Source organism: Nocardioides jensenii JCM 1364 = NBRC 14755 (assembly GCF_001552535.1).
In the GTDB taxonomy this organism is placed as follows: Bacteria; Actinomycetota; Actinomycetes; order Propionibacteriales; family Nocardioidaceae; genus Nocardioides; species Nocardioides jensenii.
The window spans coordinates 1-42,738 of the sequence record NZ_BCRJ01000015.1 but is presented as its reverse complement, the minus strand read 5'-3'; the positions used below and the strand labels follow the sequence as shown (position 1 = coordinate 42,738).

The following is a 42,738-nucleotide window of genomic DNA, read 5'->3' as shown; positions in this document are numbered from 1 at the left end:
AGCTCGGCGCCCCGCCGGCCGGCTACGGCCAGGGCGGCGGCCAGGGCGGCGGCCAGGGCGGCGGCCAGGGCGGCGGGATCAACAAGAAGGTCCTGATCGGCGTTCTGGTCGTCCTGGTGCTGGTGATCGGCGGCATCATCGCCGCGGTCCTCCTCTCCGGTGGCGACGACGATGACGACAGCGGCGGTGGCAGCGACCGCTCCCCGGTCGAGACGGTCGAGGCCCTGGTCGCGGCGGCGGAGAAGGGTGACTGCGAGGCCGCCCAGGGCCTCATCGTCGACGGCGAGGACTTCCCGTGCGACGCGATCAACTCCGCGGGTGACATCGAGACCACCAAGGTGACCGAGAAGTCCGTCGACGGGGACAAGGCCGTCGTCGAGACCGAGTACGTCGAGGACGGGGAGCCGGGCACCGAGGAGTTCCCGCTGACCAAGGTCGACGGCGAGTGGCTGGTCGACTTCAGCGACGAGAGCGGCGACAGCGGTGGTAGTGAGACCCAGCCCGGAACGACCGAGGTGGAGCCCGAGACCACCACGCCCGGCATGAGTGTGGACGCCAGCACGGTGACGGCCGTGGCGACGACCTTCGTCTCGGCCATCGAGGGCAACCAGTGCGACATCGCAAAGGCCTGGTTGATCGACCCGGACTCCGCCGACTGCTCGGAGATCACCACCGACGACGCCGAGGGCATCACGTTCGGGGAGCCTGACGTGACCTCCATCAGCAGCGACAGTGCCACCGTCGGGGTCGACATGACCGCCGATGGCTCCAGCGTCGGCACTTTCACCATCGAGATGGTTCACACCGACGCCGGCGAGTGGAAGATCGAGAGCTGGCACTACTGAGTTCGGAGCACCTGCCCGACGCTGGGAGCACGACCGTAGAGTTGCGCCCGTGACTGACACGACTTCCGGCCCCGCATGGGCCCACGGCCTGGCCACTCTCACCACCGACGGCACCGTCCTCGACGTCTGGTTCCCCCAGCCCACCCTCGGTGCGGCGCCTGCCGACGCCTCGGCGCCCGCCGAGCTGACCGCGCTCGAGGGCGACGACGAGATCCGCGGCGTGCGACGTGAGGTGCGTCTGGTCACGATCGCCGACCTGGCCGCGGCCCCGGTCGACACCGCCGACGTCTGGCTCCGGCTCCATCTGCTCTCGGCGCGTGTCGTGCCTCCTCACGGGCTGTCGCTCGACGGCATGTTCGGGTTGCTGACCAACGTCGTGTGGACCAGCGCCGGCCCCTGCTCCGTGGAGGGCTTCGAGCTCACCCGCGCCCGCCTGCGGGCCGCGGGCCAGCACGTCACCGTCTTCGGTGTCGACAAGTTCCCCCGGATGGTCGACTACGTCGTTCCCAGTGGCGTCCGCATCGGTGACGCCGACCGGGTGCGGCTCGGTGCCCACCTGGCCTCGGGTACGACCGTCATGCACGAGGGCTTCGTGAACTTCAACGCCGGCACCCTGGGCGCCTCGATGGTCGAGGGACGCATCTCCGGCGGCGTCGTGGTCGGCGACGGATCCGACGTCGGCGGCGGTGCCTCGATCATGGGCACCCTCTCCGGCGGCGGCAAGCAGGTCATCTCGATCGGCGAGCGCTGTCTGCTCGGCGCCAACTCCGGTCTCGGCATCTCGCTGGGCGATGACTGCGTGGTCGAGGCCGGTTGCTATGTCACCGCAGGCACCAAGGTGACCCTCGAGGACGGCTCCGTGGTCAAGGCCTCGACCCTCTCTGGTGCCAACAACGTGCTGTTCCGCCGCAACTCGGTCAGTGGCGCCATCGAGGCCGTCGCGTGGAAGGGACAGGGCATCGAGCTCAACGCCGCCCTCCACGCCAACGACTAGTCGCGCCGAAACGAGACCACATGGGCACACGTGGCCGGATCGCGGGCGGTCTGGCCGTCATCGCCGTCGTCGCCGGCGTGGCGATCGCGGTCGAGCGCGGGTTCGGCCCCCTCCCCGACCCTGAGTCGTGCACCGCGAAGGTCGACGGGCACGAGGTCGAGCTGAGTCTCGAGCAGGCGGAGAACGCGTCGCTGATCGCGGCCATCGGCGTACGCCGCGGTCTGCCCGCACGCGCGGTCAGCATCGCCCTGGCCACCGCGTTCCAGGAGTCCAAGATCGTCAACCTGGAGTACGGCGACCGCGACTCACTCGGGATCTTCCAGCAGCGGCCCTCCCAGGGCTGGGGCACGAGAGAGCAGGTCCTCGACGCCTACTACGCGACGAACGCGTTCTACGACGCCCTCGTGCGGATCGACGGCTACGAGTCGATGCGCATCACCGAGGCGGCCCAGCGCGTGCAGAGATCGGGGCATCCCGAGGCCTACGAGGCCCATGCCGACGACGCCCGCGCCCTTGCCTCGGCACTGACCGGCAACTCGCCGGACGGTCAGTTCACGTGCGTCGTCCAGGGCCGGCCCGCAGGCGAGGACGACGACCTCGACCGGTCAGGCCTGACCCACCGTGCGAGCGTCGTACGCGCCGATCTGCAGGCTGCCTTCGGCGACCAGGCCCTGGGCGGGTTCGCGCCGGGTGGCGTGGACTCGGGTCACATGGACGGCTCGGCGCACTACGAGGGCCGGGCCATCGACGTCTTCGTGCGACCGATCAACGAGGCGAACCGCAAGCAGGGATGGGCGATGGCCTACTACCTGGTCGCGCAGGCCGATCGGCTCGACATCGACCACGTCATCTTCGACGACCGGATCTGGACCTTCGGCACCAGGTCCGAGCAGGGCTGGCGCGACTACGACCCCGGCGACGTCGAGGGGAAGCCGGCCGGCACCGTCGCCGTCCTCGAGCACCGCGACCACGTGCACGTCGACGTGCACGACTGACCCCGGTCCGGAGGCAGTGCGGTCTCGACTCGGGCGCGGGGCGTCCTACTCGACCACCGAAGAGCGGTCAGGCCAGTCGGCGTACGGCGGCATCGACCCGCTCGTCGGTCGCGGTGAACGCCACGCGCACGTGCTGGTGACCGGCGGCGCCGTAGAACGCCCCGGGGGCCACCAGAATCCCCTGCTCGGCCAGGGCTGCGACGGTCGCCCAGCAGTCTTCGTCACGGGTCGCCCAGAGATAGAGGGAGGCCTCGGAGTGGTCGATGCGGAAGCCCGCTCGCTCCAGCGCCTCTCTGAGCTTGGCGCGTCGGGCGGCGTAGCGCGCGTGCTGCTCGGCAACGTGGGCGTCGTCGTCGAGGGCGGCGATCATCGCGATCTGTTGCGGCCCGGGCATCTGCAGGCCGAGGTTCTTGCGCACCGCCAGCAGCTCACCGATCAACGCCGTGTCGCCCGCGACGAACGCGCAGCGGTAGCCGGCCAGGTTGGAGCGCTTGGACAGGGAGTGGACCGCGAGGATGCCGTCGTGGCTGTCACCGCAGACGTCGGGGTGCAGCACCGAGACCGGTGGGTGCTCGGTGTCCCAGGCCATCTCGATGTAGCACTCGTCGGAGACCAGGATGGTGCCTCGCTGGCGGCACCAGTCGACGACCTTCTTGAGGTGGTCGACCGGCAGGACCTTGCCCGACGGGTTCGAGGGCGAGTTGATCCACAGGATCTTCGGCACCTCGGGTCCGATCGCGGTCAACGAGTCCGCGGCCAGGGTCCGCGCGCCGACCAGTGCCGCGCCCACCTCGTAGGTGGGGTAGGCCAGTTGCGGGAAGACCACCAGGTCGCCGGCACCGACGCCCAGGTGCAGGGCAAGGCCGGCGATCAGCTCCTTGGAGCCGATGACCGGGAGGACGCCGTCGAGCCCCGGACCGGTCACCCCCAGGGTGCGAGCCATCCAGTCGATGATCGCCTGGCGGGTCTCGACCTTGCCGATCGTGACCGGGTAGCCCGGGTTGTCCGCGGCCGCGATCAACGCGTCCTGCGCCACCTTCGGCGTCGGGTCGACCGGAGTGCCGACGGAGAGGTCGACGATGCCGTCAGGGTGAGCTCGCGCCGTGGCGGCGTACGCCGTCAGCTTGTCCCACGGGAAGTCGGGGAGCCGACGGGAGACGTGCGTTTCGAGACGGCGCTGGCGCGCCTTCTCAACCACCGAGATCAGGAGTCCTGGTTCTGCGGCTCGAGGGCGGCGATGAACGGGTGGTCCTTGTCGATCACGCCCATCTTTGCGGCCCCACCGGGTGAGCCCAGGTCGTCGAAGAACTTGACGTTGGCGTCGTAGTAGTCCTTCCACTGCTCCGGGGTGTCGTCCTCGTAGAAGATCGCCTCGACGGGGCAGACCGGCTCACAGGCACCGCAGTCGACGCACTCGTCCGGGTGGATGTAGAGCATCCGCTTGCCTTCGTAGATGCAGTCGACAGGGCACTCGTCGACACATGCACGGTCCTTGAGGTCGACACACGGCTGGGCGATGACGTAGGTCACCAGTTCCTCCTGAAGACTGACGAATGCGGGTTGCTACCGACAGCCTAGTATCCCAGTCATGGATTCCGTCGCTGACTCCCAGGACGTGGGCAGGCACCGGCTCGGTCCGCACGTCGTGGGCCAGCGCGTCGTGGTCCGCCGCATCGTCCGCGGAGAGTCCGGGCCAACCGGCGGCCCGGCCCTGACCGACGTCCTCGGCGTGTGCATCTCGTGGGCCGACGGGGTCTGTGTCGTCGCGCCGGCGTCGGGCCCGGCGGTGTCGATCGAGATCGCCGACATCGTCTCCGGAAAGCCGGTCCCACCCCGGCCATCGGTGCGGCACCGGGTCTCCGCCCGAGACGCCGAGCTCCACTGCCTGACCATGTGGCCCGACGTCCCGACCCGCCCTCTCGGCGAGTGGGTGATGCGCAGCGACGTCACCCCCCAGGAGATCGCGCGGGCCGGTTCCGTCCTGGCGATGGGAGACCCCGGGATGCCGTACCCCGCGGCCGCGGAGCAGGTCGTGGCCTTCTACTCGTCGTTGCGACGGTCGGCGTGGGCCCAGGTGGTCGTCGGCTCCGAACAGGATGTCGCCCTCGGGTCGCTCGGCTGGGTCGAGGCCCGGCCCGGTGAGGCCGACTCGCTGTTCCAGGTCGCATCCCTGGCCCGGCTGCACCGAGCCCTGCCTGCGCCGAGGAACGACATCGAGCTGGCGAGCGACGGCGTCCGGGCCGTGGCCTCCCTCGACGAACGGGCTCGCGCGCGAGCCGCCCTCGACGCCGACTGGCTGGGGCTCTACGACATCTGGACCGCGGACGACGTACGCCGCCAGGGGCTGTCCACCGCCCTGGTCGCCGAGCTCGTCGACTGGGGCGCATCCTCGGGTGCGACCACGGCCTACCTGCAGGTCCGCAGCGACAACACCGCCGCGATGACGCTCTACGAGCGGCTGGGGTTCGTCACGCACCACGTCTACCGCTACCTCGCGGCTCCCGGCTGACGCTCCCGCCTGCCGCCACGGATCTTGCTTACGGTTCCCTTACGGCGGCCGCTGCGGGGCCGGAAAGGGGTGCGCCTGGACGCGGCCCCTTGCTAGCGTCCGGGCCCTCGAACGACATCGGGTCGTTCACCCAGATCGGGGGATCACATGGTGACTCTGCGCGCGATTCGCTCACTGCTGGTCGGATTCTTGGTGGTGGGGGCGTTGGCCATGGTGCCGTCGTCGGCGCAGGCGGCGACGACGGGGCTGAAGTTCTGTCTCAACGACAACTACTCGGGGTTCTGCGACACCCGTCAGGGCTACGACACCAACTTCGGCAACGATCACTGGTGCTACTACAACGGCTACTACTCCTGCACGGACTACTGGCGGTGGGGCAACGTCGATGACGCGATCTCCAGCGTGCGGAACTACTCGAACCGCTGGTGGAAGCTGTACGAGCACAGGAGCTACGGCGGATACACCCTGTGCCTGCGGCCCTACGGTCGGGACAACAACCTGGGCAACAACACGCCGGTCGAGGACGACATCTCCAGCGTGAAGAAGCTCGGCACCTCGCGGCCGAGCGGCTGCGACAAGGTGATCGGCTGACCGTTCCGTGACCGGAGCAGTGCCCTGCGTGCGCATGGTCGCATGCAGGGCACTGCGCACTCAGAAGACGGTGCGCTCCTCGATCGAGGTCCGGCCACGGACTCCTCCCAGTCGTCAGGGCAGTTGGTCAGGAGACCGGTCGAGCACTAGCATCTTCGCAACCGACGTGAGGCGTGACGACCCTCGACAAGCGCCGGTCCGCGCGTTCGGCGTACCGACGAGAGGCCGGGGCCAACCCGGCAAAGGTGTGGTGGCACCGCGACTTCGCCCCCGCCCACACCTCCAGGGCTTCCGTAGCCGACATGGAGGTGAACCTCATGCAACGCACTCTCAGTGCACAACTCCCCCACGCCACCCCGGGAACAGCCGTCCGGATCCAGGGCTGGGTCCACCGCCGCCGCGAACTCGCGGCACTGACGTTCCTGGTCGTCCGCGACCGCACCGGTCTCACGCAGGTGGTGGTCAAGGACCCCGGCATCGTGGTGCCGCCGGAGGAGACCACCGTCGAGGTGACAGGCGTGCTCACGGCCAACGCGGCCGCGCCCGGCGGTGTCGAGATCACCGAGCCGGTGATCCGCGCGCTGACCGAGCCGGCGCTCACCCCACCCGTCGAGCTGTGGCGGCCCGCGCTGAACAGCACCCTGCCGACCATGCTCGACAACGCGCCCGTGGCCTGGCGCCACCCGGCACAGCGGGCGCGGTGGGAGCTGGCGGCCGCCTCACTCCGTGGCTTCCGCTCGACGCTCGACGCGGCCGGGTTCACCGAGATCCAGACGCCCAAGTTCGTGGCGTCGGCGACCGAGTCGGGTGCCAACGTGTTCGAGGTCGACTACTTCGGCCGACCCGCGTACCTCGCCCAGAGCCCGCAGTTCTACAAGCAGCAGCTGGTCGGCGTCTTCGAGCGGGTCTACGAGGTCGGGCCGGTCTTCCGTGCCGAACCGCACGACACCGTGCGGCACCTGGCCGAGTACGTCTCGCTCGACGTCGAGTTCGGCTTCATCGACGACCACCGCGACGTGCTGGCGATGTTGCGCGAGGTGGTTGCCGGCATGGTCGCAGCCGTCCACGAGCACGCCGGCGACGCGGCCGAGCTGGCCGGGGCCCGGGTGCCCGTGGTCCCCGACGAGATCCCGGTGATCCACTTCAGGGACGCGTTGGCCCTGGTCGGCGCCCCCGACGACGAGTCCGACCTGGCACCCGAGCACGAGCGTGTCCTCGCCGCCTGGGCCCTCGAGACCCACGGAAGCGACTTCCTCGCCGTCGAGGGCTACCCGATGGCGAAGCGGCCGTTCTACACGCACCCCCACCCCGACGACGCCCGCTGGTCGAACAGCTTCGACCTGCTCTTCCGCGGCCTCGAGCTGGTCACCGGCGGGCAGCGCCTGCACGAGCCCTCGGCGTACGACGAGGCGATCCGGGCGCGCGGTGAGGACCCGGCTGACTACGCGACGTACCTGCAGTCGTTCCGGCACGGCATGCCGCCCCACGGCGGCTTCGCGATCGGCCTGGAGCGGTGGGTGGCCCGGTTGGTGGAGGCGACCAACATCCGTGAGGTCACGCTGTTCCCCCGGGACCTGCACCGACTGACGCCCTGAGCTCCCCGACGCCTCACGTGACGGGGCACCGCCGCGACCCTGGGTCGCGGCGGTGCCACCGTGTGCTCCCGTCAGCAGGCCGGCTTGTACGACGACCGCGCCGGACCCTCGTGGGTCAGGGCGTCGAGGGTCCAGCTGACCGCGGGCCGACTCAACGGGATCAACACGTGCTCGGCGAGCTCGCGTGGGCAGGCATTCTGGAGCGTCAGGTTCGTGGTCCGCGGACCGGCCGCCAGGTAGCCCGACGTGTGCGGCACGACGACCTCGTCGTGCCGGGTGGTGATCTGGGTGTAGCTCACGGTGCCGGGTGTCTCGTCACCGGCGTTGAGCCGCTGCAGGAACGGCGAGTCGGTGGCCTGCTGGCTGCACGCCCGGCAGACCAGGTCGAGGATCGGGCCGACCACACCCATCAGGGGTGCCAGCTGGCCGATCTGGTCGGTGCCGTGGTTGGAGGGCGCGATCCCGACCAGGTCGTCGACGACCGTGGCACCGCCCAGGAACTTGATGTAGTAGCGCGGCATCATGCCGCCCTGACTGTGCCCGACCAGGGAGACCTTCGCTGCGCCGGTCGCCGTGCGCACACGGGCGACGTACGCCTTCAACGTCTTCGCCGAGGCCACGATGTCGCCGGTGCCGCGGTTGCCGTAGTCGAGGGAGAAGACACAGAAGCCGGCAGCCTTGATGCCCTTCGACAGGTTCTCGAGGAGGTTCTTGCGGTCCCCGAACGTGCCGTGCACCAGGATCACCGGACTGGGCCGTTGGGCAGTCGGCTGGCAGTTCCAGTCGTTGGCGCCCGGAGGGTCACCCGCCGGAGAGGTGGGCAGTGGCAGCGGGAATCCGTCCGCGGCGGCCACCGCGGGCAGGGCGGCACCCGATCCGATGAGAGCGATGGCGAGCAGGGCCCCGAGTGCCAGGCGAAGTGAGCGCATGGTCACTCAAACGAAGGGGCCGGCGAGGTGTTACGACACCGCTGGCGGGGAAGGGTGTGCACCATGCGACGTCTGACGGTCATCCTCCTGTTCCTGTGCGGGCTCGTCGGCTGCGCGAGTGGGCAGTCGAAGGACGCGGCGGACGACCTGGAGCAGGCAGTCGAGCGCCTCCCCGCGGTCAGCGAGGCCGAGATGGACGTGCGCGGTGACCTCGTCAACGGCGACATCACCTATGCCACGGTCGAGGTGTCGCACCGGGCGAGCACGGAAGAGGTGACCGACATGATCCTCCAGATCATGCCGTTGGCCGAGGAGCACGGGGTAGGTCGACTGGAGTCGATCGAGTTCACCCTCGCCTGGTTCGGCATCGCGACCGACACCCAGGTCGAGATCGACACCTCGTTCGGCGGCCCGGACCGGGCCGAGGCCCGCAGACTGGCGCGTACCCTGCTCGCGGGCTCCGCGCCCTAGGCCCGGTCGAAGGAGAGTCGACTGCGCTCAGTTGTCGGTGTCCCCGCCCGACGGCTTCTTCTTCGGAGCCGGCGGGTCCTGGCAGACCACCGTGTCCGACGGCGTGTAGGTGGTGTGGAACTTCTCCGTGCGCTCGACCGTCGAGGAACCGGGCTCGTGGAAGTAGCGCCACACGTCGATGTCGAACCCGCCGTACCCGGAGTTCGAGGTGCAGTCGGGGGTGGTCAGGGTGCGGGTCTGCGGCGAGGTGAAGTTGTAGCGCTCACCGGTCTTGGTGGTGATGTCCCACGTCTTGGTGGAGTACATGGACACGGTCAGGGCGCCTTGGCTGGAGTACGAGCTCGGTGAGAGTCGGGCGTCGATCAGGATGCCGTGGTCGGTGTCGTTCTTGAACTTCAGGTCGAGGGCGCCCCAGACCACGGTCGCCTCGCGACCCACCGGGTAGCGGTCGATGTAGAACGAGTGCGGCTTGTGCTCGACGTCTTCGAGACCGGCGAAGAACATCGTGTTGAACAGGGTGGTCGCCATCTGCGAGACCCCGCCGCCGAAGTCCTCCTTGAAGATGCCGTTGCTGATGATGAAGCCCTTGGTGAAGCCGTTCTCGGCGGTCCGCTCCCCCACCGTGTCGTTGAGCGAGAAGGTCTCGCCGGGCTTCAGCACGGTGCCCGAGATCAGCTCGGCGGCCCGTCCGAGGTTGACGTTGCGGTAGTCGGCGTGCGGGAAGTTCGTGGTGAAGGTCGACACCTGCTCCTTGATCCCCAGCTTGCGGGCGTCGGCGGTGGTGAAGTCGGGTTGCTTGACGGTCGCCTTCACCTTGACCTCGCGCTTGCCCGAACGGTCGCCGACCAGGTCGAGGAAGGCGGAGGAGATGTCGGAGGGCCTGTAGTCCACACCCGGCTTGGCCGGCACCACGCGCGGCTTGCCGTTGACCACCTTGAAGGAGGCATCGACCGGGGCGCCCTTGGGGTCGGCCACCCGGGACTTCACCAGGGCGGCCAGCATCTTCTCGTCGAGCGACGGGACCAGCTCCCCGTCCTCGGCCTTCATCGACAGGGCCGAGGAGTAGTCCTTGGGCGCCAGTCGCACTCGCGTCTTGTCGAAGATCAGGGTGACCGGCGCCGAGACGGCCGCGTTGGCGAAGTCGTTGAGCGCCTCCTGGACGTCGTCGTCGTCGATCTCGGGGTCGGCCTCGACCAGGTCGAGTGACGCCTCGCCGCCGGTCAGGTAGGCCTTGACCAGGGCGTCGCGGACGTCGTCGACAGCGACCTCGGTGCCCTTCGCCGCGGCGCTACGACGCACGTTGCCGCCCTTGAACGCGACCGAGCCGTCCTTGGCGGGGGTGCCGAACTCCTTGCTGAGCTTGGCCGCGGTCGCCTCGAGCGCGGTGTCGTCGACGTCGACCACGGCATCGACGTCCTCGCCGCCCGTGTAGTAGTGCCACAGCCGTCGCGGCGCCCAGCTGCGGCCGCCGCCGGCCTCGGTGACCGAGGCCTCGGCGTCGACGGAGATGCCGGCGTCCGCCATGGAGACCGTGGCGGGCTTGCCGTCCACGCTCACCTGCACCTCGGTGCGCTCGGCCAGCTCCTTCTCGACCGCGGCAACGGCGTCGGCGTGGGTCTTGCCGCCGATCTCGACCCCGGCGACGGAGGTGCCACGCGGCACCTTGGCCCCGGCTCCGGCGTACGCCGCGACGTAACCGCCACCGAACAGGACGAGGAGGCCGACGATCGTCAGGATGACGACTCGGCCGCCGTTGCTCTCGCGCGAGGGCTTCGTGTTCACCCGCGTCATCCTAAGCGTCAGGGTTGACGGATCAGGATTCGACGGCCCGGCGCCGCACCGGCAAGGTGACGATGATCAGCACCAGCAGGACCAGCCCACCGACCAGGAGCCCGTAGCCCCTGGCGGAGGAGAGGATCACGAAGTCGCCCTCGGGGCGGGTCTGCAGACCGATGAAGAGCAACGCCAGCCAGCCCACGCCGAACCCGGCGCGCAGCCAGCCTGCGGGCAGCGCCCACGCGGTGGCCAGCGGGGCGGCCAGTGCCAACGCCAGCCAGGCCCACGACTTCTCGTGCACCGCGATCGAGGCCACCGCGGTGCCGAGGCCGACCAGCACGGCCAGCACCACCAGCGCCACGAGGACGACGCCCCGCGGTCGCCAGGACGGCGATGCCGGCGCTGTCGGCACTGTGGGCGCTGGCGACGCTGGGACCACCGTCACAGACCGGCGAACAGATCGGTCTCGAGGCCGTCGTCGGCGACCGGCCCGGGCGTGCCCTTGGCCAGCCGGAAGAACTCGTCGCCCCAGAACGCATGGCCGCTCTCGGCGCCGGAGAAGAAGAACCCGTCCTTCTCGATCTGCGTCTCGTGCGCGGCCAGGGCCGCCATCTTGCGGTCGATGAAGCCGGTGCCGTCCACGCGCGCGGCGAGCTGGTCGTCTGGCGTCACGAACGGTCCGAGGTCACCGTCGGGCTCCATGCCCTCGAAGGAGGTGGTGTCCCCGGACGCGCGGATCTGGCGCAGGCTCTCGCGCATCCTGTTCTCGCTCATCGCGCCCCAGTAGATCTTCGCGATCTCCCACGGCTCACCCAGATCGAGCTTGTACGACGCCACGCCGGCCAGCTGGGCGGCGTACATCGCGACCCGGTGGGCCTGGATGTGGTCGGGGTGGCCGTATCCGCCGAACTGGTCATAGGTCACCAGCACCTGGGGCCGGACCTCACGGATCACCTTCACCAGATGGTCAGCCGCCTCATTGAGGTCGGCTGCTGCGAAGGCGTTCTCGTGACCACTCCCATTTTCTGGCAGGTCGGCCGCGACGGCGTGGCCGTCCTCGTGCCACTTCATGCCTGAGTCACGGTAGGTGCCGAAGCCGCCGAGGAAGCGGTGGTCGGTGACGCCGAGCGCCTTCATCGCGTTCTCGAGCTCACCTCGCCGATGCTCGCCGAGACCGTCGTCCTTGTCAGCGGCGAGATGCGTCAGCTCGGGGACGAGGATCTCGCCCATCTCACCCGCCGTACAGGTCACGAGCGTGACGCCACGGCCCTCGGCGACGTACCTGGCCATGGTGGCCCCCTGGCCGATCGACTCGTCGTCGGGGTGGGCGTGCACGAGGAGCAGTCGCTGGTCGGTCATGGCACCAGACTAGTGAGGCCGCTCCAGTCTTTTTCAGGCGCCGGGTTCGGTGGGCCGCTTGATCCGCTTCGGTGCGGTCGGCAGGTCCAGGGGCGGTACGACGACCGCCGGGTCCGGAGCCGACTCCTCGGCGTCCAGCCAGCCGTCGTACTGGTCGATGAGCATCTCGAACTGGAACGGCGGCGCGTCGGTGACCACCGCCCAGGGGTGGTCCTCGTCGTCGTCCTCGCCGGCCAGACGCTCGCGCACCACGGAGGCTTCCCAGCCCTCGCGCAGCAGCTGGGCGACAACGGCGCGTGCGTCGTCCTCCTCGAAGAAGATCCCTCTCACTGCTTCAGTATCCCAGCAAGCTGGGCGAGGAACGGGCGGTCGGGCTCGAGCCAGTCGACCGCGCCCAGCTCGTCGGGTGCGAGCCACCGCAGCGCGTCGTGCTCATTGGGCTGAGGCCGGCCGGCGCTGATGGTCGCCGTCGCCACGGTGAGCACGTGAGTGTCTCCGATCGGCGCGGCGCCGTCGAGCCAACCGGTGACGCTGATGCTGCAGCCGAGCTCTTCGGCGATCTCACGCGCGATCGCCTCGTCCGGTGTCTCCCCCGGCTCGACCTTGCCGCCGGGGAACTCCCACCGGCCCGCGGCCTCCGGTGGCGCGGTACGTCGGGCAGCGAGCACGCACCCGTGCCGCACGATCGCGGCACCGACGACTTGCTTCATGGTGCGCCAGCCTGCCACGCGGCCGACCCTCGGTGGTTGAGGAGGCCGAGGAACGAGGCCGTCTCGAAACCACGGGCGGCCTCCTTGAGTGCACGATCCGTGTTCATCTCGGCGCAGAATCGAGCACGGATCGTGCACTCAAGGCGCGGGTGCGTGCTGGTACGCCGTACGCCGGGCCGCCAGCACGCACCCGTGCCACGCGATCGCGGCACCGACGACTTGCTTCATGGTGCGCCGGCCGATGATCGTTACGGTGAGGCCATGGCTTTCGAGTTCGTCCAGGGCGTCCACCTGCACCGCACCGACGAGAACATCGACGAGATCGACGCGCTGGCCGAACGACTCGGCGGCCGAGTCGGACTCGAAGGTGTGCTGCACGACCTCAACCGTCAGGCGCACCGCAGCTTCTTCGCGTTCGGTCGAGCGGTGCACCGGGCCTACCGGTGGGACCGGTCCGACTGCCGCAGCGAACGCTGGTGGCCGCAGGGCATCACCACGTCGGCCGATGCCTCCGACACGGAGGACTTCGACGGACGACGGCTCCTGGTCACCACCTGGTATGCCAAGGAGACCGAGGGCGTGAACAAGGGGTCGCGGATCAGCATCGTCGACCTCGAGACCATGAGGTACCGCCACGTGCTGCTGGTGGTGCCGACGCTCGGCGACGACGGCGAGATGAAGCTGGCACCGCTGAAGGTGCACGCCGGCGGCATCGTGTGGGCGGGCCCCTACCTGCACATCGCGGCCACCTCGAAGGGCTTCATGACCTGCCGCGTCGACGACATCCTGCGGGTGCCGGACGAGCGCGGCGTACCGGACCGCCTCGCGCTGGGTGCCGCTGAGGACAAGGTCGCCTCGTTCGGCTACCGCTACGTGCTGCCGGTCCGGTTCTCCTACCGGGCCCACTCCGACGAGGGTCTGGAGCGACTGCGCTACTCGTTCATGTCACTCGACCGTTCGACCCGGCCACCCGAGCTGGTCGTCGGCGAATACGGCCGCGGCAAGCAGACCACGCGGCTGGCCCGCTACCCGATCGACGCCGAGAGCATGCACCTGGTGCTCGGTGACGACGGCTACTCGCGGCCGCTGACGCTCGAGGACGGCGGCGTGGTCCAGATGCAGGGCGTGGCGGTCACCGGTGGCACCTACTACGCGACGGCCTCCAACGGGCCGGTCTTCCCCGGCAACGTGTACGTCGGTGGCCCGGGCCGGTTCCACAAGCACCGGTGGGCCACGCCGATCGGCTGCGAGGACCTGTCCTACTGGCCCTCGCGCCAGGAGCTGTGGTCGGTGACCGAGCACCCGCGTCGCCGCTGGATCTTCTCGATGAAGAAGAAGTGGTTCGACAAGCGGCCTTGATCAGCCACGGGTCTCGGGCCGCGGGGCCTTGGCCAACTGCCGCGACTGGGCCACCAGCCGACCGGCGGAGTCCCAGACCACACAGTCCTCCTCGAACATCCCGCCGGCCAGGTTGCGGGTCTCGTGGCGCACCTTCAGCCACCCCTTCGCCGGGACGGCGCGGATGTGGGCACTCAGCTCGAGGGTCGGGGCCCACCCGGGCATCCCGAGGTCGAAGGTCACCGGCGGCAGCGCGTCGACGGCCAGCAGCAGCGAGAGCGGGTCGGGCTCGCGGTCGTCGTTGAGGCGGAGCCAGCCCTGGATCACTCCGTTGCCGCTCGGCTTGCCCATCGCCCAACCGGCGTACGCCGGATCGAGCCGCAGGTCGAAGCGCGACATCAAGGGGGCGATCCGGCGGATCTCCTCGGGAGCCATCGAGACCGACAGACACTCCTCCAGCGCCGGCAGCTCGGGTTCGACGGCGGTGGTGCGGACGTCGTCGGACAGCGTCGACAGGTCGCCGTACGTCGCCAGCACGGTGATGCAGTCCGTGCCGTCCTGGCTCAGGTCGGCGGCCAGCGTGCTCGTGCCGCGTCCTTCACGCAGCACACGGGTGCGGATCGTGGCCGGTCCGGGCTTCGAGGCGGCCAGGTAGTAGGCGGTGACCGCGATCGGGTCCGGCTTGCCGGGCGCCGAGGCGCGCAGTGCGTTGCCGATCACCGCAAGCAGATAGCCACCGTTGACACCGCCGCCCACCACCCAGCCGGGGGCCAGCTCGGCGGCGTACTCACCCTCGGCGGCAGTGGTGATCTCGATGTCGCGGTCGAATTCGGTTCCCATGCGTTGATCCTAGGTAGCCCGAGCCCCGAGCGACGATGCGGGAGCACGTGCTCTCCCTGGCCCGGGGCAAGGCAGAATGCGTGCAGTGATCCTCCACCGCGACCTGACTCGCTCCGCACTGCGAGTCGGTCCCCACAACGGCGCGCACCGTGTCGCGCTGCGGGCCGGCCTCTCGGTGCTGGTTCCGCTGCTGGTGCTCTGGTCGATGGGTCACCTCGACTGGTCGATCTATGCCGCCTTCGGTGCGTTCACGTCCCTCTACGGACGCCAGCGGGGTGGCCGGGGCAGGGCTCAGCTGCAGGTCACCCTCGCCGTCGCACTGACCGCTTCGGTGGCGCTGGGTGTGGTCGTCGGGATCTCACCGCACCGCGCCTGGCTGGCCGTGCCGGTGGCCGGCCTGGTCGCCGGCATCGGCTCGTGGTTCTCGGACCTGGAGGACTGGCACCCACCCGGGCCTCTCTTCATGATCTTCGCCTTCGCCGCGGTCGCCTCGATCCCCGCCCAGGTCGAGGACCTGGGCGCCGCCGTGCTGGTCGCGGGCGGCTCGGCCCTCTTCGCCGTCGGTGTGGGCTCGGCAGGTTCCGCCTGGCGCGCCGTACGCCGTCCGTCCGGTCGGGCCTCCGCCTGGCACCCGCGACACCCCTCCGCGGCCCGGAGACACGTGGCCCGCAGTGTGATCGGCGTCCTGGTCGCCGGCGCGGTTGCCACCGGGATCGGAATCGGGCATCCCTACTGGGCGATGGTCTCCGCCGTGGTTCCGCTGGCCGCCAAGGACCTGTTCCCGCAACTGGTGAGGGGCCTGCAGCGGGTCGTCGGGACCGGGCTCGGACTGCTCACGGCCGGGCTGCTCCTCGCCCTGGAACCACGCGGCCTGGTGCTGATCCTGGTGGTCGTGGTGCTCCAGGTCGGGGCCGAGCTCCTCGTCGGCCGGAACTATGCACTGGCCCTCGTGGTGATCACGCCGTTGGCGTTGCTGATGGTGCACCTGGCCGCGCCCACACCCACCAGAACCCTGCTCTTCGACCGGGGTGTCGAGACCGTGATCGGTGTCGTCATCGGCATCCTGACCGGATACCTCACTCGCGATCGGAGTCGTGCCTGATGCCTCGTCCCGTGCTGTCGGTGACCCTGCTGGGCACGTTGTCGGCGGTCACCGGCGTGCACCTCTGGGCGCAATGGATGGAGCAGGACCGTGTCGCTGACGGCACCCAGTGGCTGCTGATGCCGCTGCTGGCCGGCGCCCTGTGGCTCGACTCCCGTCCGGATCGACCCCGTCTGGCTCGGCTCACCCTGGTGGCGCTCCTCTTCTCCTGGCTGGGTGATGCGCTGCCGAGGTTCTTCTCCGGAGACGCCGAGTTCCTGGTGATGGTCGGCTGCTTCCTGCTCGCCCAGGTCACCTACATCGTCGCGTTCCGGCCCTACGCCGACCGCTCCGTGTTCCACGTCGGCCGGGTCGCCCTCGCGCCGTACGTCGTGGCCGTGGCGCTGCTGGTCGCGCTGTGCGCCGATGGTGCCGGCTCATTGCTCGTCCCGGTGCTCGTCTATGGCGCCTGCCTGGGCGTGATGGCGGTGCTGGCCACCGGGGTGAACCCGATGGTGTGGGCGGGCGGCGCGGTCTTCCTGGTCTCCGACGGGCTGATCGCGCTGGGTGCCTTCAGCGAGATCGAGATCGCGCACGACGGCTTCTGGATCATGCTCACCTACGTGGTCGCCCAGGTGCTGATCGTGCTCGGCGTCGAGGAGCGTGACCCGGCTGAGGTGAGCTGAGGGTGGTGCTGGCACCACCACCGAACGGGACTGAGCGCCATCGCGCACGGCCCGGCGTCGGCGAAGACTCGACGTATGACCATCGACCTGCACACCGCGCCCGCCAGCCGCCGCGATCACGGCGGATCCGACTTCGCCGAGCTGCGGCGCCGCATCGACGATGCCGGGCTCCTCGACCGGCGCCCGGGCTACTACCTGGCCCGCTTCGCCCTGCTGGGCGTCGCGGTGGTGGTCGGCTGGGCGTCGTTCGTGGCCATCGGCAACACGGCCTGGCAGCTGGTGACGGCCGTCGTACTCGCCGTCGTGTTCGCGCAGCTGGCCCTGCTGGCGCACGACATCGCACACCGGCAGGTCTTCCGCACCCGCCGGCCCAGCGAGATCGCGGGGCGCATCGTCGGCAACCTCGGTGTCGGCATGAGCTACGGCTGGTGGATGGACAAGCACACCCGCCACCACGCCAACCCCAACCACGAGGAGCTCGACCCGGACGTCTCCCCAGACCTGTTGCTGTGGTCGCAGGAGCAGGCCCGTCACGCCAGTGGCGCAGCCCGGTTCATCGGCAGGTACGAGGCGTTCCTGTTCTTCCCGCTGCTCACCCTCGAGGCGTTCAACCTGCATGTCTCGGGGGTGCGGGCCGTGCTGAAGCCCGGGCTGAGGGCCAGGCGGCTCGAGGGCGGCCTGCTGCTGGCCCACTTCGTGATCTACCTCAGCCTGGTCTTCACGGTGCTCTCCCCCGGTCTCGCGGTGGCGTTCATCCTGCTCAACCAGGCGGTGTTCGGGCTCTACCTCGGTTGCTCGTTCGCCCCGAACCACAAGGGGATGCCGACCCTGACCGGTGACCGCGAGCCGGACTTCCTGCGCAAGCAGGTGCTCACCTCACGCAACGTGCGCGGTGGCCCCGTGGTCGACGTCGCGCTGGGTGGGTTGAACTACCAGATCGAGCACCATCTCTTCCCGAGCATGCCGTGCGCCAACCTGGCCAAGGCGCAGCCGATGGTGCGCGACTTCTGCGCCGAGCGTGGCGTGGAGTACGCCGAAGCCGGGCTGGTCGAGTCCTACGGGATCGCCCTGCGGCACATGCACTCGGTGGGGGCTCCCCTGCGAGCAGCCGACTGAGCCGGGCCGGCGAGCCCTCGGTCGACCGGTGAGGGCGAGCAACGGCGAGACGCGCTGCCATGGTCCAGTGCCAGCCGGTAGGCCGAGGCCGGTGGCGTGCGGGGCCTGCCCAACGGCACCCGGACCTCGCTCAGCGCGAGCGGATCTGCTTGAGCACCGCACGGAACTGGGCAGCGGCACCTGCCGAGTTCGGGTGGGCCGGCACACCCACACCCGGACCGTTCACGGAGACGCCCACCACCTCGACGTACCTCTTGTTCGGCGGGGCGCAGACGTCATGCCCGATCGACGGCGTGTAGGTGTCGACGAACTCCGCGCCGCCCTTCGTGGCGGCCCGCCTGATCATCGCGTTGAGCTTGCGAAAGGTCGTGTAGAGGTAGGCGCGGTCGGACTCGGTCATCGGCAGCAGCGGGTAGCAGCCCGTGGTCGGCACCGCGGCGAGATAGTCGACCATCAGGATCCGGGCCCGGGGCGAGCGCTTGTGGATGTGGCGCAGGGCGCGCACCAGCTTGGGCTCCGAGGCCTTGATCGCCTGGTCGAGGACGTCGACTCCCCCGGCGGTGAAGCGCTCCTTGCAGCCGCCGAGCGGCAGCTGTGAGGGCAGCAGCGGGACGCCCAAGCTGGGCAGCGACGGGATGCTGCCCGGTGGCAGTGGCAGTGCCTGGGGCAGCACGCTGAGACAGTCGAGCGCCGCGGCCGCAATGCCGGCATCGTTGCCTCCGATGCCGACGGTGACCAGGTCGGTCGTCTTCGTGAGCCGGTCGAACTGCGGGGCGTTGGTGCCGCCCAGTGGCAGCTTCTGCGGCGTCGTGAAGTCATCGGTCGTGGCCGATCCGCAGGTCGCGTCACGGTGCGCCCTCACCTTCAGCGCCCTGGCCAGCAGCTTCGGGTAGTTGCTCTGCGACTGGGCGCAGTCCATCGGCACGTGCCGGGTGTCGGGCAGTCCGTTGAGGTCGGCGAGCTTCACGTCGGCCGACCAGGAGTCACCCAGGGAGACGTACTCCTGGTAGACCCGCTTCGTCGCGACCGCGGTCGGGGCCTCCGCGTCGGCCGTCGCCGGGGCGCTCGGGAGGGCCAGACCCAGACTGATCAGGGCGACCACGGGCACGAGCGCAAGAGGCGTCATGCCTGGTCAAACGCGTGGACGTGGCTCAGGTCACGCACGACTCTCGTGTTCGAGATGGTGGCGCAACTGCTCGAGCCCGGCGGTCAGGTGCCGCCCCATGATGCCGCGGCCGAGCACCTCCGAGAGCCTCGCCATCAGCAGCCCACTGAGTCGCAGCGTCATCCTTGCGGTCACCAACGAGCCGTCGGGGTGCTCCTCCACGACCAGTCGGAACGTGCTGGTCGTGCCTCGCACCGACCGCCAGGCGAGCGTGTTCGGTGCCGGGTTCTCGAGCATCACGCGGCCACCGATGTGGATGGTGCCGACGTCGAGGAACACGTCGTACTCGCCGTCGGCGACGCGTTCGAAGCGGTCGATGCCGCCCATGATCGGCAGCAGCCGGTCCGGGTCGGTCGCGAAGGCAGCGACCTCCACCACGGGCCGGCGTACGACGACCGTGCGGGTGACGTCGGTGGCCATCAGCCGAGCACCGGGATCACGGTGCGAGTGGCCAGGTTCGACAGGCCGACCTGCATGAGACTGGTGACGTAGTCGTAGGCCTCGTCCCAGTCGGGGTCGTCGCCGAAGAGCTCGCGCAGGTCGATCGGCGGCAGCACCTGGATGCGGATCTTGGCGGGCAGCGGGACGTGGGGCAGGTCGCCGGGCAACAGCCCCCACGGGAAGCTGATCGAGAGCGGGAGCGTCTTGAGCCGCAGGAGCTTGTCCAGCTTGAGGAATCTCGCCGTGGCACGTCCGTCGTTGATCACGAAGAAGGTGTCCTGACCACCGGTGGCCACCACGGGAACGATCTTCACGTTGTTGCGGTGGGCCAGCCGCAGGAAGCCCTTGCGCCCGTCGAAGACGATCTTGTTGCGGTCGCGCCATGGGCGCAGCGCCTCGACGTCACCGCCGGGGTAGACCATCACCGAGGCACCATTGGCGAAGAGCTCGTCGGCCTTCTCGTTGCCGGCGGTGACCATGCCGAACTTGCGGGCGAAGTCACCGACCACCGGGGTCATCGCGATGATCTTGTGGCCGAGCCCGGCGAGAGGGCGGCCTTCGACGGTGAAATAGGTGTGGTAGGCCAGCGTGAACACCCAGGTGTCGGGGATGTTGGCCCCGCCGCTGTGGTTGCCGACGAACAGCACCGGCTCGTCGGGCACGTTCTCGAAGCCGTTGACCTCGGGACGGAAGTAGAGGCTGGTGCCCAGCCACAGTCGCGGCAGCATGCGCCGGATGAAGTCGGGGTCGCGCCCCTCGAGCCCCTCGGGCCGGGGCGCCAGCAGTCGGGCGAACGGCAGTCCCACGCGTCGTACTCCTCATCCGTGGCCGCGGTGTGCGGCCATCAGGTGCAACGCGCGAACCCATGGTTTGGTGACGCTCACGTGGGCGAGGTCTCACGGGTGGTGGAAATCGGGTGGCGGCGCGCCGGCGCACCGCGGTTGACTGGCCGGGTGAGCAACGCACCCGAGGGCTTCGACTACACGGTCCGCAAGGACGGCACCGTGGCGATCACCCACGACGGACGACCGGCCGGAGTGCTTCGCGGCCGCCGGGCCGCCGACTTCCTCGACGACGTCGAGGACGGTGACGACCAGGAGCTGATGGCCCGGCTGACCGGCAACTACAAGCACGGCAACGAGCGCACCGCCCGATCCCATCCGCGCAACCGCGGCTCACGCTGACCGTGCTCGGGGCAGTTTCACAGGGCGGGTCCGCCTGTGAAACTGCCCGATCGACGCGAAACTTCATGTCGATCGGGCAGAAACGCACGGTCAGGAGCCAGTGACGAGCCTCAGTCACCCGTCGCTGCGACGCCATTCGTAGGGTGTGGTGGTCGAGACCTTGACGAATCCGGAGCGTTCCAGGATGGGCCGCGAGAACTCGGTGGAGTCACTGTTCATCAGCGTCTTTCCACGAGCCAGGGCGGAGCGGGCGCGGGCCGAGGTGAGTGCCCGGTAGATGCCCCGGCCGCGCCATTCCGGTCGGGTGGAGCCACCCCAGATGCCGGCGAAGTCCGTGTCCGGCACGGGTTCGAGCCGACCCGCGCTGACGATCATGCCGTCTGCCTCAGCGACCCAGAGCTCCATCCCGTCGTCCTTGGCCAGGCGTGACAACATGGCCTCGGCCATCCGGTGGGACGACCCGTCGGCGGGGTCGTCACCGAACACCTCGCCCTGCATCGCGCACATCGCCTCGACGTCGGCCGGCTCGGTGACCTGACGCAGCGTCACACCTTCGGGCAGCTCGACGTCGACGGCCAGCATCTGCGCCTCGCCGATCATGATCGACTCCGACTCCTCCTGCACGAAACCGTGCTCGAGCAGCGCCTCGTGGAGTCCGGGTGCCCGGTCGTGGCCGCGGGTCTTCCACTCGACCTTGGTGATCTCGGGGTCGGCCTCGTAGTGCTCGAGCGCCTCTCCCACCAAGCGACCGATCTCGTCGGCATCGGCGCCGCCGAGGTCCTGATAGGTGACGAAGCCGCGCCCGCCTGTGAAGGTCACCAGGCGCAACGGCCCCAGGCGGGTCACGTCGATCGCACTGGGGGTCTCGGCATCGGTGCGCAGCTGGGCGTCGTACGCGACCAGGAGCTCGTCAGGATTCATGACCGCCACTCTCGCAGCCGCCCGCTGCGGGGTGCCACCGCATTTCCGGCACAATGGCGACCGATGAGCGATGCACAGGTCTGGTACGTCAGCTACGGATCCAACATGAGCCGCGCGAGACTGGCGACGTACATCGCCGGTGGCCGGCCGCCCGGCGGCGCGACGACGTACGTCGGGGCGCGCGACGCGACGCTGCCGGTCGAGGATCTCGCCGTCGATCTGCCCGGCCGGCTCTACTTCGCGGGCGAGTCACCGGTGTGGGGCGGCGGGGTCGCGTTCTACGACCACGATGCTCACGGGCCGACCGCGGCGCGCGCCTACCTGATCTCCGCCGAGCAGTTCGCCGACGTGGCTGCCCAGGAGATGCACCGCATTCCCGAGCCCGGCGACCCCCTCGAGGAGGTCATCATCAGCGGCCTCGAGACTGGGCGCCATGAAGCAGGCCCCGGACACTACGAGACGCTCATCGACGTCGGTGTCCGCGACGGCCTACCGATGCTGACCTTCACCGCACCCCACGGTTTCGACGCCGTGCCGCACACGCAGCCCAGCCCGGCGTACCTCGCGATGCTGGCCGATGGCCTGCGGGAGTCACGTGGTTGGGACGACGAGCACGTGGCGGCGTACCTCGAACGGGTCATCGCAGCGACCTGACACCGCGCCGCACGGACTACGACTCGCTGACCTGGCCTGCCTCGACCCGCCACCGGCGGTCGGTCCGCACGGTGGCGAGCATCCGCCGGTCGTGGGTCACCAGCAGAAGCGCTCCGTCGTACGCCGTGAGCGCCTGCTCGAGCTGCTCGATGGCCGCCAGGTCGAGGTGGTTGGTCGGCTCGTCGAGCACCAGCACGTTGACTCCCCGCGCCTGAAGCAGGGCGAGGCCCGCCCGGGTGCGCTCCCCCGGCGACAGCTCCTCGACGGGGCGATTCACATGGTCTGCCTTGAGCCCGAACTTGGCCAGCAGCGTGCGCACCTCGCCCGAGGCCATGTCGGGGACGAGTGCCTCGAAGGCTGCCGCGAGGGGCCGCGACCCGGACAGCAGGGACCGCGCCTGGTCGATCTCGCCGATCTGCACGCTGGCGCCGAGGCTCGCGGATCCCTGATCAGGGCGCTGGTGTCCGAGCAGAGCGCGGAGCAGCGTCGACTTGCCGGCGCCGTTCGGTCCGGTGATGCCGATCCGCTCCCCCGCGTTCACCTGCAGCGACACCGGTCCGAGTGTGAACGTGCCCTGCCGGAAGACCGCGTCGTTGAGCGTCGAGACCACCGAGCTGGAACGAGGAGCTGCACCGATGCTGAACTCGAGCTGCCATTCCTTGCGTGGTTCCTCGACCTCATCGAGCTGGGCGATCCGGCTCTCCATCTGGCGCACCTTCTGTGCCTGCTTCTCACTGGACTCGGTGGCGGCCTTGCGTCTGATCTTGTCGTTGTCCGGTGCCTTCTTCATGGCGTTGCGCACGCCCTGACTCGACCATTCGCGCTGGGTCCTGGCCCGCGAGACGAGATCTGCCTTCTTGTTCGCGAACTCGTCGTACTTCTCCCGCTGATGGCGACGAACCGTCGCTCGCTCGTCGAGGTAGGAGTCGTAGCCGCCACCGAACACCCGGTTGGAGCCCTGCGCCAGGTCGAGTTCCAGCACCCGTGTCACACAGCGCGCGAGGAACTCGCGATCGTGGCTGACCAGCACCACTCCGCCGCGAAGCCCCTGCACGAACGCCTCCAGTCGCTCGAGACCATCGAGATCGAGGTCGTTGGTGGGCTCGTCCAGCAGCACGATGTCGAATCGTGAGAGCAACAGCGCGGCCAGCCCGACGCGGGCAGCCTGCCCGCCCGAAAGAGAGGTCATCAGGGCCCTCTCGATGAACGTCCCGCCGAGACCGAGCTCGGCCAAGACGACCGGGAGGCGGTCTTCGAGGTCGGCAGCGCCGCTGGCCAGCCAGTGATCGAGCGCCGACGAATAGGCGTCGTTCGGGTCGACCCCGTTCGCCTCCGAGGCCGACGGGTCACCGAGTGCCGCTGCCGCCGCATCCATGGCCCTGGTCGCCGCGGCGCAGCCGGTACGGCGGGCAACGTAGTCGGAGACCGTCTCGCCGACCACGCGTTCGTGTTCCTGGGGCAGCCAGCCGACGAAGGCCTCCGCCGGCGACAGCGTCACGGTTCCGCCCTGGGGTTCGTCGAGGCCGGCGAGCAACCTGAGCAGGGTGGACTTTCCGGCACCGTTCGCACCCACGACGCCGACGACGTCGCCGGGGGCGACGGTCAGGTCAAGGGACTCGAAGAGTGTGCGATGGCCGTACCCTCCAGCCAGGCCATGGGCCACCAGGGTTGCGGTCATCGTTCAATCCTGTCATTGGCGGGCGACGCCACTCGGCGCCGCCCCGCTGCCCGGTCACGGGCCCGGTGTCGGGCAGCTCGCGGAGTCGCTGGAACCGGCCCGTCTTACCTAGGCTGGACCGGTTGCCCGGAAGGCACACGAGACCAGGAGGACGATGACTTCCCAACCGGTTCAGGACCACGCTGACGACACCGCCCACCTCGGGCATGGCCTGCGAACCCGACACCTGACGATGATGGGACTCGGTTCCGCGATCGGGGCCGGCCTGTTCCTCGGCTCCGGGGTCGGCATCGCCACTGCCGGTCCGGCGATCCTGGTCTCCTACGCCCTGGCCGGCGCCGTGGTGATCCTGGTCATGCGCATGCTCGCGGAGATGGCGAGCGCGCGACCCGCGAGCGGGTCCTTCTCCGTGTACGCCGAGGAGGCGCTGGGGCCGTGGGCGGGCTTCCTGCTCGGCTGGCTCTACTGGTTCATGCTGGTCATGGTCCTCGGGGCAGAGATCACCGGGGCAGCGCAGATCGTCAGCGGCTGGACCCCCGGGGTTCCCCAGTGGCTGGTGGCACTGGCCTTCGTGAGCCTCTTCGCGGTCATCAACCTCTGGGGCGTCCGCCAGTTCGGTGAGTTCGAGTTCTGGTTCGCCTTCATCAAGGTGGCTGCGATCATCGCCTTCCTCGTGATCGGCGTGCTGCTGGCGCTCGGCCTGCTGCCGGGCACCGACCCGGTCGGTACGACGCACCTCCTCGGCGACGGCGGCTTCGCGCCCAACGGGCTTGCCGGTGTCGCGGCGGGCCTCCTCGTCGTCGCGTTCGCCTTCGGGGGCATCGAGATCGTGACCATCGCCTCCGCCGAGGCCGAGGATCCCCCATTGGCGGTGGCCCGTTCCACCCGCAGCATCGTGTGGCGGATCCTGTTCTTCTACCTCGGCTCGATCGCGCTGATGGTGCTGGTCATGCCGTGGAACTCCCCCGCTCTGGAGGCCGGCCCCTTCGCAGCTGTCCTGGAGCTGTCCGGGATCCCTGTCGCAGCGTCGCTGATGGAGGTCGTGGTCGTGCTGGCCCTGCTCTCCGCGTTCAACGCGCAGGTCTACGGAACGTCCCGGATGGCCTACTCCCTGGCTCGCCGCGGCGACGGCCCCGCGGCCCTCACGAGGATCTCTCGGACGGAGGTGCCGTGGGTCTCCGTTCTCGTGTCCATCTTCTTCGGCTTCGTGGCGGTGTTGCTCAACTGGCTGTTGCCCGATTCGTTGTTGGGCATCCTCCTCAATGCCGTCGGAGCAGCCCTGCTCGTGGTCTGGACACTGATCGTGGTGGCCCAACTGCGTCTCGGTCCGCGACTGGCCGCCGAGGCGCGCGCCGCCGGCACCCCGCTGGCGATCCGGTCCTGGGCACACCCGTGGTCGAACTGGGGAGTGCTGGCCGCACTTGCCGCGCTCGTGCTGCTGATGCTGACCGACACAGATGCCCGCAACCAGCTGCTCTCCACCTGCGGCCTGGTCGTGGTGATCCTGCTGTTCCACGTCGTCACCAGCAGGGCACGGACGTCCTCGTCCGCCGCCCCGTCAGGCGATGCCGGGAGGTCGTGAGTGTGGATGTCCGGCCCGGCGTAGCACTGGACAAGCCGGAGGTTGTCGCCGTCGGCGATCCCCCGGCGATTCGAGCGTCACTCTGTCAGGCGAACTCCGGGCGCAGCTGTTCGCGCATCTCCCGGAAGTTCCGCGGTGTGACTGCCCATCGTTCCTCATCAGAGTCCTCGAAGGTCACCTCGTACTTGCCGGTCACGCGGTCGAACTGCACAAGGATCTTCAAGGGCAACGGCTCGCCGGGCTCGTAATGAATTTCCAGGTGGGCGCGCACCGCCGACTCGATGCCGGGCCACTCGCATGCCACGGCGGTGATGGCGTCGGAGGAGTACGCGTAGCCATGCGCGCTGCGAACGCCATCACCGAACTCCAGCACCATCGCGAACGAGTCCCAAGCCTCGACCGGTCCTCGCATGTCCGTCACCGACGACGGACCGTCGATGCCGTCGACCAGGGCGCGGATGAGATCGATGGTGGCGTCGTTCGACATGGCTCCCCTGATGTTCGCAGTGCCTCGGTCCGAGGCCATGATCTGGTCGACATTACCGTCTGCCGTCTCGACGAGGTCATCACGCACCCGCGGCGGTGAGGATCAGTACAGTGTGCTCTTCGACGGGGTCGCCGGTGTGCAGGCGAAGGGGGCGCAAACATGACCAGGCCAGAACGCAGAGAGCCTCTCCTCGAACGCATCGCGGAGAAACTCCTCGTCGGCACCGGTCCCAGAGGACCTTTCCTCATCCGGCACGACTGGGCCATCCCCGTCGTCGTGTTCGGCGGCTGCGGGGTGTTCGGTGCCATGGTGCTGTGGCTGTCCTGGACCGGGTGGGGACGACCCGTTCTCATGTGGGGCGGGGTCGGAGCCGCCGTGCTCACCGCGGCGTTGCTGATCCACATGCTCGTCGTGCTGCACAAGGCGACGCGCGGCCCGCTGCCTGCGCTCGACCGGACACCGCGCACCGCGCGAGTGGTTCTCAACGCCGATGACGACGAGGGGCACACGCTCCTCCTCCGGTACCGGGGCGTCGACGGGCACAAGCACCACGCGCAGCTCGCCGACTGCCCCGACGAGACCTGGATCGACAGGTTCGCACCCGGCACCACGTGGGAGGTCTACGCCTTCCTGGACCCCAACCTCGCGGACTCGGTCGTGTTCCTCACCGAGGCCCACGAGGAGGTCCGGCGGGCCGGCTACGTCCTCGACGGCGTCCGAATCGGCGGCGAGGGTGGACCGCTCGAACCTGCACCGGGATCGCCGTTCCTGGGCGAGGATTCGAAGTGGGGGTTCTCGGAGTGAACCGGAAGACCGAGGAGTGGATGGGCCGGGGTCCGGACCCTGAAGACGCGGGCGCGGATCGGTGGGGATCCGGGGACTCGTCGGGGTCAGGCGATCACTGGCTCGGGCGGGCGATCCGCTTCCGATACTCCGGCAAGCGCCGCCCCGGGTCGACAGAGGCACGGTTCGCCGAGGGGCACGTCGCAGTCGGCCTGATCGACAGAGCGATCGAGGACAGCCCCGGCGAGGTGCAGGGGCCCGACACGCTCATCATCAGGGCCGAGGCACCGGGACACGGAGTCATCCACCGGAGGGTCACGTGCCCGCTGTCGATGTCCGGAAGCGGTCGCAGCCTGGTCGGACACACCATCGGCTTCCGCCATGCCAGGCTCGATCCAGACGATCTGGACGACGTGCTCGTCATCCGGTGGCCTGACGAGGTCAGGAGGGCCTTGGAACCGTTTCGTCCCGAGGGACCCGGAGCGCTGCGCGCACGAGCGTGGAGAGTCCTGGCCGGTTGCAGTGCGGTGGTCACGGTGGGCGGGATCCTGCTGACGGTGGTGATGCTCATCGGCGTGATCTTCACTGCCGGTGAGATGTTCGCCGACCTTCCCGCTTGGTTCCGGCCCGGTGTCGTGCTGTCAGGAAGTGCGGGTGCAGTGGTGCTGGGGGCGTTCGCGTTCGCCGTCTGCGAGTCTCGTACGCAGGCTGCGCTGTCCCACCCGGAGACCGGGAGACTGAGCCCAGGCGAACGGGCGCGCCGGCGATGAAGCGCAGCGCCGGCTCAAGCTAGGGCGACGCCTTCAGCCCGACCCGGTGTCCGTCGGGGTCGAGAACGATCGCGAACCGCTGCCCCCACGGCATGTCGGTGGGCGGCTTGACCATGGTCGCGCCAAGGGCCTCGAGTCCGGCGGCCACGTCCTCCAGCCGCTCCACGGAATCGATCTCGAGATCCACCTGCGGTCCGCCCGCGGACGGCTGGGGTTCGGACCGGTCCCACCACGAGGCGAACGAGGTCGAGTGCAGCACCAGCGGGATGCCGGCGTTGGTCGAGACCCAGGCCTCGGCCGGAGACTCGCCGTGTCGACTCCGGCCGCGAAAGGAGAGCCCCAGGCGTTCGTAGAAGGCGCGGCTCCGTTCGAGGTCCGCGACGACGAGGTTGATCTGCGCGACGGTCACCATGACCCCAGTCTCTCCTGCGAGCGCCCCGCCCTTGGTCATGCCCACGAACCACGAGATTCCCAAAGGGCTGCGAAACCGGCGTCGGACGCACAAACTCACCCCATGGCCTTCGCGCGGCTCGTAGCCGCAGCATCTCTGTCTGCTCTCGTCCTCGGTTCCATGGGTCCGGGCACGCTCGCGGGGACGGCCGCGGCAGACACGGACCGCTCGACGGGACCCGGCCTGTCCGGGGAGGCCGCGATCGACCGGCTCGGTGACGAGCTCGATGACGCTGCCCGTCGTTCCGGACTGAGCCCGAGCGAGCTCCGCCGGATCTTGACCACCGACGACTCCGCCAACGTGGTGCCGGGTGGTCAGTTGGTCTACGCCGACACGTTCCCCACGCAACCCAGCGCCGCGCCGACAGGAGTGGCCCGAGCCCAGTTGCCCGAGGCTCAGACCTTCACCCTGCACAGCCGGCCGACCTCGAAGCACACGATCTTCCTGGACTTCGACGGTGCCGACGTCAGCAACACGTACTGGAACTTTGCGTTCGGGATCCCCAACGGCCAGTACGACGGGTTCTCGATCGACGGCGACCTGGGCACCTTCAACGCCGACGAGCACAGCCACGTCCAAGAGGTCTGGCGGATCGTCGCCGAGATGTACGCGGCGTACGACGTCGACATCACCACCGAGGACACCGGCCCCGCCGCCTACCACCGCGACGGCATCGCCGACGACACCTACGGCGACCACGTCCTGTTCAGCAACGACCCGGACTCCAGCCCGATCTGCTCCGGTTGCGCCGGAATCGCCGTCTTCGGGCAGTTCGCGGATCCGACCGATTCGGGGACCGACTCCAAGGAGCCCATCTGGGTGCGCAAGCAGCCGAACGCGTTCCTCACGGCCACCGTCACCGCCCACGAGATCGGGCACACTCTCGGCCTGAACCACGACGGACGAACCAGCCCCGGTGAGGAGTACTACGGAGGCCAGGGCGCCTGGACGCCGATCATGGGTTCCGGCTTCAACGGAATCCTCCAGTTCAGCAACGGCGACTACGCCAACGCCACCAACAAGCAGGACGACTTCGCGACCATGGTCGCCACCGGCCTGCCGCTGCTGCCCGACGACGCCGGCAACACCGCAGCTTCCGCGACGAGCCTGGGAGCACGGACCGACTACACGGTCGACGGCATCATCACCAGTCGCGACGTCGACTACTTCAAGGTCGGCCCGTGCGTTGCAGCGCCTTCGGTGGGAGCCGTCGGCAGCGGTGCGGGCAGCGGTCTCGATCTGCGCGTCGACCTGCGGACGACGAACGACGCACTGGTCGCATACTCGGACCAGCCGTCGGGCCAGGTCATCGTCGGTGGGTTTGCCCACCGGATCGCGAGCGGCATGGACGCGGACACGATCTCACCGAGCGGTGGGCCGGGGACCTACTACGTCAAGGTCGACGGCGTCGGCAACGGCAGTCCGCTCGCCACCGGCTACTCCGACTACGGCAGCGTCGGCACCTACAAGCTTTCGATCACCGGCTGCGCGGGATCGAACGGCGCCGCACCGAACGCTCCTGCATCGATCAACCTGACCACCAGCAAGAGCGCTGGCACGCTGACCTGGACGGCCCCGTCATCTGGACCGGCACCGACCGGCTACCGGATCAGCGGGATCGAGGGAGGACCGGTCGAGGTCCCCGCAAGCACCACGTCGAGGGCGATCACCGTGCAGGGCGGCCACGACGTCAACCTCGCAGTCACGGCTCTCAACGCCGCCGGGGGCGGAGTCCCGACGACGTTGAACCGACATGTCGCGAGCTGGATCCCGACCACGGCGCCTGCCATCACCGTGACCACCAGCGGCCTGAAGGCCACCATCAGCTGGAGGCCTGCCACGAACCCCGGGAACGCCTACCTGCGCTACTGGTTGCTGACCATCGACGACCAGATCCTCCCGCAGACCGCGGCAGTGCGGAGCTTCACGAAGACATTCTCGACGTACGGCCACCACACGGTGAAGCTGGTTCCCCAGATGGACGCCGAGCTCCCAGGAACAGCCCCGGGTCGGACCGTCAGGGTCTTGGTGGCTCTCAAACCATCGGCTCCCAGGATCGGTAGTCCGTCATCGGGCAAGGCTGGGACGCCGGTCAACGCCACCGCCCGCTGGGCGGCTCCGTTGACCAACGGTGGCGCTGTGATCACGTCGTACAAGGTGATCGCCTCGAAGATCGTGGAGGGCAGGGTGGTCAGCTCGAGGGTCTCGGGACCGGTCTCGGCCACGGCCCGCGCGTACAGGTTCAGGCTCCCGACGGGCTCCTACAGGTTCCGGGTCGTCGCCCACAACGCCAAGGGCGGGTCGCCAGCGTCGGCCTACTCGAAGAAGGTCACCGCGAGGTGACGCACTGCGACTCGGTGGATTCGAGGATCGATCGACCGCACGCATTCACGCCACCGCAGTCGCTCCGCGTCCTTGTTGCTCACGACGTGATCACTCGACCAGGCCATGACGCGTCGCGTCAATGACGCTAGACGTTGAACCTGAACTCAACGACGTCGCCGTCGGCCATCACGTAGTCCTTGCCCTCCATGCGCACCTTGCCGGCTTCCTTGGCCTTCTGCATGGTGCCCAGGCCGATGAGGTCGTCGAACGAGACGATCTCGGCCTTGATGAATCCGCGCTGGAAGTCGGTGTGGATGACCCCGGCCGCCTCGGGCGCCGTGGCGCCCTTCGGGATCGTCCAGGCCCGCGTCTCCTTGGGTCCGGCGGTCAGGTAGGTCTGCAGGCCGAGGGTGTCGAAGCCGACCCGGGCCAGCTTGTCGAGGCCGGGCTCGGTGATGCCCATCTCTGCCAGCATCTCGCGGGCCTCGGCGTCATCGTCCAGCTCGACCAGCTCGGCCTCGAACTTCGCGTCGAGGAAGATGGCCTCGGCGGGCGCGACGAGAGCGCGCATCTTGTCCTTCAGCTCTTCGTCGCCGAGCTCGTCGGAGTCGCAGTTGAAGACGTAGATGAACGGCTTCGCGGTCAGCAGCGAGAGCTCGCGGATCAGGTCGCGGTCGATCTTGGTGGCGATGATCGGCGTACCGGCCTCGAGGGCGGCCTTGGCCTCCTTCACCGCCTCCGCCTTCGGCGCGACGTCCTTCTTGATCCGTGCTTCCTTCTCCAACCGCGGCAGGGCGTTGTCGACCGTCTGCAGGTCAGCCAGGATCAGCTCGGTCTGGATGGTGCCGATGTCGGAACCGGGGTCGACCTTGCCGTCGACATGGGTGACGTCCTCGTCGCGGAAGACCCGGGTCACCTGGCAGATCGCCGAGGACTCGCGGATGTGCGCGAGGAACTTGTTGCCCAGTCCCTCACCCTGCGACGCGCCGGCCACGATGCCGGCGATGTCGACGAACTCGACCGTCGCGGGCAGCAGCTTGGCGGAGCCGAACACCTCGGCGAGCTTCGGCAGGCGCTCGTCGGGGACGCCGACCACCCCGACGTTCGGCTCGATCGTCGCGAACGGGTAGTTCGCCGCGAGGACGTCGTTCTTGGTCAGTGCGTTGAAGAGCGTCGACTTGCCAGCATTGGGGAGCCCGACGATTCCGATGGTGAGTGCCACGGGCGGTGAGTCTACGGCCCGCGTGCCCCTCCCCCGGAATCGAGCCGGACGACCGTGGCGCGCGGGTCAGCCGGGCAGCATCGCTCGCACGGCCTTGACCTGCCGCGCATGCCACACCAGGGCACCGATCACCACGGCGAGATACAGGGCGTACGCCGACAGCACCACCACGTGGTGGTCGCGCAAGATGCCGGTCGCGATGATCGAGACCACCAGCACACCGGCGGAGGCTGCGGTCCACGCCAGCCGTCCCGAGTCGAGGCGTCCGGAGACCACGGTCAGCAGGGCGAGGACGGCGAAGACGAGGTGCGGCAGTGGCACACCGAACGACTCGTCGCGGGCGACGGCCAGCACCGTGAACACGAGCTCGGCAACCACGGCCAGCCCCAGGAGACCCATCACGACCGCGCCCGCGCGTTGTACGACGGCCATGGCATCGAGCATTCCGCGGTCCACCTCGATCGTCTGATCGGTGCCCGGCTCGAGGTCGACCGCTGCTTCGGGACCGTTGTCGGCCAGGCTCCCGCAGTCGAGCTCGTGGAAGGTCCCCTCCAACCACCGCTCGTCAAGAAGCTCCACACCGGTCAGCCGTGCGAACGTCACGGCGAGCGCGTCCGCCTCGAACTCCTCGTCGGCGAACGCCGCCTCCTCCTCCGGCCACGGCGCGCCGACGGTGTCGACCACCTCACCGTTCTCCATCACCAGCATCCGCTCCCGCTCGCCCTCGCCGATCCAGAGCACGTGGACGTCGGCCGTGCTTGCGAAGACGACAGTCACCCCACGAACGCCACGCGCCTTGGCGACCTCCTGGACCAGGTCCAGCAGTTCCGGGCCGAGGCAGGCGAAGACCAGCTGACCGTCGCGGACCGCGACATGGGGAGCGCCCTCGTCGAGGGCCAGGTCACCGGACGTGGTGGCACCGGTGGGGGTGATGCCGAGGACGGCGAGATCGTCGAGGGAGGTGTCGGCCAGTGACCCGATGGCGAAGTTGAATCCCATGGCGGGTGTCTACCACGTCTCCACCCTGCGGAAACGGCTCGCAGAAGGCGACCTGCCCCGAGAACAACCGCATTTTGACGATGTTTGGGGACGGTCCGCTCGGTAGCCTTGAGTCAGGGAAGGGAGGCCCGATGCCCACGCACGCCGCTGCGTTCACGGCCGCGATCGCGACCCGCGACCGGGAGAAGCTGGCTGACCTGTTCGTCGCCGACGTCGACTTCCGTGCCCTCACTCCGGGGCGCCAGTGGGAGGCGCACACCCCCGAGGAGGTGACCGCGATCATCCTCGACCACTGGTTCGAGGAGCAGGACCGCGTGATCGCGGTCCACCTGCTCGAGGCCGCCACCATCGTGGACACCGAGCGGATGGGCTACCGGTTCGAGCTCGAGACTCCCGACGGCTCGCACCTGGTCGAACAGCAGGCGTACTACCGCACCGACGGCGACCGCTTCACCTGGGTGCGCGTGCTCTGCTCGGGTTTCCGCCCGGTCGCCACGGCCTGACCGTGGCGCGTCAGCCGGTCCAGCTGTAGCGCACCTGCGGGCGCCCGGCGCGGCCGTACTCGGTGTCCCGCGTGACAAGACCGTCGTCGGCGAGCCGCTCGAGGTAGCGCCACGCGGTCACTCGTGAGACCCCCACACTGCTCGCCACCTCCGCCGCTGTCTGCCCGTCGCCGGCGTCACGGAGGTGTCGGGCGATCGCGGCACTGGTCTCCACGGCCGCCCCCTTCGCCGAGGTTCCCCTCGAGGCGGGCGCCCGGAGCGATTCGACCGCGCGGTCCACGTCCGCCTGCGAGATCACCGTGCGGGCCCCCGGCCCGATCAGCGACTCACGGAAGGTGCGATAGCTCTCCAGTCGCTCGCGGAACGACGCGAACGTGAACGGTTTGAGCAGGTACAGGGCGGCGCCACGTGAGACCGCGTCTCGCACGACGGCGAGATCTCGCGCGGCCGAGATCACGATGATGTCCGGCGCGGGTCGGAGGTGGTGGCTGGCGACGGCAACCTCGATGCCGCTGGCGTCGGGGAGACCGAGGTCGAGCAGCACGAGGTCGACCGGCTGCCCCGCGGCCTGATGTGCCTGCAACGCCTGCACCGCCGCGCGGACCGTGCCCGCCACACCGACGCAGGTGAAGCCCTCCACGCGCTCGGTGAACGTGCGATGCGCCTCCGCGATCAGCTCCTCGTCCTCGACGACCAGCACCCGGATCATGCCCGCTCCTCGCCCGGGATGCGGACCTCGATGACCGACGGATCGCGGTCAACGACGATGGTGCCGTCGTGGCGTCGTACGGTCTGCACCACCAAGGCCATCCCCAGCCCACGCCCGGCGCCCTTGGTCGAGAAGCCACGATCGAAGACGTGCCCCAACGCCTCCTCCGTGATTCCGGTGCCACTGTCGGCGACCCGGATCAGCAGGCCCGCCTCGTCGCGTCGTGCCGTCACCGTCACCACGGCGTCGGGCCCGGTCCCGGCCGCGTCGAGCGCATTGTCGACCAGGTTGCCGACGAGGGTGACCACCTCCCCCGAGCTGAGTGGTTCGACGGAGTCGAGCTCGGAGTCCTCGGTGATCACCAACCGCACCCCGCGCTCGTCGGCGGTGCTGGCCTTGCCGAGCAGCAGTGCGGAGAGTGCCGGCTCGTCGATGTCGCGCACCAGCCGGTCGATCAGGGTCTGTGACAGGTCCAGCTCCTGGGTGGCGAACGAGACCGCGTCGGCGGGCCTTCCCATCTCGATCATGGTGATGATGGTGTGCAGCCGGTTGGAGCTCTCGTGGGCCTGGCTGCGCAAGGATTCGGCGAAGCTGCGAACGGAGTCCAGCTCGCCCAGCATGGCCTCGAGCTCGGTGCGGTCGCGGATGGTGACCACCTGTCCACGCGGACCCCCACCGCCCTCCACGGCCTGTTGGTTGACCACCAGGACCCGCGAGCTGGTCAGGTGCACCTCGTCGGCGATCGGTTCCTGTCTCGGTTGCCGCAACGACGGCGGCAGGTCCTCGACCCGGACCTTCCCCTCGGGAAGATCCAGCAGTCGTCGTGCCTCGTCGTTGACCAGGGCGACCGACCCGTCGGTGTCATAGACCAGCAGGCCCTCCCGGATCGAGTGCAGCACCGCGTCATGGTGGTCGTACATGGCTCGCAGGTCGCGCTCGCCCAACCCGGCGGTCTGGCGGCGGAGCCGACGGCTGACCAGCCACGCACCGGCAACACCGACGACCAGCCCACCGAGCATGACCCCGGCGATCCACGGGAGCTGGTCACGGACCTGGTCACCGATGCGCTCGCGGGTGCGGCCGACCGACACCAGGGCGACCACGTTCCCGTGCTCGTCCTCGACCGGAGCAATGGTCCGGATCGAGGGCCCGAGCGTTCCTCGGAACTCCTCGGTGTGCACCTTCCCGGCCAGGGCCTCGTCGATCGAGCCGATGTAGTCGCGACCTCGTTCCCGCTCGGTCGGATGGGTGAATCGGGTCCGGTCCGGCGCCATGATCACGACGAAGTCCACGCCGGTCAGCCGCTCGACGGCCGATGCGTACGGCTGCAGCTCGGCCGTCGGGTCCGACGACTCGACGCGCTCGCGCACGCTCGGGTCCTCCGCGATCGACACCGCAATCCCGGAGACCACGGCGCGGGTCCGATCATCGGCCTGGTCCTGGGCCTGCAGCACCGCGAGCGTCGCCAGGGGTGCGATCAGAAGCACGACCAGGAGCAGCTGCAGCCAGAGGACCTGCCGAGCCAGCGACATCGTCTCGACCTCCTCCGGGGCAGTGCGCGCGACTGTCTGACGTGAACTTAATGCACGCAATGGTGACGCGCGCCACACGACCTCCGAGACTCGACCAGAGCCCGGTGCCGAGAACCGCGCCAGGGATGGACCAGAGAAGGAGCACACCATGGATTGGGTCGTCATCCACACCGTCATCGCGATCGCAGGGGTCGTGGCGCTGATCGTCGCGGCCAAGGTGGACCCGGTCATCTCACTGATCGCCGGCGCTGCCTACATGGGCCTGGCCAACGGCCTCGGCATGGCCACGACCGTGAAGACCATCACCGCCGGGTTCGCCGGGATCATGCTCGAGGTCGGGTTGCTGATCGGCTTCGGCGTCGTCATCGGCTCCCTGCTCCACGAGGCAGGCGCCTTCCGTCGGCTGGTCCAGGCGTTGGTTCGGCGGGTGGGCGCTGGCCGCATGCCGCTGGCGATGACCAGCATCCTGGCCGCGATCATGCCTTCGATCTACGTCGACGTGCAGGTGGTGCTGGCCTCGCCCGTGGCCCGCTCCACTGCCCCCAGCATCGGCTCCCGAGGCCTGCCCAAGATGGCCTCGGCCGTCGCCATCGGCATCTTCTCCGGCTACGTGTTCATGGTCCCCGGTCTCGCCGTCCTGCTGATCACCGGCAAGCTCGGCATCGGCCTCGGCACCTGGTTGCCCTACGGCGTCGTCCTGGCCCTGGCCACCGCGGCGATCACCACGGTCGTCGTCAGCCTGCTGTTCAAGATGGGGTTCTGGGACTCATCGAGCGACGAGGAGGTCGACGAGGCGATGGCCGAGCAGGAGGCCGCGGACGAGTCCGGGGACACCGACAGCAACCTGCCGCTCGCGGTGCTCTTCCTCCCGATCCTGGTCCCGCTGCTGCTGATCGCGTTCGCCGCCTTCGCCAGCGAGGACGTCCTCGACTTCTCCAACGCCTACATCGCCTTCTTCGGCGACGCGAACGTCGCCATGTTCATCGGCCTCGTCCTGGCCTACGTGATGTCGCGGATGGCACGCGGCCAGGCTGCGACCGAGACCGCGATGACCGCCGGCTACCACACCTCAGGCGAGATCCTGCTGATCACCGGTGTGGGCGGCTCGCTCGGCGAGGTCATCAAGGCCACCGACCTGAAGGACGTGCTGTCCGGTCTCTTCTCGGCCGACCACGGCGCACCGATCATCCTCACGCTGTTGCTGGCCTGGGTGATCGCCGCCGTGCTGCACCTGGCCATCGGATCGGTCTCCGTCGGTGCGCTCGCCGCGGCCGGCATCATCGGTCCGGTGCTGAGCACCCTCGACATCGCCCCAGTGGCGGTCGGGCTGGCAATCGCCTCCGGCGCGATGTTCGCCCTGCACGTCAACAGCAACTTCTTCTGGATGTTCAAGGCCCTGATGGGCCTCTCGACGAAGGGCACCTTCAAGACCCTCACCCTGGCCACCACCGTCGGCTCCGTGGTCTCACTGCCGCTGGTGATGGTGATCGGGTTCATCGCCTAGGGCTGGTCACGGGTCGACGACGATCACATGGAGCACCCGCGGCCCGTGCACGCCCTCCACCCGGTCGAGCTCGATGTCACTCGTGGCCGACGGCCCGCTGATCCAGGTCTGTGGTCGCGACGGGTCCAGCATCGTGACCGCGTCGGGCACGTCGGGCACGATCTGGTCGGCACGAACCACGCAGACGTGGTGGTCGGGAACCAACGAGAGGGCACGACGACCCTGGTCGGGCTGGTGGTCGAGCACGATCGTGCCTGTCTCCGCGATCCCGACCCGGGCTGCGGTGACCACCGCGTCAACGGCATCGAGCTCGGCGGCGGAGAGGTGGTCGTCGGCCACCGCACCGACGATCTCGATCTCGAGCCCAGGAGGTACGACGACCCGCCCACCCTCCGGCAGCGCGGCTCGGACCCGCTCGACGAGGTCGGCCACCGAGCACCGTTCGACGACCGCGCGGTAGTCGGCCACCCGCTCGAGGAACAGCTCCACGACATCGCCGGGCGGCGCGGCACTTCGTGGCGCCGCCGGAACAGCGACGTCAGCGGACGTGTCGACGTCGGCCAGTGCTGCACGCACTCGGCCGAGGATCTCGTCGCGAGCACTCATGAGCGCCCTCCCGACGTACGTTTCCACCAGGCTCGGAACGACTCCTTCGGCGGTGCCGGCATGTCCCGTGCGGAGGTCCACGCCGCGCCGGGGCCCGGGATGCGCCCGGCCGCGGGTCGGCCACCGGGAAGCCGGGTCTTGCCCCATCTGCCGATCACCCGGCCGGCGAGCCCGGAGGCGCGTTCGGCCAGCGCGAGACGTCGGGCATCGCTGAAGGCGAACGCGGCCGCCTTCATCGCCACCGCCTCCGGCTTCAGCACCCGGTCACCACGGTGGGAGTCGACGACCTTCGTGCGCAGGTGCACCAGCACCTCCGGGATGTCGATGCGCACCGGGCAGGCCTCGAAGCAGGCTCCGCACAACGACGACGCATAGGGCAGCGAGTCGGTCTGCTCGTCGACGCCGGTGCCCTTGAGCAGTGGGTTGAGGATGGCGCCGATCGGGCCCGGGTAGACCGAGCCGTAGGCATGGCCGCCGGTGCGCTCGTAGACCGGGCACACGTTGAGGCAGGCCGAGCAGCGGATGCAACGAAGTGCCTGGCGTCCGACGTCGTCGGCGAGAGCGTTGGTGCGGCCGTTGTCGAGGAGCACGACGTGCACCTCCTGCGGTCCGTCACCGGGAGTCACTCCGCTCCAGGTGGAGGTGTAGGGGTTCATCCGCTCACCGGTCGACGAACGCGGCAGCAGCCGCATCATCGGGTCGAGCGACTCCCAGGTCGGCAGCACCTTCTCGATGCCGACAACCGAGACCAGGACATCGGGCAGGGTCAGACACATCCGACCGTTGCCCTCCGACTCGACGACGACGAGGGTTCCGGTCTCTGCGACGGCGAAGTTCGCGCCCGAGACGGCGACCTTCGCGCGCAGGAACTTCTCGCGGAGATGCTCACGTGCCGCGCCGGCCAGGGCTGCGGGGTCGTCGGTCAGGTCATCGGGTGCCGGACGGCCTGCGGCGGCCATCTTGGTCCGGAAGATCTCCCGGATCTCGGCGCGGTTGCGGTGGATGGCCGGCACCAGGATGTGGCTGGGCAGGTCGTCCCCGAGCTGCACGATGAGCTCGGCCAGGTCCGTCTCCCAGGCGGCGATGCCCTGGGCGGCCAGGGCTTCGTTGAGCCCGATCTCCTGGGTGACCATCGACTTCACCTTGACCACCTCCTCGGCGCTGTGACGCGTGGCCACCTCGGCGACGATGGCGCACGCCTCCGCGGCATCGCGCGCCCAGTGCACGACGGCGCCGTTGGCGACCAGCCGCTCCTCGAGCTCGACGAGGTGGGTGTCCAGCGAGCGGAGTGCTGAATCCTTCACAGCTGCCCCGACCAGGCGCAGCTCCTCCCACTCGGGGATCTCCGCGACCACCGAGGCCCGCTTCCTGCGGATGGTGTCGGTCGCGTGGGCAAGGTTGTGCCGCAACTGCGGGTCGGCCAGGGCCGCACGCGCAGCCTCGGGGAAGGCCGGCATACCGACGAACGTGGCACTCACGTGGCCACTCCCTTGCCGAGCATGGCCGAAGGCTCCGTCGTGTCCGTCTCGGTCGCGGCCAGGATCTCGGCCAGGTGCATCACACGTACGCCGGCCTGCTGGCGCGAGAGCACGCCGCCGATGTGCATCAGGCAGGAGTTGTCGCCCGCGACCAGGACCTCGGCCCCGGTCTCGCGCACGTGCCGTGCCTTGTCGGAGCCCATCGCGACCGAGGTGTCGGCGTTCTTCATCGCGAAGGTGCCACCGAAACCACAGCACTCGGCCGCGCTCGGCAGGTCCACCAGACGCAGCCCCCGCACGGCCTCGAGCAGACGCCGCGGGCGGTCGCCCACACCCAACATGCGTAGTGAGTGACAGGTCGGGTGATAGGTCACCTGGTGCGGGAAGTAGGCGCCCACGTCGGTGACCCCGAGGACGTCGACGAGGAACTCGCTGAGCTCGTGGACGCGTGGTCCGGTCTGAGCGACCGCCTCGACCAGTCCTGCGTCGCCGGAGCGGCGGGCCACGATGCCGTGCTGGTGGCGACACGTGCCGGCGCACGATCCGGACGGGGTGACCACGGCGTCGTACCCCGAGAAGGCCTCCACCCAGGTGCGGACCACCGGCACGGCCTCGTCGAGGTAGCCGGTGTTGACCATCGGCTGCGAGCAACAGGTCTGGGCCTCGGGAAACTCCACGTCCACGCCGAGTCGGCGGAGAAGCGTCACCACGGCCTTGCCGGTGTCGGGGAACATCGCGTCGTTGACGCAGGTGACCATCAGGGCGACGCGCATCAGTGGCCTCCTCCTGTCTGTCATCGGTCTCGCTTCGCCATCCTCGCCTGTCTGCTCAGGCGGAGACAACCTTCTCCACGTAGGGCACCAGTCGGACCGGCCCGATCAGACCATAGTTCTGGCGGGTGGCCGCACCGTAGACGGCCGGGGTCACGACACGTAACCGGTTGAGCAGCGTCGAGGCCACCTCGACCTCGATCTCGTTGCGACCGCTGATCAACCGCCGGCCGAGATCGATCGTCGCCACGAGCGGGTCGCACGGAGGCAACGCCTCGCCATTGACTCGCACCAGAAAGGTGTCGTTGACCTCGCCGAGCTCCAGCCAGGCACCGTGGTCGGCGGTCCAGTCGGTGCCCGTGTCGATGGTCGTCCGGTAGCGCCCGATGCCGGAGACGTCCTCGAAGCCCGCGACCGTCGACCACGACTGCAGCGCCGGGAGGTCGACTGTGCGCCGCACCTTGCTGGTCCGGAGGTCCGTCGGGTTCGCGGGATCCGCCGGCGCCCAGTCCTCGAGCTCCAGCGACCACTCCGTGGGGACAAGCGGGCCGCGGACCCGGTCGATCTCGACCCTCGCGGTCGAGCCGTCGGTGCGCGTGAGGTCGAAGGATCCGGCAGTCGTGCTGCGCAGCGCCGCGTTCGCACCGCGTGCGACGACGCTCTGGCCGACGGTCGAGACCGGCAGCACGGAGCGTGCGACACCCTTGCCGGGAGCTCCGAGTGCGACCACGGTCGACTGGCCGGGCACGAGGTCGACGCGCACCCGGACCCTGTCGCCGGAGCGCTCGAACGCGGCGACCCTGGTGACCTCGCCGGTCCACGCGTCGAGCAGCCACGGAACGGCCGTCGGGTCGGTCGCGGTCAGCCAGACGTCCTGGGCGACAGGTTTCAGCCGGCGGTTCTCCGCATGCCGGGCGTTCGCCAGGTAGTAGAGGTCGAGGTCGCCCTCGACACGGCGCACGTGCATGAGCGTGGAATCGGCGTGTTCGACGTCGCGGACGACACCGAGCGCGGCCAGCGCGTTGCCCACCTCCGTCTCGGGAACGCTCCGCGTGGTCGGCAGGGCAGCGATCTGGGCGACGAGTCCGCGGACCTCCGCTGTCGCCGCCTCGTCGTCACGCCCGACCGGCGTGACCGCGGACCAGTCGCCGATGAGGACGATCGGCAGCCCGGCCCGGCCGTGGGCCAGCACCCGTTTCGCGCCGTCGATGTCCAGGGTGAAGGCGTTGCCGCGCAGCGAGTCGGGGCCGATGACCAGCGCCTTGTAGGCCGGCCCGTCAGGTGCGAGTCGTCCGCCGCGCACCTGCACCCCGTCGAACTCCAGCAACGAGGCGCTGATGAACGAGTGCGACCACCCGAGCTTGGTGCCGTTGTTCGTGATCCACTGCGGACCGATGCCCGTCGAGGCCCAGCCCTTGTGCCGCCAGAACGCGACGTCGTACGTCGGTGTCCCGGTCTGCAGGACCAACTGGGTGCGGGCGATGTAGGCGGCGATGCCGGGGACGTGCTCCCACTGCGGGGTTCGCGGTCCCCACGCCTCGCCGAAGCCGATCGCGTTGTTGTAGTACGGCGAGAACGCGGCGAACCCGGGCCACGTGACGTCCGGTGCCTGCGCGTAGGGGAAGCCGTGGATCATCAGCCGGTTCACCCCGGCCGCGAAGATGCTGTTGATGGTGAACAGTGCCTGGTTCTGCGCGGTCGGGCTGACGCTGTTGGCACCCCACGACGTGTTGTAGGCGGCGCCGTTGTAGCAGATCGCCTCGCAGGACAGGAGCCGGTGGCCGGCGAGGTCACGGCCCGAGGCCATGATCCGGTAGTCATCGAGGTTCTTGAACCCGAGTGACTCCGTCTCCGGGACGTCGACGATGCCGGCGTGCTGCATGGTGTCGGTCTCGAGCCCGTAGGGCTGGATCCTGATGCCGAGTCCGAGGGTGCGGGCGAACTCCTGCACCGGGCGGAGGTGGCCGTCGAGATAGAGGTCGGAGAGCACCTGGTTGTAGTCGTCACGGATCTCGTTGGTGCGACGGTTGTCGACGGTCGTGCCGTCGGAGGCGGCCAGGGAGAACTGGTACTTCTCCTTCTTCTCCAGCACGAACGGCAGCCACGGCAGCAGGTCGTAGCCGCGACTCTTCCGGAACTCGTCGAGGAAGCTCGGTGTCCAGATCGTCGCCTCGGTCTCGATCTCCAGGGAGTCCTCGAAGAGATTGCCACCGGCCGCGCGCAGGAGGGCCCGCAGCTCGCCGTCCAGCACCCGCTGCTCCCACAGGTCGATGACGGCCTGCGCACCCAGGGGGCTGAAGTGGTCGACCACATAGGCGCGCGGCGAGGTGTGCGGACCGGCCTCCGGCTCCTGACCGGACCCGCGACGCCAGGTCGGGAGGACCACCCAGGTGGCCCCGGCCGGCTGGGCGGGGGCGGTCCAGCGGAGGTGATCCCCGTCGACGGAGTCGGTCAGGTCGATCCAGGACTCCGGAGCGAGGAGTGTGCTGGTGATGACGCCGTTGCGGTCTCGGACATGGCCGGTCACCCGGTGCGCCTGCACGGCCACCAGCGTCGCGCGGGTGACCGACGACTCAGCCTCGACGACGGGCTCGGGCAGCGCTGCGTCGTACGTCGTCCCGGCGGGCACCTCGGCCTGCCCGTGCACGAGCTCGGTGCAGGCGGCGTCGTCGTCGGGGGTGATGGTGGGAACGGCAGCGGGCCAGGACGGGCCGACGGTGATGTCGACGCGCACCTCACGCTTGGCTGCTCGGGCCAGCGCCGCCTTCACACCGGCGATCCAGGGCGCCGTGCCCCAGCCGTACGTCGCGACGTCGATCTCGATGTCGCGCGCCCGGAGGCTGTGGGTCACGTCCGCGACCTCGAGGTGGCCGAACCCGGCGTCCGCGACCTGGTCGACCTCGCGGGCGATCTCGGTCGGGTCGACCAGCCCGTGTGGCCACCACCAGCGGAAGCCGGCCGCGCTCGCGGTGCCCGGCTTGCGGAACGCGTTCGTCAGCTCCTTCGGGAGCCCACCGGGGCCGGCGGCCGCGGCGGCGTCCGAGGGAGTCAGTGCGGCGCCACTGGCCGTGCCCACCACCGCTGCGGCGCCGAGGGTCGCGGCGGCGGCTCCGAAGAGCGAGCGGCGGCTGAGGCGGGG

General features: G+C 69.4%; 43 protein-coding genes. 19 read left to right on the top strand and 24 right to left on the bottom strand.

The features are described from left to right. The 3 genes from NJ4_RS25925 to NJ4_RS06335 all read left to right on the top strand — a co-directional run. Positions 1 to 845 (top strand): hypothetical protein (locus NJ4_RS25925; protein WP_217996784.1); only part of this gene is annotated, 845 nt, incomplete at its 5' end. 49 nt (positions 846 to 894) lie between these two features. Further along, positions 895 to 1,839, top strand: a complete 945-nt coding sequence (gene dapD, locus NJ4_RS06340) for a 2,3,4,5-tetrahydropyridine-2,6-dicarboxylate N-succinyltransferase (protein WP_245644485.1) — start codon at positions 895 to 897, stop codon at positions 1,837 to 1,839. Between the two features lie 20 nt (positions 1,840 to 1,859). Further along, positions 1,860 to 2,834 carry a hypothetical protein gene (locus NJ4_RS06335; RefSeq protein ID WP_067431834.1) on the top strand — a complete coding sequence of 325 codons (975 nt, stop codon included), beginning with the start codon at positions 1,860 to 1,862 and terminating at the stop codon, positions 2,832 to 2,834. 67 nt (positions 2,835 to 2,901) lie between these two features. On the opposite strand, the gene dapC is transcribed toward NJ4_RS06335, so the two are convergent. Both dapC and fdxA read right to left on the bottom strand, forming a co-directional pair. After that, positions 2,902 to 4,032 (bottom strand): succinyldiaminopimelate transaminase, encoded by a 1,131-nt coding sequence (gene dapC, locus NJ4_RS06330; protein ID WP_067431832.1) that lies wholly within the window; start codon positions 4,030 to 4,032, stop codon positions 2,902 to 2,904. A gap of 5 nt (positions 4,033 to 4,037) precedes the next feature. Then, on the bottom strand, positions 4,038 to 4,364 hold the full coding sequence (gene fdxA, locus NJ4_RS26350; RefSeq protein WP_067431829.1) for a ferredoxin: 327 nt from the start codon (positions 4,362 to 4,364) through the stop codon (positions 4,038 to 4,040). A 58-nt stretch (positions 4,365 to 4,422) separates the two neighbouring features. On the opposite strand from fdxA, the gene NJ4_RS06320 reads away from it, so the two are divergent. From NJ4_RS06320 to aspS, 3 genes are all read left to right on the top strand, one after another. Further along, the gene (locus NJ4_RS06320) at positions 4,423 to 5,343 is read left to right on the top strand and encodes a GNAT family N-acetyltransferase (RefSeq protein ID WP_067431826.1); all 921 of its coding nucleotides are present in this window, start codon (positions 4,423 to 4,425) and stop codon (positions 5,341 to 5,343) included. A 147-nt stretch (positions 5,344 to 5,490) separates the two neighbouring features. Next, positions 5,491 to 5,934, top strand: coding sequence for a hypothetical protein (locus NJ4_RS06315; RefSeq protein WP_067431823.1), 444 nt, complete (start codon positions 5,491 to 5,493; stop codon positions 5,932 to 5,934). A 317-nt stretch (positions 5,935 to 6,251) separates the two neighbouring features. Beyond that, positions 6,252 to 7,529, top strand: coding sequence for an aspartate--tRNA(Asn) ligase (gene aspS, locus NJ4_RS06310; protein WP_067431847.1), 1,278 nt, complete (start codon positions 6,252 to 6,254; stop codon positions 7,527 to 7,529). 71 nt (positions 7,530 to 7,600) lie between these two features. Here aspS and NJ4_RS06305 read toward each other — a convergent pair whose 3' ends face one another. Further along, positions 7,601 to 8,458 (bottom strand): lipase family alpha/beta hydrolase, encoded by an 858-nt coding sequence (locus NJ4_RS06305; RefSeq protein ID WP_067431821.1) that lies wholly within the window; start codon positions 8,456 to 8,458, stop codon positions 7,601 to 7,603. Between the two features lie 63 nt (positions 8,459 to 8,521). Between NJ4_RS06305 and NJ4_RS06300 the strand changes: the two genes are divergently transcribed. Further along, a complete protein-coding gene (locus NJ4_RS06300) occupies positions 8,522 to 8,929 on the top strand; it encodes a hypothetical protein (protein ID WP_067431819.1) in 408 nt (135 codons plus the stop codon). Between the two features lie 27 nt (positions 8,930 to 8,956). Here the strand turns inward: NJ4_RS06300 and NJ4_RS06295 are convergent, their stop codons facing one another. Genes NJ4_RS06295 through NJ4_RS06275 form a run of 5 tightly spaced genes read right to left on the bottom strand, consistent with a single transcriptional unit; the run spans position 8,957 to position 12,774 of the window. Continuing rightward, on the bottom strand, positions 8,957 to 10,711 hold the full coding sequence (locus tag NJ4_RS06295; RefSeq protein ID WP_067431817.1) for a VanW family protein: 1,755 nt from the start codon (positions 10,709 to 10,711) through the stop codon (positions 8,957 to 8,959). A 31-nt stretch (positions 10,712 to 10,742) separates the two neighbouring features. Next, positions 10,743 to 11,117 (bottom strand): hypothetical protein, encoded by a 375-nt coding sequence (locus NJ4_RS06290; protein WP_157550825.1) that lies wholly within the window; start codon positions 11,115 to 11,117, stop codon positions 10,743 to 10,745. Positions 11,118 to 11,146: 29 nt separating this feature from the next. After that, positions 11,147 to 12,064 carry an N-acetyl-1-D-myo-inositol-2-amino-2-deoxy-alpha-D-glucopyranoside deacetylase gene (gene mshB / locus NJ4_RS06285; RefSeq protein WP_067431812.1) on the bottom strand — a complete coding sequence of 306 codons (918 nt, stop codon included), beginning with the start codon at positions 12,062 to 12,064 and terminating at the stop codon, positions 11,147 to 11,149. A 33-nt stretch (positions 12,065 to 12,097) separates the two neighbouring features. Further along, the gene (locus NJ4_RS06280; protein WP_067431808.1) at positions 12,098 to 12,394 is read right to left on the bottom strand and encodes a hypothetical protein; all 297 of its coding nucleotides are present in this window, start codon (positions 12,392 to 12,394) and stop codon (positions 12,098 to 12,100) included. Beyond that, positions 12,391 to 12,774, bottom strand: a complete 384-nt coding sequence (locus NJ4_RS06275) for a (deoxy)nucleoside triphosphate pyrophosphohydrolase (RefSeq protein ID WP_067431805.1) — start codon at positions 12,772 to 12,774, stop codon at positions 12,391 to 12,393. The genes NJ4_RS06280 and NJ4_RS06275 overlap by 4 nt, the downstream gene beginning before the upstream one ends. A gap of 261 nt (positions 12,775 to 13,035) precedes the next feature. Between NJ4_RS06275 and NJ4_RS06270 the strand changes: the two genes are divergently transcribed. Then, complete coding sequence (locus NJ4_RS06270; RefSeq protein WP_067431803.1) at positions 13,036 to 14,133, top strand: hypothetical protein; 1,098 nt, start codon at positions 13,036 to 13,038, stop codon at positions 14,131 to 14,133. On the opposite strand, the gene NJ4_RS06265 is transcribed toward NJ4_RS06270, so the two are convergent. Further along, positions 14,134 to 14,952: a thioesterase family protein gene (locus NJ4_RS06265; protein ID WP_067431800.1), complete on the bottom strand. Its 819-nt coding sequence runs from the start codon at positions 14,950 to 14,952 to the stop codon at positions 14,134 to 14,136. 85 nt (positions 14,953 to 15,037) lie between these two features. Between NJ4_RS06265 and NJ4_RS06260 the strand changes: the two genes are divergently transcribed. The 3 genes from NJ4_RS06260 (at position 15,038) to NJ4_RS06250 (ending at position 17,835) form a co-directional block, all read left to right on the top strand. Then, positions 15,038 to 16,054 (top strand): FUSC family protein, encoded by a 1,017-nt coding sequence (locus NJ4_RS06260; RefSeq protein ID WP_245644484.1) that lies wholly within the window; start codon positions 15,038 to 15,040, stop codon positions 16,052 to 16,054. Beyond that, positions 16,054 to 16,719, top strand: coding sequence for a lysoplasmalogenase (locus tag NJ4_RS06255; protein WP_157550822.1), 666 nt, complete (start codon positions 16,054 to 16,056; stop codon positions 16,717 to 16,719). Before NJ4_RS06260 ends, NJ4_RS06255 begins: the two co-directional genes overlap by 1 nt. 75 nt (positions 16,720 to 16,794) lie before the next feature. Next, positions 16,795 to 17,835 carry a fatty acid desaturase family protein gene (locus NJ4_RS06250; RefSeq protein WP_067431795.1) on the top strand — a complete coding sequence of 347 codons (1,041 nt, stop codon included), beginning with the start codon at positions 16,795 to 16,797 and terminating at the stop codon, positions 17,833 to 17,835. A gap of 130 nt (positions 17,836 to 17,965) precedes the next feature. Here NJ4_RS06250 and NJ4_RS06245 read toward each other — a convergent pair whose 3' ends face one another. The 3 genes from NJ4_RS06245 to NJ4_RS06235 are packed head-to-tail and all read right to left on the bottom strand — an operon-like array spanning position 17,966 to position 20,247. Then, entirely contained in the window at positions 17,966 to 18,961 is a 996-nt protein-coding gene (locus NJ4_RS06245) for an SGNH/GDSL hydrolase family protein (protein WP_082748233.1), read from the bottom strand. Between the two features lie 30 nt (positions 18,962 to 18,991). Continuing rightward, positions 18,992 to 19,420, bottom strand: a complete 429-nt coding sequence (locus NJ4_RS25560; protein WP_067431786.1) for an SRPBCC family protein — start codon at positions 19,418 to 19,420, stop codon at positions 18,992 to 18,994. Continuing rightward, positions 19,420 to 20,247, bottom strand: coding sequence for a lysophospholipid acyltransferase family protein (locus NJ4_RS06235; protein WP_067431784.1), 828 nt, complete (start codon positions 20,245 to 20,247; stop codon positions 19,420 to 19,422). Before NJ4_RS06235 ends, NJ4_RS25560 begins: the two co-directional genes overlap by 1 nt. 147 nt (positions 20,248 to 20,394) lie before the next feature. Here NJ4_RS06235 and NJ4_RS06230 point away from each other — a divergent pair, with 147 nt between their 5' ends. Further along, the gene (locus tag NJ4_RS06230; RefSeq protein ID WP_067431839.1) at positions 20,395 to 20,625 is read left to right on the top strand and encodes a hypothetical protein; all 231 of its coding nucleotides are present in this window, start codon (positions 20,395 to 20,397) and stop codon (positions 20,623 to 20,625) included. 114 nt (positions 20,626 to 20,739) lie between these two features. Here the strand turns inward: NJ4_RS06230 and NJ4_RS06225 are convergent, their stop codons facing one another. Next, positions 20,740 to 21,546: a GNAT family N-acetyltransferase gene (locus NJ4_RS06225; protein WP_067431783.1), complete on the bottom strand. Its 807-nt coding sequence runs from the start codon at positions 21,544 to 21,546 to the stop codon at positions 20,740 to 20,742. Between the two features lie 63 nt (positions 21,547 to 21,609). Here NJ4_RS06225 and NJ4_RS06220 point away from each other — a divergent pair, with 63 nt between their 5' ends. After that, complete coding sequence (locus NJ4_RS06220; RefSeq protein WP_067431782.1) at positions 21,610 to 22,200, top strand: histone deacetylase; 591 nt, start codon at positions 21,610 to 21,612, stop codon at positions 22,198 to 22,200. A gap of 16 nt (positions 22,201 to 22,216) precedes the next feature. Here NJ4_RS06220 and abc-f read toward each other — a convergent pair whose 3' ends face one another. Further along, on the bottom strand, positions 22,217 to 23,878 hold the full coding sequence (abc-f, locus tag NJ4_RS26880; RefSeq protein WP_067431779.1) for a ribosomal protection-like ABC-F family protein: 1,662 nt from the start codon (positions 23,876 to 23,878) through the stop codon (positions 22,217 to 22,219). 154 nt (positions 23,879 to 24,032) lie between these two features. On the opposite strand from abc-f, the gene NJ4_RS06210 reads away from it, so the two are divergent. Then, positions 24,033 to 25,460: an amino acid permease gene (locus NJ4_RS06210; protein ID WP_067431777.1), complete on the top strand. Its 1,428-nt coding sequence runs from the start codon at positions 24,033 to 24,035 to the stop codon at positions 25,458 to 25,460. A gap of 85 nt (positions 25,461 to 25,545) precedes the next feature. Here the strand turns inward: NJ4_RS06210 and NJ4_RS06205 are convergent, their stop codons facing one another. Continuing rightward, entirely contained in the window at positions 25,546 to 25,947 is a 402-nt protein-coding gene (locus tag NJ4_RS06205) for a hypothetical protein (RefSeq protein ID WP_157550819.1), read from the bottom strand. Positions 25,948 to 26,106: 159 nt separating this feature from the next. Here NJ4_RS06205 and NJ4_RS06200 point away from each other — a divergent pair, with 159 nt between their 5' ends. Continuing rightward, positions 26,107 to 26,751 (top strand): hypothetical protein, encoded by a 645-nt coding sequence (locus tag NJ4_RS06200; RefSeq protein WP_067431772.1) that lies wholly within the window; start codon positions 26,107 to 26,109, stop codon positions 26,749 to 26,751. Then, positions 26,748 to 27,500 (top strand): hypothetical protein, encoded by a 753-nt coding sequence (locus tag NJ4_RS06195; protein ID WP_217996783.1) that lies wholly within the window; start codon positions 26,748 to 26,750, stop codon positions 27,498 to 27,500. The genes NJ4_RS06200 and NJ4_RS06195 overlap by 4 nt, the downstream gene beginning before the upstream one ends. A 19-nt stretch (positions 27,501 to 27,519) precedes the next feature. Here NJ4_RS06195 and NJ4_RS06190 read toward each other — a convergent pair whose 3' ends face one another. After that, on the bottom strand, positions 27,520 to 27,912 hold the full coding sequence (locus tag NJ4_RS06190; protein ID WP_169799220.1) for a VOC family protein: 393 nt from the start codon (positions 27,910 to 27,912) through the stop codon (positions 27,520 to 27,522). A 159-nt stretch (positions 27,913 to 28,071) separates the two neighbouring features. On the opposite strand from NJ4_RS06190, the gene NJ4_RS06185 reads away from it, so the two are divergent. Further along, a complete protein-coding gene (locus NJ4_RS06185) occupies positions 28,072 to 30,294 on the top strand; it encodes a zinc-dependent metalloprotease family protein (RefSeq protein ID WP_067431767.1) in 2,223 nt (740 codons plus the stop codon). A gap of 127 nt (positions 30,295 to 30,421) precedes the next feature. Here the strand turns inward: NJ4_RS06185 and ychF are convergent, their stop codons facing one another. Both ychF and NJ4_RS06175 read right to left on the bottom strand, forming a co-directional pair. Beyond that, the gene (ychF, locus tag NJ4_RS06180; protein ID WP_067431764.1) at positions 30,422 to 31,498 is read right to left on the bottom strand and encodes a redox-regulated ATPase YchF; all 1,077 of its coding nucleotides are present in this window, start codon (positions 31,496 to 31,498) and stop codon (positions 30,422 to 30,424) included. A gap of 66 nt (positions 31,499 to 31,564) precedes the next feature. Continuing rightward, a complete protein-coding gene (locus NJ4_RS06175) occupies positions 31,565 to 32,497 on the bottom strand; it encodes a hypothetical protein (protein ID WP_067431761.1) in 933 nt (310 codons plus the stop codon). Between the two features lie 131 nt (positions 32,498 to 32,628). On the opposite strand from NJ4_RS06175, the gene NJ4_RS06170 reads away from it, so the two are divergent. Then, positions 32,629 to 33,000 carry a hypothetical protein gene (locus tag NJ4_RS06170; protein WP_067431758.1) on the top strand — a complete coding sequence of 124 codons (372 nt, stop codon included), beginning with the start codon at positions 32,629 to 32,631 and terminating at the stop codon, positions 32,998 to 33,000. Positions 33,001 to 33,010: 10 nt separating this feature from the next. Here the strand turns inward: NJ4_RS06170 and NJ4_RS06165 are convergent, their stop codons facing one another. Both NJ4_RS06165 and NJ4_RS06160 read right to left on the bottom strand, forming a co-directional pair. Then, complete coding sequence (locus NJ4_RS06165; RefSeq protein ID WP_067431756.1) at positions 33,011 to 33,709, bottom strand: response regulator; 699 nt, start codon at positions 33,707 to 33,709, stop codon at positions 33,011 to 33,013. Then, positions 33,706 to 35,241 (bottom strand): ATP-binding protein, encoded by a 1,536-nt coding sequence (locus tag NJ4_RS06160; RefSeq protein ID WP_067431753.1) that lies wholly within the window; start codon positions 35,239 to 35,241, stop codon positions 33,706 to 33,708. Before NJ4_RS06160 ends, NJ4_RS06165 begins: the two co-directional genes overlap by 4 nt. 148 nt (positions 35,242 to 35,389) lie before the next feature. Here NJ4_RS06160 and NJ4_RS06155 point away from each other — a divergent pair, with 148 nt between their 5' ends. Further along, positions 35,390 to 36,745 carry a GntP family permease gene (locus tag NJ4_RS06155; RefSeq protein WP_067431750.1) on the top strand — a complete coding sequence of 452 codons (1,356 nt, stop codon included), beginning with the start codon at positions 35,390 to 35,392 and terminating at the stop codon, positions 36,743 to 36,745. A 6-nt stretch (positions 36,746 to 36,751) separates the two neighbouring features. On the opposite strand, the gene NJ4_RS06150 is transcribed toward NJ4_RS06155, so the two are convergent. From NJ4_RS06150 to NJ4_RS06135, 4 genes are all read right to left on the bottom strand, one after another. Next, complete coding sequence (locus NJ4_RS06150; RefSeq protein ID WP_067431747.1) at positions 36,752 to 37,351, bottom strand: LutC/YkgG family protein; 600 nt, start codon at positions 37,349 to 37,351, stop codon at positions 36,752 to 36,754. Beyond that, entirely contained in the window at positions 37,348 to 38,808 is a 1,461-nt protein-coding gene (locus tag NJ4_RS06145) for a lactate utilization protein B (protein ID WP_067431837.1), read from the bottom strand. Before NJ4_RS06145 ends, NJ4_RS06150 begins: the two co-directional genes overlap by 4 nt. Positions 38,809 to 38,825: 17 nt before the next feature. Further along, a complete protein-coding gene (locus tag NJ4_RS06140; protein ID WP_067431743.1) occupies positions 38,826 to 39,602 on the bottom strand; it encodes a (Fe-S)-binding protein in 777 nt (258 codons plus the stop codon). Positions 39,603 to 39,657: 55 nt separating this feature from the next. Beyond that, positions 39,658 to 42,738, bottom strand: a 3,081-nt coding sequence (locus NJ4_RS06135) for a glycosyl hydrolase (RefSeq protein ID WP_067431740.1), incomplete at its 5' end; no start/stop codon positions are given.

What these genes read in the sequence shown, in the direction of transcription:
- NJ4_RS06335 (WP_067431834.1), top strand. Translation starts at nt 1,860, where the DNA reads ATGGGCACACGTGGCCGGATCGCGGGCGGTCTGGCCGTCATCGCCGTC.
- NJ4_RS06320 (WP_067431826.1), top strand. Translation starts at nt 4,423, where the DNA reads ATGGATTCCGTCGCTGACTCCCAGGACGTGGGCAGGCACCGGCTCGGT.
- NJ4_RS06315 (WP_067431823.1), top strand. Translation starts at nt 5,491, where the DNA reads ATGGTGACTCTGCGCGCGATTCGCTCACTGCTGGTCGGATTCTTGGTG.
- aspS (WP_067431847.1), top strand. Translation starts at nt 6,252, where the DNA reads ATGCAACGCACTCTCAGTGCACAACTCCCCCACGCCACCCCGGGAACA.
- NJ4_RS06305 (WP_067431821.1), bottom strand. Translation starts at nt 8,458, where the DNA reads ATGCGCTCACTTCGCCTGGCACTCGGGGCCCTGCTCGCCATCGCTCTC.
- NJ4_RS06300 (WP_067431819.1), top strand. Translation starts at nt 8,522, where the DNA reads ATGCGACGTCTGACGGTCATCCTCCTGTTCCTGTGCGGGCTCGTCGGC.
- mshB (WP_067431812.1), bottom strand. Translation starts at nt 12,064, where the DNA reads ATGACCGACCAGCGACTGCTCCTCGTGCACGCCCACCCCGACGACGAG.
- NJ4_RS06275 (WP_067431805.1), bottom strand. Translation starts at nt 12,774, where the DNA reads ATGAAGCAAGTCGTCGGTGCCGCGATCGTGCGGCACGGGTGCGTGCTC.
- NJ4_RS06270 (WP_067431803.1), top strand. Translation starts at nt 13,036, where the DNA reads ATGGCTTTCGAGTTCGTCCAGGGCGTCCACCTGCACCGCACCGACGAG.
- NJ4_RS06265 (WP_067431800.1), bottom strand. Translation starts at nt 14,952, where the DNA reads ATGGGAACCGAATTCGACCGCGACATCGAGATCACCACTGCCGCCGAG.
- NJ4_RS06255 (WP_157550822.1), top strand. Translation starts at nt 16,054, where the DNA reads ATGCCTCGTCCCGTGCTGTCGGTGACCCTGCTGGGCACGTTGTCGGCG.
- NJ4_RS06250 (WP_067431795.1), top strand. Translation starts at nt 16,795, where the DNA reads ATGACCATCGACCTGCACACCGCGCCCGCCAGCCGCCGCGATCACGGC.
- NJ4_RS06245 (WP_082748233.1), bottom strand. Translation starts at nt 18,961, where the DNA reads ATGACGCCTCTTGCGCTCGTGCCCGTGGTCGCCCTGATCAGTCTGGGT.
- NJ4_RS25560 (WP_067431786.1), bottom strand. Translation starts at nt 19,420, where the DNA reads ATGGCCACCGACGTCACCCGCACGGTCGTCGTACGCCGGCCCGTGGTG.
- NJ4_RS06225 (WP_067431783.1), bottom strand. Translation starts at nt 21,546, where the DNA reads ATGAATCCTGACGAGCTCCTGGTCGCGTACGACGCCCAGCTGCGCACC.
- NJ4_RS06220 (WP_067431782.1), top strand. Translation starts at nt 21,610, where the DNA reads ATGAGCGATGCACAGGTCTGGTACGTCAGCTACGGATCCAACATGAGC.
- abc-f (WP_067431779.1), bottom strand. Translation starts at nt 23,878, where the DNA reads ATGACCGCAACCCTGGTGGCCCATGGCCTGGCTGGAGGGTACGGCCAT.
- NJ4_RS06210 (WP_067431777.1), top strand. Translation starts at nt 24,033, where the DNA reads ATGACTTCCCAACCGGTTCAGGACCACGCTGACGACACCGCCCACCTC.
- NJ4_RS06205 (WP_157550819.1), bottom strand. Translation starts at nt 25,947, where the DNA reads ATGTCGAACGACGCCACCATCGATCTCATCCGCGCCCTGGTCGACGGC.
- NJ4_RS06200 (WP_067431772.1), top strand. Translation starts at nt 26,107, where the DNA reads ATGACCAGGCCAGAACGCAGAGAGCCTCTCCTCGAACGCATCGCGGAG.
- NJ4_RS06190 (WP_169799220.1), bottom strand. Translation starts at nt 27,912, where the DNA reads ATGGTGACCGTCGCGCAGATCAACCTCGTCGTCGCGGACCTCGAACGG.
- NJ4_RS06185 (WP_067431767.1), top strand. Translation starts at nt 28,072, where the DNA reads ATGGGTCCGGGCACGCTCGCGGGGACGGCCGCGGCAGACACGGACCGC.
- NJ4_RS06175 (WP_067431761.1), bottom strand. Translation starts at nt 32,497, where the DNA reads ATGGGATTCAACTTCGCCATCGGGTCACTGGCCGACACCTCCCTCGAC.
- NJ4_RS06170 (WP_067431758.1), top strand. Translation starts at nt 32,629, where the DNA reads ATGCCCACGCACGCCGCTGCGTTCACGGCCGCGATCGCGACCCGCGAC.
- NJ4_RS06165 (WP_067431756.1), bottom strand. Translation starts at nt 33,709, where the DNA reads ATGATCCGGGTGCTGGTCGTCGAGGACGAGGAGCTGATCGCGGAGGCG.
- NJ4_RS06160 (WP_067431753.1), bottom strand. Translation starts at nt 35,241, where the DNA reads ATGTCGCTGGCTCGGCAGGTCCTCTGGCTGCAGCTGCTCCTGGTCGTG.
- NJ4_RS06155 (WP_067431750.1), top strand. Translation starts at nt 35,390, where the DNA reads ATGGATTGGGTCGTCATCCACACCGTCATCGCGATCGCAGGGGTCGTG.
- NJ4_RS06150 (WP_067431747.1), bottom strand. Translation starts at nt 37,351, where the DNA reads ATGAGTGCTCGCGACGAGATCCTCGGCCGAGTGCGTGCAGCACTGGCC.
- NJ4_RS06145 (WP_067431837.1), bottom strand. Translation starts at nt 38,808, where the DNA reads ATGCCGGCCTTCCCCGAGGCTGCGCGTGCGGCCCTGGCCGACCCGCAG.
- NJ4_RS06140 (WP_067431743.1), bottom strand. Translation starts at nt 39,602, where the DNA reads ATGCGCGTCGCCCTGATGGTCACCTGCGTCAACGACGCGATGTTCCCC.